The sequence below is a fragment of the Enterobacter cloacae complex sp. 2021EL-01169 genome (assembly GCF_020733125.1).
GTDB classification, from domain to species: Bacteria; Pseudomonadota; Gammaproteobacteria; order Enterobacterales; family Enterobacteriaceae; genus Enterobacter; species Enterobacter roggenkampii.
In genome coordinates, this window is sequence record NZ_JAJFTC010000015.1 from 1 (window position 1) to 57,399 (window position 57,399).

Here is a 57,399-nt window from a genome sequence, read left to right on the forward strand (position 1 = left end):
CCATGCCGAACTCAGAAGTGAAACGCCGTAGCGCCGATGGTAGTGTGGGGTCTCCCCATGTGAGAGTAGGGAACTGCCAGGCATCAAATTTAGTAGTAAGCCGGTGCATTAATCCGGTGGTTACAAGCAGTCTTCGGTGGAGCGGTAGTTCAGTCGGTTAGAATACCTGCCTGTCACGCAGGGGGTCGCGGGTTCGAGTCCCGTCCGTTCCGCCACTTATTAAGACATTAAGCCTGCCTTACTGGCAGGCTTAATGGCAAAAAACTTTAGGGGCGTAGCTCAGTTGGTAGAGCACCGGTCTCCAAAACCGGGTGTCGCGAGTTCGAGTCTCTCCGCCCCTGCCATATAGAATCCTTTGCTTCGGCAAAGGATTTTTTTTTGCCTGAAAGACTGTAAAAACGCCTCTTCTTACTATTCAGCCAGCATTCCTGCTGGCTGATGTATCAATCCATTACATTGATTTTTAACAGATCTTTTATCTGCGACTGCTTATCACTGTTTTGCAGCCAAATCGCATACAGCGGTCTGGTAAGCGTGGTGGAATCCATTACGGTATGCAGCCCAGCTTTAGTGTCTGCCCAGCGAACAGGTAACCAGGTACAACCTCTCAGCAAGGGCAGTTGCTGACAGGCGATCTCTGCAGAGCTGGTCGTTAACTGTGGGACGTCATCAGGTGCAATCAAGCCCGTCTCATGCTGCTGAAAATCAGGCCCCCATTCCAGGCGCAAATAGGTCAGGTCTGCCTTCATCATCGAAGGTTCAGAGGCATAAAGCGCCAGGCCAAACTGGCCCACAATCTGGCTGCTAAATTCGTCCATCTTGGGGGCTTCGGTTGTGATAAGAAGATCAAGCTGGCGCTCATGAAGTTGCTTAACCAGCGACTGCCGTTGCGCAATCCTGGCTTCAAATTGCAGGTGGCTATGAGATTGATAAAGCCGGGAAAGCCACTGACTGAGCATACATTCCCACAGGGAAGCGCTGGCCCCTATCGAGAACTCATTATGCCTCGAAGTATGTGCAACCTCTTTGCGTGCCGCCTGCCAAGTATTCATCAGCGTTTCTGCGTACGGCAGTAGTTTTTCGCCGGCGGGCGTGAGGCGGATATTGTTGCGATGGCGGGTAAAAAGATTCACACCCAGTTGATTTTCCAGCTGTCGAATACGAAAACTGACTGCTGACTGCGTCAGGTAAAGGGCTTCAGCTGCTCGCCCAAAGTGGCGTGTTCTGCTCACTTCAAGGAAAGTTTTAAGCAATTCCGTATCCACATCTTTCTCCGCAAAATTATTTGTCGTTATGATTTAAATGTTTTGTTTTACACTCTGTCAAGCGTAACTAATACTCCGCGCCATAAATAGCTCGGCCAAAGAATTAGGAGCGTGTAGGATGGCGGAAAGCTTTACGACGACTAATCGTTTTTTCGACAATAAACATTATCCGCGCGGGTTCTCTCGTCACGGCGATTTCACCATCAAAGAAGCTCAACTGCTTGAGCGCCATGGTTATGCCTTTAACGAGCTGGATCTGGGCAAGCGTGAGCCTGCTACTGAAGACGAAAAACAGTTTGTTTCTGTTTGCCGTGGTGAGCGTGAGCCGCAGTCTGAAGCGGAACGTGTATGGATCAAGTATATGGCACGCATTAAGCGTCCAAAGCGCTTCCATACGCTGTCTGGCGGTAAGCCGCAGATGGAAGGTGCAGAAGACTACACCGAGTCTGATGACTAAGATGATAAGAAGGGGCTACGGCCCCTTTTTTTATGCCAGCAACTTCTGCAGGTGCAGCAGCAAACGATCGATAGCGCGATAACTCAGCGCCTCCTGCAAGTGTTTCCTCTCAATGTCAGTACATCCCTCCACGTCAGCAATGGTTCTGGCCACTTTTAGCAAACGTTGCCACGCACGTATAGACAGCCCAAAGCGCGTCAATGTCTCTTCAAGCCATCCTGCATCTTCACTATTAAGCGAACAAAACTGCCGGATCCCGGCATTATCAAGCCGAGCATTCAGCCTGTTTTGACGGGCGTATTGTCGTGCCTGGGCAGCGATCACCCGCCCGCGCACTTTTGCTGAGCTCTCACCCGTTATGCCCGTCTGCCTGAGCAGGCCCGGCGGCGGAAGGGGGATTTCGAGAGACAAATCGAAACGGTCGAGGAATGGGCCGGAAAGCTTTCCCAGATAGCGCAGCGTCTGCTCTGGCGTACAGCGGTTATGGTTGCCCTGATAATGCCCCGTGGGGCTGGGGTTCATCGCAGCGACCAGTTGAAACTGCGCGGGATAGCTTATTTTGGCCCGCGTGCGCGAGATATGTATCTCACCAGATTCAATTGGTTCTCTCAGTGCATCCAGCACGCGACGCTCAAACTCAGGCAACTCATCAAGAAACAGAATGCCATTGTGTGCTAGTGAGATCTCACCCGGTCCGGGGATAGACCCACCGCCGACCATTGCCGTCAGTGAAGCGCTATGATGTGGGGAACGAAAAGGGCGACGGCGCCACTGTTTTTGCAACGATGCCGAACTGATGAGGCTATATATGGCAGCGCTTTCCAGCGCTTCATGATTATTGAGCGGCGGGAGCAACCCGCTCAACCTGCTCGCCAGCATCGTTTTACCTGTACCAGGCGGGCCAATCAGCAGGAGATTGTGTCCACCTGCAGCCGTAATCTCCAGCGCCCGTTTACCTTGCTCCTGTCCCATGATCTCACTGAGATCTTCTGGCGCATCTGCTACAGCCTCGTCGCACTCCTCCGGCTCGGACAGTTCATGTCGGCCTTCCAGCCAGGCACACACTTCCTGAAGATGCCCGGCGATAAGGCACCCCTTTTCGGCAATAAGACTCACTTCTGATGCGTTTTCATTGGCGACAATGATTTGCCGCCCTGCACGAATGGCTTCCAGCGCTCCCGATATCGCACCGGGAACGCCTCTCAATGCGCCTGTGAGCGCGAGTTCACCCACGAACTCGTACGAGCCTAGCCTGGTCGTAGTAAGCTGCTCAGAAGCCGCGAGAAGCGCAATTGCGATAGGTAAATCGTATCGCCCGCCCTCTTTGGGCAGATCGGCGGGGGCAAGGTTGATGGTGATCTTCTTCGCGGGGAAGGTATAACCACTATTTATTATTGCGCTGCGAACGCGATCCCTGGCCTCTTTAACCGTCGTTTCAGGTAACCCGACAAGCGTGAGTCCGGGCAGCCCATTACTCAAATGAACCTCTACGGAAACAAGCGGTGCCTTTACCCCGAGAGCCGCACGCGTATAAACAACTGACAGTGACATTTGCACTACCTCCTGGTGTGACTATGCCAGTGTGCGTTATGCCTGTTTAGCGCTATTTAGCGAATTTACGCTGCCTGTTCAGGGGTTTTAAAAGCATAATGAAACTATTGCACAATCGTGGAACCCTCCTCGCAGAGCGAAAAAAACCTGTTTTGACGGTTAGCGGAGGAGTAAAAAAGTGAAAAATATTCATTTTCTAATTTCCGTATATAAAACAACGATTTTAAGAAATATGATTCGCGGGCTAACCAAATCCGTCATAAATAAATCTTGTGTTTGATTTAAAAACTGTGATAACTCTTTAGGTATTCCTTCGAACAAGATGCAAAAAGAACTGAAAATGACAGCCCTTCTACGAGTGATTAGCCTGGTCGTGATTAGCGTGGTGGTGATTATTATCCCACCGTGCGGGGCTGCACTTGGACGAGGAAAGGCTTAGAAATCAAGCCTTAACGAACTAAGACCCCCGCACCGAAAGGTCCGGGGGTTTTTTTATGACTAAAAAACGTAAATGAGGAGCAGAGAATGACGACTAGCACAAAATTCTGTTTCTCCCGATTTATGACGGGGAACTAACTATGAATGGGGCACAGTGGGTAGTACATGCGTTGCGCGCGCAGGGAGTCGAGACAGTATTCGGTTATCCGGGTGGCGCAATTATGCCGATTTACGATGCACTGTATGACGGCGGCGTGGAGCACCTGTTGTGCCGACACGAGCAGGGCGCAGCGATGGCCGCCATCGGTTATGCCCGTGCCACCGGTAAAACCGGTGTCTGTATGGCGACCTCAGGTCCGGGCGCAACGAACCTCATCACCGGTCTGGCAGACGCGCTGCTGGATTCCGTTCCCGTTGTTGCCATCACCGGACAGGTTGCCTCTCCGTTCATCGGCACCGACGCGTTCCAGGAAGTCGATGTACTCGGTTTATCGCTGGCCTGCACCAAACACAGTTTTCTCGTTCAGTCTCTGGAAGAGCTGCCGCGCGTAATGGCAGAAGCATTCGAGGTTGCCAGCTCCGGTCGCCCTGGTCCGGTTCTGGTCGATATCCCGAAAGATATCCAGGTCGCACACGGCGAACTGGAGCCGCACTTCTCCACCGTTGGAAACGACGACGCCTTTCCGCATGCGGAAGTCGAAGAGGCCCGTCAGATGCTGGCGCAGGCGAAACAGCCGATGCTGTACGTTGGTGGTGGCGTAGGTATGGCGCAGGCGGTTCCTGCCCTGCGCGAATTTATCGCGGCAACGCAAATGCCTGCCACCTGCACGCTGAAAGGGTTGGGTGCGGTAGATGCCGATTACCCCTACTATCTGGGCATGCTGGGGATGCACGGCACCAAAGCGGCAAACCTGGCGGTGCAGGCGTGCGATCTGCTCATCGCCGTAGGCGCCCGTTTTGACGACCGCGTCACCGGTAAGCTGAATACCTTTGCGCCGAACGCCAAAGTTATCCATATGGATATCGACCCGGCGGAGATGAACAAGCTGCGTCAGGCGCACGTCGCGCTGCAGGGCGATCTCAACGCGCTGTTACCGGCATTGCAGCAGCCGCTGGATATCAACGCATGGCGTCAGCATACCGCCGACATGCGCGCTGAACACGCCTGGCGTTACGACCACCCCGGCGAGGCCATCTACGCGCCGCTGCTGTTGAAGCAGTTGTCCGACCGTAAGCCCGCCGACAGCGTGGTGACGACCGATGTCGGCCAGCATCAGATGTGGTCCGCCCAGCACATGACCTACACCCGTCCGGAAAACTTCATCACTTCCAGCGGGTTAGGGACGATGGGCTTCGGTCTGCCAGCCGCGGTTGGCGCACAGGTTGCCCGCCCGAACGATACCGTTATCTGTATCTCCGGTGACGGCTCCTTCATGATGAACGTTCAGGAGCTCGGCACCGTGAAGCGCAAGCAGTTACCGCTGAAGATCGTGTTGCTCGATAACCAGCGTTTAGGGATGGTTCGCCAGTGGCAACAGCTGTTCTTCCAGGAACGTTACAGTGAAACCACCCTGACCGATAACCCCGATTTCCTCACCCTGGCCAGCGCCTTCGGCATTCCTGGTCAGCACATCACCCGTAAAGACCAGGTTGAAGCGGCACTCGACACCATGCTGTCAAGCGAAGGGCCATACCTGCTTCATGTCTCAATCGACGAGCTTGAGAACGTCTGGCCGTTGGTACCGCCCGGTGCCAGTAACTCACAAATGCTGGAGAAATTATCATGATGCAACATCAGGTCGCCGTGCAGGCTCGCTTCAACCCGGAAACATTAGAACGCGTTTTGCGCGTGGTGCGTCATCGTGGTTTTCAGATTTGCTCTATGAATATGGAGACGGCCACCGACGCGCAAAACATCAGTATCGAATTAACCGTTGCCAGCCCGCGGCCGGTCGACTTACTGTTTAGTCAGTTATCAAAGCTGGTAGACGTTGCCCATGTTGCCATCTGCCAGAGCACAACCACATCACAACAAATCCGCGCTTAAGCGTGACAGGACGAAAAAATGACGACAAAAAAAGCTGATTACATTTGGTTCAACGGTGAGATGGTTCGCTGGGAGGACGCGAAGGTCCACGTGATGTCCCACGCGCTGCATTACGGTACCTCCGTGTTTGAAGGCATCCGCTGCTACGATTCTCACAAAGGGCCAGTGGTGTTCCGCCATCGCGAACACATGCAGCGTCTGCATGACTCAGCCAAAATTTATCGTTTCCCGGTTTCTCAGAGTGTGGATGAGCTGATGGAAGCCTGCCGCGAGGTGATCCGTAAGAACAACCTCACCAGCGCCTATATTCGTCCGCTGGTCTTCGTGGGCGACGTCGGCATGGGCGTGAACCCGCCAGCCGGTTACAACACCGATGTGATCATTGCCGCGTTCCCATGGGGTGCCTACCTGGGTGCTGAAGCCCTTGAGCAGGGGATCGACGCAATGGTCTCTTCCTGGAATCGCGTTGCACCCAACACCATCCCGACCGCGGCGAAAGCGGGCGGTAACTACCTTTCTTCCCTGCTGGTCGGCAGCGAAGCGCGCCGTCACGGTTACCAGGAAGGTATCGCGCTCGACGTGAATGGCTACATCTCCGAAGGCGCAGGTGAAAACCTGTTTGAAGTGAAAGACGGCATTCTGTTTACCCCGCCATTCACCTCGTCCGCGCTGCCGGGCATCACCCGTGATGCCATCATCAAGCTGGCGAAAGATCTGGGTATCGAAGTGCGCGAGCAGGTGCTGTCTCGCGAATCCCTGTACCTGGCCGATGAAGTGTTCATGTCCGGTACCGCGGCTGAAATTACGCCGGTGCGTAGCGTAGACGGCATTCAGGTGGGCGAAGGCCGCTGTGGCCCGGTGACCAAACGCATTCAGCAAGCGTTCTTTGGCCTCTTCACCGGCGAGACAGAAGATAAATACGGCTGGTTGGATCAGGTTAATCACTAAATATAAATTTGGGACGGCACGCACCGTCCCATTACATAGTCAGACGGGAGTAAATAAAGCATGCCTAAGTATCGTTCAGCCACCACCACCCACGGCCGTAATATGGCGGGTGCCCGCGCACTGTGGCGCGCCACCGGAATGACCGACGCCGATTTCGGCAAGCCAATTATCGCCGTGGTGAACTCCTTCACCCAGTTTGTGCCGGGCCACGTGCACCTGCGCGATCTCGGTAAGCTGGTTGCCGAGCAAATCGAAGCCTCCGGCGGCGTGGCGAAAGAGTTCAACACCATTGCGGTGGATGACGGTATCGCGATGGGCCATGGGGGCATGCTCTATTCACTCCCGTCGCGCGAGCTGATCGCCGACTCGGTAGAGTACATGGTTAACGCCCACTGCGCCGATGCGATGGTCTGTATCTCCAACTGCGACAAAATCACCCCGGGGATGCTGATGGCCTCCCTGCGCCTGAACATTCCGGTGATCTTCGTCTCCGGTGGCCCGATGGAAGCGGGGAAAACCAAGCTCTCCGACAAAATCATCAAGCTCGACCTGGTCGATGCGATGATTCAGGGCGCGGACCCGAAAGTCTCTGACGAGCAGAGTGACCAGGTGGAGCGCTCCGCGTGCCCGACCTGCGGCTCCTGTTCCGGTATGTTCACGGCGAACTCCATGAACTGCCTGACCGAAGCGCTGGGTCTGTCTCAGCCGGGCAACGGCTCGCTGCTGGCGACCCATGCCGACCGTAAGCAGCTGTTCCTCAACGCCGGTAAACGCATCGTTGAACTGACTAAGCGCTACTACGAGCAGGACGACGCCAGCGCGCTGCCGCGCAGCATCGCCAGTAAAGCGGCATTCGAGAACGCCATGACCCTGGATATCGCCATGGGCGGTTCCACCAACACCGTTCTGCACCTGCTGGCCGCCGCGCAGGAAGCCGAAATCGACTTCACCATGAGCGACATCGACAGGCTCTCCCGTAAAGTGCCGCAGCTGTGTAAGGTCGCGCCAAGTACGCAGAAGTACCACATGGAAGACGTGCACCGTGCCGGTGGCGTCATCGGTATCCTCGGCGAGCTGGATCGCGCCGGGCTGCTGAACCGTGACGTGAAAAACGTGCTCGGCCTGACGCTGCCGGAATCGCTGGACCAGTACGACGTGATGCTGACCAAAGACGACGCGGTGAAAAAAATGTTCCGCGCGGGCCCTGCCGGTATTCGTACTACCCAGGCGTTCTCGCAGGACTGCCGCTGGGATACCCTGGACGATGACCGCGCTGAAGGCTGCATCCGCTCGCTGGAGCATGCCTATAGCAAAGACGGCGGCCTGGCCGTGCTGTACGGTAACTTTGCGGAAAATGGCTGCATCGTGAAGACCGCTGGCGTGGACGACAGCATTCTGAAATTCACCGGTCCGGCGAAGGTGTACGAAAGCCAGGATGAAGCGGTAGACGCCATCCTCGGCGGCAAAGTGGTGGAAGGCGACGTGGTGGTCATTCGCTACGAAGGGCCAAAAGGCGGGCCGGGCATGCAGGAGATGCTCTACCCGACCACCTTCCTGAAATCGATGGGCCTCGGTAAAGCCTGTGCGCTGATCACCGACGGTCGTTTCTCCGGCGGCACCTCCGGCCTCTCTATCGGCCACGTCTCGCCGGAAGCGGCAAGCGGCGGCAACATCGCCATCATCGAAGACGGCGACATGATCGAAATCGACATTCCGAATCGCGGCATTCAGCTCAAGCTGAGCGACCAGGAGATCGCGGCCCGTCGTGAAGCGCAGGAAGCGCGCGGCGATAAAGCCTGGACGCCGAAAGACCGCCAGCGTGAAGTTTCCTTCGCCCTGCGCGCCTACGCGAGCCTTGCCACCAGTGCAGATAAAGGCGCGGTGCGCGATAAATCTAAACTTGGGGGCTAATGATGGCCGAGTCACAACCCTTATCCGCCGCCCCCGAGGGGGCGGAATATCTCAGGGCGGTGCTGCGCGCACCGGTCTATGAAGCCGTTCAGGTCACGCCCCTGCAGAAAATGGAAAAACTCTCTTCGCGCCTGGACAACGTTATTCTGGTGAAGCGCGAAGACCGCCAGCCGGTGCACAGCTTCAAGCTGCGCGGTGCCTACGCGATGATGGCCGGGCTGACCGACGAGCAGAAAGCGCGCGGGGTGATTACCGCATCGGCGGGCAACCACGCGCAGGGCGTGGCGTTCTCGTCTGCCCGTCTGGGGCTGAAGGCGCTGATCGTGATGCCGGTTGCTACCGCCGACATCAAGGTCGACGCGGTGCGCGGTTTCGGCGGCGAAGTCTTGCTCCACGGGGCCAACTTTGACGAAGCAAAAGCCAAAGCGATCGAGCTGGCGCAGCAGCAGGGCTTCACCTGGGTGCCGCCGTTCGACCACCCGATGGTGATTGCCGGCCAGGGCACGCTGGCGCTTGAGCTGCTGCAGCAGGATGCCCATCTCGACCGGGTCTTTGTCCCGGTGGGCGGCGGTGGTTTAGCCGCAGGCGTGGCGGTGCTGATCAAACAGCTGATGCCGCAGATCAAAGTCATTGCCGTGGAAGCGGAAGACTCCGCATGCCTGAAAGCGGCGCTGGATGCCGGGCATCCGGTCGACCTGCCGCGCGTCGGGCTGTTTGCCGAGGGCGTGGCGGTGAAGCGCATTGGCGACGAAACCTTCCGCCTGTGCCAGGAGTATCTCGACGATATCGTCACCGTCGACAGCGACGCGATCTGCGCGGCGATGAAGGATCTGTTCGAGGACGTGCGTGCGGTGGCGGAACCGTCCGGCGCGCTGGCGCTGGCGGGGATGAAAAAATACATCGCGCAGCACAACATTCGCGGCGAGCGGCTGGCGCACGTGCTGTCTGGTGCGAACGTGAACTTCCACGGCCTGCGCTACGTTTCCGAGCGCTGCGAGCTGGGCGAACAGCGGGAAGCGCTGCTGGCGGTGACGATTCCGGAAGAGAAGGGCAGCTTCCTCAAGTTCTGCCAGCTGCTGGGCGGTCGTTCGGTGACGGAGTTCAACTACCGCTTTGCCGATGCCAAAGATGCCTGCATTTTTGTCGGCGTGCGTCTGAGCCGTGGCGTGGAGGAGCGCAAAGAGATCCTCAGCCTGCTGCATGAGGGCGGCTATAGCGTGGTCGATCTCTCCGACGACGAGATGGCGAAGCTGCACGTGCGTTACATGGTCGGCGGCCGTCCTTCGAAGCCGCTCAGGGAACGCCTGTTCAGCTTTGAGTTCCCGGAATCGCCGGGCGCGTTGCTCAAGTTTCTGCACACGCTGGGCACGCACTGGAACATCTCTCTGTTCCACTACCGCAGCCACGGCACCGACTACGGCCGCGTGCTGGCGGCGTTCGAACTGGGCGAGCACGAGCCGGATTTCGAAACGCGGCTGAACGAGCTGGGCTACGAGTGCCATGACGAAACCCACAACCCGGCGTTCCGCTTCTTCCTGGCAGGCTAAGGGCTGAGCGGCATGTAGGCAGGGTAAGCGCAGCGCCACCCGGCTTTAGTGGTTCGGCAGTATCGTCCAGAACGCATCAATAAGCGGCTCATGCAGCCGCTTTTTTTGTGCGCACACGCCAAGCTCAAACGGCGTTTTCTCGTCGCTGCGCTCTAAAATCATCACGCGATTGCGCACCGGCTCCGGGCTGTTGTCCAGCACCACTTCCGGCAGCAGCGCCACGCCGCAGCCCAGCGCCACCATCGACACCATCGCCTCATGGCCGCTGACGGTGGCGTAAATCGACGGGTTGCTGATTTTCTGACGGCGGAACCACAGCTCAATGCGGCGGCGAACCGGGCCCTGATCGGCCATGATAAACGGCACCGTGGACCAGTCTGGTTTTTCCACCGATACCTGGTTACGCACCGGGCAGGGCAGCGCCGGGGCAATCAACACCACCGCCAGATTTTCCAGCATCGAGAACGCTACCGCGCCCGGCAGGGTTTCCGGCTTCCCGGCAATGGCGAGATCCGCTTCGCCCGTCACCACTTTTTCCATCGCGTCGGCAGCGTCGCCGGTAGTGAGCTTAATTTCAACCGACGGATGCGCCGCGCGAAAGCGGTCAAGGATGGGCGGCAGATGGCTGTAGGCGGCGGTCACGGAGCAGAAAATATGCAGCTCACCGGAGAGTGACGGCCCCTGCTGATCGATAGAGTGCCGCAGCTGCTGGTACTGCAACAGCGTCTGCTGGGCAAAAATACGCAGCTCTTCGCCCGCTTCCGTGAGGGTGACGGTGCGGTTATCGCGCACGAACAGCGGCTGGCCGAGGTCTTCCTCAAGGCGCTGGATCTGGCGCGAAAGCGTGGAGGGGCTGACGTGCATCGCCCGGGCGCTGCGGCCAAAGTGACGGCTTTCCGCCAGGTGCAGGAACATTTTCAGATCGCGTAAATCCACCGATTCCACTCCCTCTTTTTACATTGCATAAATTGCAATGTGACGTTGTGAATATATCAATTTCCGCAATAAATTTCCTGTTGTAATGTGGGTACATTCTCGCTGAAACGCGAACCGAACAATAAGACACACAACATCACGAGGTATCACCCATGGCTAACTACTTTAATACACTGAACTTGCGCCAGCAGCTGGCGCAGCTGGGCAAATGCCGCTTCATGGCGCGCGATGAATTTGCCGATGGCGCGAGCTACCTTCAGGGTAAAAAAGTGGTCATCGTCGGCTGTGGCGCACAGGGTCTGAACCAGGGCCTGAACATGCGTGACTCCGGTCTGGATATCTCCTACGCCCTGCGCAAAGAAGCGATTGCCGAGAAGCGTGCCTCCTGGCGCAAAGCGACCGAAAACGGCTTCAAAGTGGGTACCTACGAAGAGCTGATCCCGCAGGCGGATCTGGTGGTTAACCTGACGCCGGACAAGCAGCACTCAGACGTTGTGCGTTCCGTACAGCCGCTGATGAAAGACGGCGCTGCGCTGGGTTACTCACACGGCTTCAACATTGTTGAAGTGGGCGAGCAGATCCGTAAAGACATCACCGTGGTGATGGTGGCACCGAAGTGCCCGGGTACCGAAGTGCGTGAAGAGTACAAGCGTGGTTTCGGCGTGCCGACGCTGATCGCGGTTCACCCGGAAAACGATCCGAAAGGCGAAGGCATGGCGATTGCCAAAGCGTGGGCAGCGGCGACCGGCGGCCACCGTGCGGGCGTGCTGGAATCGTCCTTCGTTGCCGAAGTGAAATCCGACCTGATGGGCGAGCAGACCATTCTGTGCGGCATGCTGCAGGCCGGTTCTCTGCTGTGCTTCGATAAGCTGGTTGAAGAGGGCACCGACCCGGCATACGCGGAAAAACTGATTCAGTTCGGCTGGGAAACCATCACCGAAGCGCTGAAGCAGGGCGGTATTACGCTGATGATGGACCGTCTGTCCAACCCGGCAAAACTGCGTGCTTACGCCCTGTCTGAACAGCTGAAAACCATCATGGCGCCGCTGTTCCAGAAACATATGGACGACATCATCTCCGGCGAGTTCTCGTCCGGCATGATGGCGGACTGGGCAAACGACGACAAGAAACTGCTGACCTGGCGTGAAGAGACCGGTAAAACCGCGTTCGAAACCGCGCCACAGTATGAAGGTAAAATCGGCGAGCAGGAGTACTTCGATAAAGGCGTGCTGATGATCGCGATGGTGAAAGCAGGCGTTGAGCTGGCGTTCGAAACCATGGTGGATTCCGGCATCATTGAAGAGTCTGCGTACTACGAATCACTGCACGAGCTGCCGCTGATCGCGAACACCATCGCCCGTAAGCGTCTGTACGAAATGAACGTGGTTATCTCTGATACTGCAGAATACGGTAACTACCTGTTCTCTTACGCCTGCGTACCGCTGCTGAAAGAGTTTATGACCACTCTGCAGCCGGGCGATCTGGGTAAAGCGATTGCAGAAGGTGCCGTGGACAACGCGCAGCTGCGCGATGTGAACGAAGCCATTCGCAGCCACCAGATCGAGAAAGTGGGTCACAAACTGCGTGGCTACATGACCGACATGAAGCGTATCGCGGTAGCGGGTTAACAACCTTGTCGGGTGGCGCTTCGCTAACCCGACCTACAAAACCGTAAGATGTAGGCCGGGTAGGCGCAGTCGCCACCCGGCTTGTTTATTTGCGGTACAGCACTTTAATCACGTGGTAGCCGAACTGCGTGTGCAGCGGGCCGGTTGGCTCCAGCACCGGGCAGGAGAAGACCACTTTATCGAATGCCGGTACCATCTGACCCTGGCGGAATTCACCCAGATCGCCGCCGCGTTTGCCTGACGGACAGATAGAGTGCTTCTTCGCCAGCTTGCCGAAGTCGGCGCCGTTTTTGATCTGCTCCAGAAGATCCAGAGCCAGTTTCTCTTCTTTAACAAGAATATGCAGTGCTGCTGCTGTTTTTGCCATGATCGTGCCTTGAGTGGTATGGATTAGGCTCGCTATACTACCACGCTGTTATTCTCCCCTCCTGACTTTCATTGAGTGATCATTTATGCGTTTAAACCCCGGACAACAACAAGCCGTCGAATTTGTCACCGGACCGTGTCTGGTGCTGGCGGGTGCAGGATCCGGCAAAACGCGCGTTATCACCAATAAGATTGCGCACCTGATCCGCGGCTGCGGCTATCAGGCCCGGCACATTGCGGCGGTAACCTTTACCAATAAAGCGGCGCGTGAGATGAAAGAGCGTGTCGGCCAGACGCTGGGACGAAAAGAGGCGCGCGGCCTGATGATCTCCACCTTCCACACGCTGGGGTTGGATATCATCAAACGCGAGTATGCTGCGCTGGGAATGAAGTCCAACTTCTCGCTCTTCGATGACACCGACCAGGTGGCGTTGCTCAAAGAGCTCACCGAGGGGTTGATCGAAGATGACAAGGTGCTGTTGCAGCAGCTGATCTCAACGATCTCAAACTGGAAAAACGATCTGATGACCCCGGCCCAGGCCGCGGCGATCGCCAAAGGCGAACGGGATCGGATCTTCGCCCACTGCTACGGTCTGTACGATGCACATATGAAAGCGTGCAACGTGCTGGACTTTGACGACCTGATTTTGCTGCCCACGCTGCTGCTGCAGCGGAACGAAGAGGTTCGCGAGCGCTGGCAGAACAAAATTCGCTATCTGCTGGTGGATGAGTATCAGGACACCAACACCAGCCAGTACGAGCTGGTGAAGCTGCTGGTGGGGCAGCGCGCGCGTTTCACCGTGGTCGGCGACGACGACCAGTCAATTTACTCCTGGCGCGGCGCGCGTCCGCAAAACCTGGTGCTGCTGAGCAAAGATTTTCCCGCTCTGCAGGTGATTAAGCTGGAGCAAAACTACCGCTCCTCCGGGCGTATCCTGAAGGCAGCAAACATCCTGATTGCCAATAACCCGCACGTGTTTGAGAAGCGTCTCTTCTCCGAGCTGGGTTACGGTACTGAATTGAAGGTGCTCAGCGCCAATAATGAAGAGCATGAGGCGGAGCGCGTGACGGGCGAACTGATCGCCCACCACTTCGTCAATAAAACCGAATATAAGGATTACGCGATCCTCTATCGCGGCAATCACCAGTCGCGCGTCTTTGAAAAGATGCTGATGCAGAACCGCATCCCGTACAAAATTTCGGGCGGTACGTCGTTCTTCTCACGGCCAGAGATTAAAGATCTGCTGGCCTATCTGCGCGTCCTCACGAACCCGGATGACGACAGCGCGTTTCTGCGCATCGTGAATACGCCGAAGCGCGAGATTGGCCCTGCGACGCTGCAAAAGCTGGGCGAGTGGGCGATGACGCGTAATAAAAGCCTGTTTACCGCCAGCTTCGACATGGGGCTGAGCCAGACGTTAACCGGCCGCGGTTACGATTCGCTAACGCGATTCACCCACTGGCTCGGCGAAGTGCAGCGTCTCGCGGAGCGCGAGCCGGTGGCGGCGGTGCGCGATCTTATTCACGGCATCGACTATGAGTCCTGGCTGTACGAAACCTCGGCCAGCCCGAAAGCCGCTGAGATGCGCATGAAGAACGTTAACCAGCTGTTCAGCTGGATGACCGAAATGCTGGAGGGCTCTGAAATCGACGAGCCGATGACCCTGACGCAGGTCGTCACCCGCTTTACCCTGCGCGACATGATGGAGCGCGGCGAGAGCGAAGAAGAGACCGATCAGGTACAGCTGATGACGCTGCATGCGTCAAAAGGTCTGGAGTTCCCGTATGTCTATCTGGTTGGTATGGAAGAGGGGTTATTGCCGCACCAGAGCAGCATTGACGAAGATAACGTCGACGAGGAGCGCCGCCTGGCCTACGTAGGGATTACTCGCGCGCAGAAAGAGCTGACGTTCACACTGTGTAAAGAGCGCCGTCAGTATGGCGAACTCGTCCGCCCGGAGCCGAGCCGTTTCCTGCTGGAGCTGCCGCAGGACGACCTGATCTGGGAACAGGAACGCAAAGTGATTACCGCAGAAGAGCGGATGCACAAGGGGCAGGCTAACGTGGCGAACATTCGCGCCATGCTGGCAAAAGCCAAAGAGAAAGGATAATGATGAGTAGGCCGGGTAAGGCGAAGCCGCCACCCGGCAATGTTCAGCGTATTACTTCACTTCCAGCACCCAGTGCACATAGCTTTGCCACTGGCACTCCTGCTCGATCATCTCTGCCCCAAGCGGGTGACGCTCAATCCAGTTTTCCGGTAACGTCAGCGACAGTTTTTCGTCATCGGCCACCAGATTGATTGCAGGCAACAAATCATCGCGACGGCGGCTGGCAAAGAGAATCGCCAGACGCAGCAGGCGGCACAGATGCTCGGCTACGCGCGGCGGTACGGCGTTTTGCTGATGCAATGATGAGAGATCAACGGCGTTGGTCTGGTTCAGCAGCAGCGTTGCCAGCAGCTTTTTCTGTGCGGGCGTGTAGCCCGGTAAATCCAGGTTGCGGACCAGATATGCTGCGTGAGCGGGGGCCTGCTTAAAATCAATGCTCAGCCCCACTTCATGCAGCGCACAGGCGCTCAGCAATAAATCGCGGCTCAGATGATCAAGATCCCAGGCGTTAGCGACCTGGTCGGCAAAGCGTGATGCCAGCTGCGATACGCGTCCTGCCTGATCGATATCAACCAGAAAACGACGCTGTACGTTGCGCAGGGTTCGGCTGCGGATATCCTGATCGACCGACAGATGCAGCATCCCGTAGACCAGGCCTTCGCGCAGCGCGCCGCCGGCAAGGGTCATACACTGGATGTTGAGCTCGGTGAAAATGGCGATCAGAATGGCCAGCCCGCTCGGGAAGACCAGCGCGCGTTCCAGCGTCAGGCCTTCAATTTCCAGTTCTTCCAGGCGTCCGCACTGGATGGCGCGCTGTTTTAGCTGCTGAAGTTTGGCAAGCGTAATCCGCTCGTCCATTCCCTGCGCCATCATGATTTCCTGCAGGGCCTGCACGGTCCCCGACGCACCCACGCACACTTTCCAGCCGTGATAGCGCAGTTCGTCCATCACGGGACGTAATACCTCGCGCGCGGCATTTTCTGCCTCGTCGAAGTTCTCTTTACCCAGATTACGATCGGTAAAATAGCGCTCAAGCCAGGTCACGCAGCCCATCGACAGGCTGAACAGCGACGTAGCCTGCGCGCCGGTGCCGGTCACCAGCTCGGTACTGGCTCCGCCGATATCCACCACCAGGCGGCGATCGTCACCCCCCGTGGTGTGTGCAACCCCCTGATAAATCAAGCGAGCTTCTTCTTCACCGCTAATAACCTGAATCGGGCAACCGAGAATCTCCTGCGCTCTGGCAATAAAATCCACGGCGTTAACCGCCAGGCGGAGTGTCGCAGTGGCGACAACGGTGATTTGGGCGTGCGGGATATCCTGCAGACGCTCGGCAAAGAGTCGCAGGCACTGCCAGCCACGTTCCATGGCTTCAGGCGAGAGGTGATTGTCGCTGCTCAGGCCCGCCGCGAGGCGGACCTTGCGCTTAATGCGCGTCAGCGTTTGTATGCTTCCCGCCACCTCGCGCACAACCAGCATATGAAAACTATTCGAACCGAGATCAATTGCCGCATAAAGCGAGGTGGAGCTGAGCATATTTTCTTAACCTGAACGACGACGATTACGCGGTGCGCCGCCTGAACGACGCGGACCATTGCCGGAGCGTGGGCGGGTAAGACGCTTAGGCGGCGGCAGTTCGCTTAACAGCGCTTCCGGATTGTATTTGCTCTGCGGAATAGAGTGACCGATGTAGGTCTCAATGGCCGGAAGGTTCAGCGCATACTCTTCACACGCAAGGCTAATAGAGTGACCGCTTGCGCCCGCGCGACCGGTACGACCGATACGGTGTACGTAGTCTTCGCAGTCGTCTGGCAGATCGTAGTTAAAGACGTGCGTTACGGCTGGAATGTGTAAACCACGTGCAGCCACGTCGGTGGCGACCAGAATATCGAGATCGCCGCGGGTAAACTCTTCGAGAATACGCAGGCGTTTTTTCTGCGCCACGTCGCCGGTCAACAGGCCAACACGGTGACCATCGGCAGCCAGGTGGCCCCAGATGTCTTCACAACGGTGTTTGGTGTTCGCAAAGATGATGGCGCGATCTGGCCATTCTTCTTCAATCAGCGTTTGCAGCAGGCGCATTTTCTCTTCATTAGAAGGATAGAAGAGCTCTTCTTTAATGCGGTGACCCGTTTTCTGCTCCGGTTCCACTTCTACGTATTCAGCGTTGTTCATCTGTTCGAACGCCAGCTCGCGAACGCGGTAGGAGAGGGTTGCAGAGAACAGCATATTCAGACGCTGATTAGCCGGAGGCATACGGCGGAACAGCCAGCGGATGTCTTTAATGAAGCCCAGATCGTACATGCGGTCAGCTTCATCGAGCACCACAACCTGGATGGCACCGAGGTTAATGTGGTTCTGTTTGGCGTAATCAATAAGACGGCCGGTGGTACCGATCAGGATATCCACACCGCTTTCCAGCACTTTCAGCTGCTTATCGTAGCCGTCGCCGCCATAGGCCAGGCCCAGCTTCAGGCCGGTAGCCTGCGCCAGGGGTTCAGCGTCTGCGTGGATCTGTACCGCCAGTTCTCGCGTCGGGGCCATAATTAGCGCGCGCGGCTGGTTAACTTTGCGGTCTGCAATCGCTGGGTGAGAAAGTAAATAATGAAACGTTGACGTTAAAAACGCCATCGTTTTGCCGGTACCGGTTTGCGCCTGCCCGGCAACATCGCGACCGGCCAGCGTCAGCGGCAGCGCGAGGGCCTGAATGGGCGTGCAGTTATGAAACCCTTTATTTTCAAGGGCTTCAATCACCTTCGGGTGCAGCGCGAAGTCGGAAAACTTCTGTTCTGTTAAATGTGTTTTGCTCATAGTGTGGTAGAATATCAGCTTACTATTGCTTTACGAAAGCGTATCCGGTGAAATAAAGTCAACCTTTAGTTGGTTAATGCGACATCAACGCGTCGTTGGTGGAGACAAAACCAACGTACCAGGCTTATTCCTGTGGAGTTATATATGAGCGATAAAATTATTCACCTGACTGACGACAGTTTTGACACGGACGTACTTAAGGCTGACGGGCTGATCCTCGTCGATTTCTGGGCTGAATGGTGTGGTCCTTGCAAAATGATCGCCCCGATTCTGGATGAGATCGCCGACGAATATCAGGGCAAACTGACCGTTGCCAAGCTGAACATCGACCAGAACCCGGGCACCGCACCAAAATACGGTATCCGTGGTATTCCGACCCTGCTGCTGTTCAAAAACGGCGAAGTGGCGGCGACCAAAGTGGGCGCGCTGTCCAAAGGTCAACTGAAAGAGTTCCTCGACGCTAACCTGGCGTAAGGTTTCTCCGCTGTGCGTTCAGAGCCCCCGGCTAAATGATTCGGAACTCTGGACGCCCGGCTGAAGTCGTGCTAAGTTAGCTATGACTTCGTTTTAAACATATCTTGTTGTTTGAATCTTGTTTTACCCGATACTTCCCGTTGTTAACATGAACAGTGCGTGAAGTGGCTAAATTCCGGGCTTGTCACTCAATCCGTCTTGTCGTTTCAGTTCTGCGTTCTTTCCCTGTGACCAGACAGCGAACAGACATGAGTTGATGGCCGCTAAACAGGCATGGATGACCCTGCCATACCATTCACAACATTAAGTTCGAGAATCACCCCGAGTTTAAGAACCCACACCATTATGAATCTTACCGAATTAAAGAATACGCCGGTTTCTGAGCTGATCACTCTCGGCGAAAATATGGGGCTGGAAAACCAGGCTCGTATGCGCAAGCAGGACATCATTTTCGCCATCCTGAAGCAGCACGCTAAGAGTGGCGAAGATATCTTTGGCGACGGTGTGCTGGAGATATTGCAAGACGGATTTGGTTTCCTCCGCTCTGCAGACAGCTCCTACCTCGCCGGCCCTGACGACATCTACGTATCCCCCAGCCAAATCCGCCGTTTCAACCTCCGCACTGGTGACACCATTTCAGGTAAGATTCGTCCTCCTAAAGAGGGTGAACGCTACTTTGCGCTGTTGAAAGTCAATGAAGTTAACTTCGATAAGCCAGAAAACTCGCGCAATAAGATCCTCTTTGAGAACTTAACGCCGCTGCATGCGAACTCTCGCCTGCGTATGGAGCGTGGTAACGGTTCTACCGAAGACTTAACCGCGCGCGTTCTGGATCTGGCCTCACCAATCGGTCGTGGTCAGCGTGGTCTGATTGTGGCGCCGCCAAAAGCGGGTAAAACCATGCTGCTGCAGAACATCGCGCAGAGCATTGCTTACAACCACCCTGACTGTGTGCTGATGGTGCTGCTGATTGACGAACGTCCGGAAGAAGTGACCGAGATGCAGCGTCTGGTTAAAGGTGAAGTGGTTGCTTCTACCTTCGACGAGCCAGCATCTCGCCACGTTCAAGTTGCGGAAATGGTTATCGAGAAGGCAAAACGCCTGGTTGAGCACAAGAAAGACGTGATCATCCTGCTCGACTCTATCACCCGTCTGGCGCGTGCCTACAACACCGTGGTCCCGGCGTCTGGTAAAGTCCTGACCGGTGGTGTGGATGCTAACGCCCTGCATCGTCCAAAACGTTTCTTCGGTGCTGCACGTAACGTCGAAGAGGGCGGCAGCCTGACCATCATCGCGACCGCGCTGATTGATACCGGCTCCAAAATGGACGAAGTGATTTACGAAGAGTTTAAAGGGACAGGCAACATGGAACTGCACCTCTCTCGTAAGATCGCTGAAAAACGCGTCTTCCCGGCAATCGACTACAACCGTTCCGGTACCCGTAAAGAAGAGCTGCTCACCACCCAGGAAGAGCTGCAGAAAATGTGGATCCTGCGCAAAATCATTCATCCAATGGGTGAAATCGACGCGATGGAGTTCCTCATTAACAAACTGGCAATGACCAAAACCAACGACGATTTCTTCGACATGATGAAACGCTCGTAACGCAAATAAAGCCAGCGAACGCCACGTTTTTACGTGGCGTTTTTCTTTTATGGACTATACGCTAGTACCACCTACTCCCAATTTTGACGTGTAGGTGCGACAATAAGACCGTTTGCACAGTCAAAGTAATAATTGTTTGAAAAATATACAAAGGGAGTTGTAAGAAGCCATCTTTATTACTTCTGAGGTAATGGCTTCATGGTTATACTTCCGGGACTAACATTTGTTGAGAGCAATCCATTGTGAATCTATTCACCGCCGTTACTGAATTGATCAGTATTTTTTTATTCACAACCTGTTTTTTGTTCATCGCACGCAAGGTGGCAAAACGAATAGGGTTAGTGGATAAGCCAAATTTTCGTAAACGCCATCAGGGACTTATTCCTTTAGTCGGCGGGATTTCTGTTTACGCAGGGATTTGCTTCACGTTTGGGATCGCCGATTATTATATCCCTCATGCCGCCCTTTATGTCGCCTGCGCCGGTGTCCTGGTGTTAGTCGGGGCTCTTGATGACCGGTTTGATATCGCGGTGAAAATACGCGCTACCGTTCAGGCGGCTATTGGCGTGGTGATGATGGTTGTGGGCGGACTGTATCTGAGAAGCCTCGGGTATGTCTTTGGCCCCTGGGAGTTAGTCCTGGGGCCATTTGGCTTCTTCCTGACACTCTTTGCTGTCTGGGCAGCAATCAATGCTTTCAACATGGTGGATGGCATTGACGGCCTGCTCGGTGGATTGTCATCCGTCTCGTTCGCCGCTATCGGCATTATTTTATGGTTTGATGGTCAGTACAGCCTGGCAATGTGGTGTTTTGCCATGATTGCTGCCATTCTGCCTTATATCCTGTTAAACCTCGGTGTGCTGGGTCGTCGCTATAAAGTCTTTATGGGAGACGCGGGCAGTACACTGATTGGTTTTACGGTTATCTGGATCCTGCTTGAAACTACGCAGGGTCAAACCCATCCGATAAGTCCTGTAACAGCGCTGTGGATTATCGCCATTCCATTAATGGATATGGTGGCGATTATGTATCGCCGCCTGCGCAAAGGAATGAGTCCTTTCTCTCCCGACCGCCAACACATTCATCATCTCATCATGCGTGCGGGTTTTACGTCCCGTCAGGCGTTTGTGCTTATTACACTGGCCGCCGCTATTTTGGCCGCGATTGGTGTGGCTGCAGAATATTCTCATATTATTCCTGAGTGGGTTATGTTGGCATTGTTCTTGCTCGCATTTTTCCTGTACGGCTACTGCATTAAGCGCGCATGGAAAGTGGCGCGGTTCATTAAACGTATTAAACGCAGGATGCGTCGTAACAGTGGCAAAAACACAACATTAACTAAGTAAAACCGGGACTATGATGACTCAACCGTTGGCGGGAGCGAAATCAGTGGTAACTGAGAATGAACTGGATATTCGGGGTTTGTTTCGCGTGTTATGGGCAGGCAAACTTTGGATTGCGGGGATCGCGCTGGGGTTTGCACTGTTAGCGCTGGCCTATACGTTCTTTGCAAAACAAGAGTGGAGCGCCACGGCAATCACTGACAAACCAACGGTTAACATGCTTGGGGGGTTCTATTCCCAACAGCAATTCCTGCGAAACCTGGATATCAAAGCTAACCTCGCCACGCCGGATCAGGTCTCCGTTATGGATGAGGCCTATAAAGAGTTTGTGATGCAACTGGCTTCGTGGGATACGCGCCGCGACTTCTGGTCCCAGACGGATTACTACAAGCAGCGTCGGGTTGATAACACCAAAGCCGATGCCGCTCTGCTGGACGATCTGATTAACAATATTCAATTTATGCCGGGCGACGCGCTGCGTAACGTGAATGACAGCGTCAAGCTGATTGCAGAAACCGCGCCGGACGCCAACAACCTGCTGCGTCAGTATGTCGCGTTTGCCAGCCAGCGTGCCGCAAGCCATCTTAACGAAGAGCTTAAAGGCGCCTGGTCGGCTCGCACCATCCAGATGAAAGCGCAGGTGAAACGTCAGGAAGAGGTGGCTAAAGCGATTTTCGCTCGCCGTGTACACAATATTGAGCAGGCGCTGAAAATTGCGGAACAGCACAATATTTCCCGTACTGAGACGGACGTGCCGGCTGATGAACTGCCTGATTCAGAGATGTTCCTCCTTGGCCGCCCCATGTTGCAGGCACGTCTGGAAAACCTTCAGGCCGTCGGTCCTGATTTTGACCTCGATTACGATCAAAATCGCGCGATGCTCAATACGCTTAATGTCGGTCCATCTCTGGACCCGCGTTTTCAGACCTATCGTTATTTGCGAACGCCTGAAGAACCTGTAAAACGCGATAGTCCGCGTCGTGCATTCCTGATGATCATGTGGGGGATTGTAGGCGCACTGACGGGCGCTGGCGTGGCGTTAACGCGTCGTCGCACAAACTAAGAATGCCGTCTACGATGAAGGCTGCGGCCTTCATCGCCTAATCGAAGAGAATCGATGTGAAAGTACTAACCGTATTTGGCACCAGGCCGGAGGCCATTAAGATGGCACCTCTGGTTCATGCGCTGGCCAGCGATCCTGATATTGAAGCGAAAGTGTGCGTCACGGCCCAGCACCGTGAGATGCTCGATCAGGTGTTAACGCTCTTTTCCATCGTCCCGGATTACGACCTCAATATTATGAAACCGGGGCAAGGATTGACGGAGATAACCTGCCGCATTCTGCAAGAGCTGAAGCCTATCCTGGAGTCATTCAAGCCTGACGTGGTGCTGGTACACGGCGACACCACCACGACTGTGGCGACCAGCCTGGCCGCGTTTTACCAGCGAATTCCCGTGGGGCATGTTGAGGCGGGTCTGCGTACCGGCAATCTTTATTCGCCGTGGCCGGAGGAGGCCAACCGCACGCTAACGGGCCACCTGGCGATGTATCACTTTGCGCCTACGGAAAACTCGCGTCAGAACCTGCTGCGTGAAAATATCGCCGATAACAAAATCTTTGTGACCGGCAATACGGTCATCGATGCGTTAATTTGGGTACGTGACCGGGTCCTGGCAAACCACGAGCTTAAGAACGAACTCGCTGCCCGCTATCCATTCCTGCACAACGGCAAAAAAACTATTCTGGTCACCGGCCACCGTCGCGAAAGCTTTGGCCGGGGTTTTGAGCAAATCTGTCACGCGCTGGCTGAAATCGCGGCGCAGAACGACGACGTGCAGATCGTCTATCCGGTCCATCTCAATCCTAATGTCAGCGAGCCGGTTAACCGCATCCTGGGTCATATCGAGAATGTCCTTCTGATTGAACCTCAGGACTATCTGCCGTTTGTCTGGCTGATGAACCATGCCTGGCTGATCCTTACCGATTCCGGCGGCATTCAGGAAGAAGCGCCTTCTCTTGGCAAACCGGTGCTGGTGATGCGTGAAACCACCGAACGTCCGGAAGCGGTCAAAGCCGGTACGGTGCGTCTGGTCGGTACCAACGCGGAACTCATCGTCGAAGAGGTCACGCGCCTTCTGCATGACGACGAAACGTATCAGGCGATGAGCCGGGCCCATAATCCGTATGGAGACGGGCAGGCTTGTGGCCGTATTTTGCATGCACTTAAAAACAATCGGGTATCGCTATGAGTTTTACTACCATCTCTGTCATTGGTCTTGGCTACATTGGCTTGCCCACCGCGGCGGCGTTTGCCTCTCGTCAGAAACAGGTTGTCGGTGTGGATATCAACGCCCGTGCGGTGGAAACCATTAACCGTGGCGAAATTCATATTGTCGAGCCCGATCTTGACCGCGTGGTGAAAGAGGCGGTGGAGGGCGGCTTCCTGCGCGCCAGTACCACGCCCGTTGAAGCGGATGCTTACCTGATTGCCGTTCCAACGCCCTTTAAAGGTGACCACGAGCCCGACATGGTCTACGTCGAGGCGGCGGCAAAGTCCATTGCCCCTGTGCTGAAGAAAGGGGCGCTGGTGATCCTGGAATCAACCTCTCCGGTCGGTGCTACCGAGCAGATGGCGCAGTGGCTGGCCGACGCGCGCCCTGATTTAAGCTTTCCGCAACAGGCGGGGGAGCAGGCGGATATCAACATCGCCTACTGCCCGGAGCGCGTCCTCCCGGGCCAGGTCATGGTCGAACTGATTAAAAACGACCGCGTCATTGGCGGTATGACGCCCGTCTGTTCCGAGCGTGCCAGCGCGCTGTACAAGATTTTCCTGGAAGGCGAGTGTGTGGTGACAAACTCCCGCACCGCCGAGATGTGCAAGCTGACGGAAAACAGCTTCCGTGACGTTAATATCGCCTTTGCGAACGAACTGTCGCTGATTTGCGCCGATCAGGGGATTAACGTCTGGGAGTTGATTAGCCTGGCGAATCGCCATCCGCGTGTAAACATTCTCCAGCCAGGCCCGGGCGTGGGTGGACACTGCATCGCCGTCGATCCGTGGTTTATTGTGGCTCAGAATCCGGCGCAGGCGCGCCTGATTCGCACCGCGCGTGAAGTGAACGACAGCAAACCTCACTGGGTGCTCAATCAGGTCAAAACCACGGTAGCGGATTGTCTGGCAGAGAGCGGAAAGCGCGCCAGCGAGCTGAAAATTGCCTGCTTTGGTCTGGCATTCAAACCCAACATTGACGACCTGCGCGAAAGCCCGGCAATGGAAATTGCTCAGATGATTGCCGAATGGCACAAGGGTGAAACGCTGGTGGTTGAGCCGAATATCCATGAGTTGCCGGCAAAACTGGCGGGGCACTGCACGCTGGCTGCGCTGGATGAGGCGCTGGCGACGGCGGACGTGCTGGTGCTGCTGGTGGATCATAAAGCGTTTAAAGCGACGTCCGGTGATGCGGTGCGTCAGAAGTATGTGGTTGATACCAAAGGTGTCTGGCGTTGAACAGCCTGAACGGGGTACTTGAGCCCCTGCAGTGGGAGAGTGCCTTTTTCGGCCTGCCGTCGTCCATTGTGCGTCTGCGCGATGATGCGCCGGTACTGGCTGAATCGGATTTCATCGCCTGGCAACGGATTCAGGCGAAGATCCCGGCGGGCCGTACCGACCTGCTTGATGCGCTCCAGCAACGCGGCTTTCAGCTGGTGGAAGGTGAGGCAGACCTTTCCATAACCCTCACCCGGCATGATGCGCCCGGTGCGGAAATGGCAACCGAACAGGATATTCCCGTGCTGCGTCAGATGGCGGCCCGGGCGTTTGCGCAGAGCCGCTTTCGTGCGCCCTGGTACGCACCTGACGATAGTGGACGTTTCTATGCCCAGTGGATAGAGAATGCGGTTAAAGGCACCTTTGACCACGTCTGCCTGGTTTTCCGCGCAGGGGACGGTCAACTCCAGGGGTTCGTCTCGCTTCGCAAGCTCAACGTGCGCGAGGCGCGTATTGGCTTATTAGCCGGGCGCGGCATGGGGGAGAAACTTATGCAGGCGGCGCTGCACTGGGCGCAGCAGCAGCAGGTTGAGACGCTGCGGGTGGCGACCCAGGTGGGCAACACCGCCGCGCTTAAACGTTATATTGCGAGTGGTGCCAACATCGACGCCACCGCCTACTGGTTATACAGGTGACAAGATGATTCCATTTAACGCACCACCCGTCGTGGGAACGGAACTCGACTATATGCAGTCTGCCATGGGCAGCGGCAAACTCTGCGGTGACGGCGGTTTCACCCGTCGCTGTCAGCAGTGGATGGAACAGCGTTTTCGCAGCGCCAAAGTACTGCTGACCCCGTCCTGTACGGCATCGCTGGAAATGGCCGCACTGCTGCTGGATATCCAGCCCGGCGATGAAGTGATCATGCCGAGCTACACCTTCGTTTCCACGGCGAATGCGTTTGTCCTGCGCGGGGCGAAAATCGTCTTTGTGGATATCCGCCCGGATACCATGAACATTGATGAGACGCTGATTGAAGCGGCGATCACCGACAAAACGCGCGCGATCGTGCCGGTTCACTACGCAGGTGTGGCCTGTGAAATGGACACCATCATGGCCATCGCCAAAAAACATAACCTGTTTGTGGTGGAAGATGCCGCGCAGGGCGTGATGTCGACCTACAAGGGACGCGCGCTGGGCACCATCGGCCACATCGGCTGCTTTAGCTTCCACGAAACCAAAAACTACACGGCAGGTGGAGAGGGTGGCGCGACGCTGATTAACGACCGGGCACTCGTGGAGCGTGCGGAAGTGATCCGCGAAAAAGGCACCAACCGCAGCCAGTTCTTCCGTGGCCAGGTAGACAAATATACCTGGCGCGATATTGGCTCCAGCTATCTGATGGCGGATCTGCAGGCCGCGTACCTGTGGGCGCAGCTGGAAGCCGCGGATCGCATCAACCTGCAGCGTCTCTCCCTGTGGCAAACCTATTACGCTGCGCTTGAGCCGCTGGCAAAAGCCGGGCGTATTGCGCTGCCAACGATTCCGGCGGATTGCGTCCACAACGCGCACATGTTCTACATCAAGCTGCGCGATAACGACGACCGCAGCGAGCTCATCGCCTGGCTGAAAGAAGCCGAAATTATGGCGGTGTTCCACTATATCCCGCTGCACTCCAGTCCGGCGGGCGAAGCGTTTGGAACGTTCGCGGGTGAAGACCGTTACACCACCAAAGAAAGTGAGCGTTTGCTTCGTCTGCCACTGTTCTACAACCTCGCGCCAGTTAACCAGCGTACGGTGATTAATACCCTCCTGAGTTATTTCGGCTGATATGTCTCTGGCAAAAGCATCGGTGTGGACCGCCGCGTCCACGCTTGTAAAAATTGGGGCCGGGCTGTTGGTCGTCAAGCTCCTGGCCGTCTCATTTGGCCCGTCAGGAGTGGGGCTGGCGGGTAATTTCCGTCAGCTTGTCACCGTCCTTGGCGTGCTGGCCGGTGCCGGTATCTTCAACGGCGTCACCAAATACGTTGCGCAGTATCATGATGATGCGGCCCAGCTCCGCAGGGTGGTGGGCACCTCCTCGGCGATGGTCACGGGTTTTTCGACCCTGATGGCGATCATCTTTCTGCTGGCGGCGGCGCCAATCAGCCAGGGATTATTCGGCCACACCCACTATCAGGGGCTGGTGCGTCTGGTCGCATTGGTTCAGATGGGGATTGCCTGGGCTAACCTGCTGCTGGCGCTTATGAAAGGGTTTCGTGATGCTGCCGGAAACGCGATTGCCTTAATCCTGGGCAGCGTTATCGGCGTGATTGCCTATTATTTCTGCTATCGCCTGGGTGGCTATGAAGGCGCACTGCTGGGGCTGGCGCTGGTTCCGGCGCTGGTGGTTGTGCCTGCGGCATTTATGCTGATGCGTCGGGGCGTCATTCCGCTGAGCTACCTGAAACCGCAATGGGACTCGATGCTTGCCAGCCAACTGGGTAAATTTACCCTGATGGCGCTCATCACCTCCGTCACGCTGCCGGTGGCCTACGTGATGATGCGAAACCTGCTGGCGGCGCACTATAGCTGGGATGAGGTCGGGATCTGGCAGGGCGTAAGCAGTATTTCCGATGCCTATCTTCAGTTTATTACGGCTTCCTTTAGCGTTTACCTGCTGCCAACCCTGTCGCGTCTGACGTCCAGACAGGACATAACGCGCGAGATTTTCCGATCGCTGCGCTTTGTATTGCCGGCCGTCGCGGCTGCCAGCTTTACCGTCTGGTTATTGCGCGATGTCGCCATCTGGCTGCTGTTCTCGGCGAAGTTCACCGCCATGCGCGATCTCTTTGCCTGGCAGCTGGTGGGTGATGTACTGAAAGTGGGGGCTTACGTTTTCGGCTATCTGGTGATCGCGAAAGCGTCCCTTCGGCTCTATATCCTGGCGGAAATTAGCCAGTTTGTTTTACTGACGGCATTTTCACACTGGCTGATACCCACGCACGGTGCGCTGGGGGCGGCCCAGGCCTACATGGCAACCTATATCGTTTATTTCGCCGCCTGTTGCGGTGTATTTTTATTGTGGCGTAAACGCGCATGACTGCACTGATTCACATCCTGGGATCGGATATCCCACACCATAACCAGACCGTTTTGCGGTTCTTCAACGACGAGCTGGCATCGGGAGATCCTGATGCGCGTGAGTTTATGGTTGCAGGTCAGGATAAGGGCCTGAGCGAGGCGTTTCCGGCACTGACGATTCGCTTCTGGCCGGATAAGGCCTCACTGGCGAAGGCGGTGGTTGCCAAAGCCAAAGCGGATCGTAAGCAACGTTTCTTTTTCCACGGGCAGTTCAATACCGGCCTGTGGCTGGCGCTTCTCAGCGGAGGGATTAAACCCTCCCAGTGCAGCTGGCATATCTGGGGAGCCGATCTTTATGAAGTCTCCCGCGGCTGGAAATTCCGTCTTTTTTATCCCCTGCGCCGCATGGCTCAGGGGCGCGTAGGCTGCGTTTTTGCTACCCGCGGCGATCTCAACTATTTTGCTAAACAGCACCCGAACGTGCGCGGCGAGTTGCTCTATTTCCCCACCCGCATGGATCCGGCGCTGAATGCCATGGCGAATGACGCGGTGCGAGAAGGCAAGCTGACGATTCTGGTGGGGAATTCCGGCGATCGCAGTAACGAACATGTCGCGGCGCTCAGGGCGGTGCATCAGCAGTTTGGCGACACGGTGAACGTGGTGGTGCCGATGGGCTATCCCGCCAACAACAGCGCCTATATCGACGAGGTTCGTCAGCAGGGGCTGGCGCTGTTTAGCGCGGAAAATCTGCACATCCTCAGCGATAAGCTGGAATTTGATGAATATCTTGCGCTGCTGAGAAAATGCGATCTCGGTTATTTCATCTTTGCCCGGCAGCAGGGGATTGGCACGCTGTGCCTGCTGATTCAGGCAGGTGTACCGTGCGTGCTCAACCGCGACAACCCGTTCTGGCAGGACATGGCCGAGCAGCATATTCCGGTGCTGTTTACCTCAGACACGCTGAATGTCGAGGTGGTACGTGAAGCTCAACGTCAGCTCACGCTGGTGGATAAAAACAGCATCGATTTTTTCAGCCCGAATTATCTCACGCCGTGGCACCGCGCGCTGCGTATCGCTGCAGGAGACAAAGCATGAGTCAGTTGCAATTCAGCGGCTTACTGGTTGTCTGGCTTCTGAGCAGCCTGTTTATCGCCACGCTCACGTGGTTTGAATTCCGGCGCGTGCGCTTCAACTTTAACGTCTTCTTCTCGTTACTGTTTCTGCTAACGTTCTTTTTCGGCTTCCCGTTGACCAGCATACTGGTCTTCCGTTTTGACGTGAGCGTCGCGCCGCCGGACATTTTGCTCCAGGCGCTTCTGGCGGCGACCTGCTTCTATGCGGTCTACTACGTCACCTATAAAACGCGTCTGCGTTCAGCGCAGGCTGCAGCCACACGCAGGGCGCTCTTTACCATGAATCGGGTGGAAACCCACCTGACATGGGTGATGCTGATGACTATCGCCCTGGTCAGCGTTGGCATCTTCTTCATGCATAACGGCTTCCTGCTTTTTAAACTCCACTCCTACAGCCAGATTTTTTCGGCAGAAGTCTCGGGCGTGGCGCTTAAGCGTTTCTTCTACTTCTTCATCCCGGCGATGCTGGTGATCTTCTTCCTGCGCCAGGACAGCAAAGCGTGGCTGTTCTTCCTGGTCAGTACCGTCGCGTTTGGCATCCTGACCTACATGATTGTGGGCGGTACGCGCGCGAACATCATCATCGCCTTCGCGATTTTCCTGTTTATCGGCATTATCCGCGGCTGGATCTCGCTCTGGATGCTGGTTGCAGCAGGCGTGTTTGGCATTGTGGGGATGTTCTGGCTGGCGCTAAAGCGCTACGGGATGAACGTGGCGGGTGATGAGGCGTTTTACACGTTCCTTTACCTCACGCGCGATACGTTCTCGCCATGGGAAAACCTGGCACTGCTGCTGCAAAATTACGACAAGATTGATTTCCAGGGGCTGGCGCCGATTGTTCGCGACTTCTACGTCTTTATCCCTTCCTGGCTATGGCCGGACCGTCCTGGCGTGGTGCTGAATACGGCGAATTACTTCACCTGGGAAGTGCTGAACAACCATTCCGGTCTGGCAATTTCACCCACGCTGCTCGGTTCCCTGGTGGTGATGGGCGGGGCATGGTTCATTCTGCCCGGTGCGGTTGCTGTGGGGCTGATTATTAAGTGGTTCGACTGGCTTTACCTGCGTGGCAATGAAGAGACCAACCGCTATAAAGCGGCCATTTTGCACAGTTTCTGCTTTGGTGCCATTTTCAATATGATCGTTCTGGCGCGCGAAGGTCTGGACTCGTTCGTTTCGCGCGTGGTGTTCTTCATGGTCGTTTTCGGCATCTGCCTGTTACTGGCCAAACTGTTGTACTGGCTGTTTGACAGCGCCGGGCTTGTGCACAGGCGCGAGCGGCAGGGCAGCACAACGCTGTCGCAAGTCTGAGTAAGGATAGTAATGACTGATAGAATTTCTGCACCGCGCTATGCGCTACGTGGTCTGCAGCTGATTGGCTGGCGCGACATGCAGCACGCGCTGGATTTTCTGTTCGCCGACGGCCAGATGAAATCCGGTACGCTGGTGGCCATCAACGCGGAAAAGATGCTGGCGGTTGAGGATAACGCGGAAGTCAAAAGCCTGATAGACGCGGCCGAATTTAAATACGCGGATGGGATCAGCGTGGTTCGCTCTATCCGTAAAAAGTATCCTGACGCTAATGTTTCCCGCGTGGCGGGTGCCGATCTCTGGGAGCAGCTTATGGCCCGTGCAGGCGCGCAGGGAACGCCCGTGTTCCTGATTGGCGGGAAGCCGGAGATACTGGCCCAGACGGAAGAGAAACTGCGTCGTCAATGGAATGTTAATATTGTCGGCAGCCAGGATGGTTACTTCAAACCGGAAGATCGGCAGGCGCTGTTTGAGCGCGTTCGTGACAGCGGGGCGAAGATTGTCACCGTGGCGATGGGGTCCCCGCGCCAGGAGATCCTGATGCGTGACTGTCGTCTGGTCTGCCCGGATGCCCTCTACATGGGCGTTGGCGGCACATATGACGTCTTTACCGGCCACGTCAAGCGTGCGCCAGCGGTCTGGCAACATCTGGGGCTGGAGTGGCTGTATCGCCTGCTATCGCAGCCGACACGCATTAAACGACAGATCCGTCTGCTTCGCTACCTCGCCTGGCATTACACCGGGAAAATGTAATCAAAATGTAGCGCGATATGCTATTCGCGCTGCAACTCGCCTGCAAAACTGCTGATAATCTGTGCAATGCATTCATTTTTTTTATGCATCGTTTGCCATTTGGCACATTTTAAGAAACCATTCGCTCCGTATTTTAGTCCCCCTAAAAAACAATACCCGGTCTTAAGTCGGGATACAGCAAACACAATCGAGGATCTATGGCAGAGAAAAAACAGGAGCTACAGCGTGGGCTGGAAGCTCGTCATATTGAACTGATAGCGCTGGGCGGCACTATCGGCGTGGGCCTGTTTATGGGCTCCGCAAGCACGCTCAAGTGGGCAGGCCCTTCCGTATTACTGGCGTACATTATTGCCGGGCTGTTTGTTTTCTTCATCATGCGTTCCATGGGCGAAATGCTCTTCCTGGAGCCAGTAACCGGCTCCTTCGCCGTTTACGCGCACCGGTATATGAGCCCCTTTTTCGGCTACCTGACAGCCTGGTCATACTGGTTCATGTGGATGGCGGTGGGCATCTCCGAGATCACCGCGATAGGGGTCTACGTCCAGTTCTGGTTCCCGGACATGGCCCAGTGGATACCCGCGCTTATTGCCGTGGGGCTGGTGGCGCTGGCAAACCTGGCCGCCGTGCGTCTATATGGTGAGATCGAGTTCTGGTTCGCGATGATTAAAGTCACCACCATCATCGTGATGATTGTTGTCGGCCTGGGCGTGATTTTCTTCGGCTTTGGCAACGGTGGACACGCTATCGGTTTCGGTAACCTGACCGAAAACGGCGGCTTCTTTGCCGGCGGCTGGAAGGGTTTCCTGACGGCGCTGTGTATCGTTGTGGCTTCGTATCAGGGCGTGGAGCTGATCGGTATTACTGCTGGTGAAGCGAAAAATCCGCAGGTCACGCTGCGTAGCGCGGTGGGCAAAGTGCTGTGGCGCATCTTGATTTTCTATGTGGGCGCGATCTTCGTTATCGTAACCATCTTCCCGTGGAACGAAATTGGCACGACGGGTAGCCCGTTTGTTTTAACCTTTGCCAAAATTGGTATCACGGCGGCGGCGGGCATCATTAACTTTGTGGTCCTGACGGCAGCGCTGTCAGGGTGTAACAGCGGGATGTACAGCTGTGGGCGTATGCTCTATGCGCTCTCGAAGAATAACCAGCTGCCTGCGGCGATGAGCAAAGTGTCACGTGCTGGCGTGCCGGTGGCGGGCGTGGCGGTTTCGATTGCGATCCTGCTGATTGGCTCTTGCCTGAATTACATCATTCCCAATCCGCAGCGGGTGTTCGTTTACGTCTACAGCGCCAGCGTCCTGCCGGGCATGGTGCCGTGGTTTGTTATCCTCATCAGCCAGCTGCGTTTCCGTCATGCGCATAAAAAGGCGATTGAAAGCCATCCGTTCCGTTCAATTCTGTTCCCGTATGCGAACTATTTAACGATGGCGTTCCTGATTTGCGTATTAATCGGAATGTACTTTAATGAAGATACCCGCATGTCGCTGTTTGTCGGGATGATCTTCCTGGCCGCTGTAACGGCTGCCTATAAGCTTTTTGGTCTCGGTCGCCGTGCCACCACGCAGAAAGTGGAGGAATAAGCGGCAAAATGTGCAAACGATAACCAAACGCGCATTTTTTTCAAAAAAGCACTAGACAGCGGGGACGGAGGTACGTAATATCCAGCCCCGCAACGGCGCTAAGCGCCCGTAGCTCAGCTGGATAGAGCGCTGCCCTCCGGAGGCAGAGGTCTCAGGTTCGAATCCTGTCGGGCGCGCCATTTTAGTCCCGGCGCTAGAGCTGCGGTGGTCTGAGAAGTAGTCAGTACCGCGTGAAAGAATACAGTGGTGGCTATAGCTCAGTTGGTAGAGCCCTGGATTGTGATTCCAGTTGTCGTGGGTTCGAATCCCATTAGCCACCCCATTATTGAAAGAGTTGTGAATTGCGAAGGTGGCGGAATTGGTAGACGCGCTAGCTTCAGGTGTTAGTGTCCTTAGGATGTGGGGGTTCGAGTCCCCCCCCTCGCACCACGACTTTTTAAATGAATTGAACTAAAAATTCAAAAAGCAGTACATCGGCGAGTAGCGCAGCTTGGTAGCGCAACTGGTTTGGGACCAGTGGGTCGGAGGTTCGAATCCTCTCTCGCCGACCAATTTTGAACCCCGCTTCGGCGGGGTTTTTTGTTTTGTGCCACTTTTCACCCCTGTAGTGATTCCCCGACAGCGTCCTGTCTCATTGTCGCGATTCAGCGACATATAATGCATTGAAAATAAACACATTTATTATCCATGGGGTTTGCTGTCTCCTCCTGGCGACATTTTTCTGCGTTGACAGATATGTTGTAGCGATTAAGACGGCGCTTAACAGCATAATTTCCTTTTATCTTAAAATGTTGCGTCATGTAAAAGTTCTGCGTGTCATGTTGGCACGTTACGTGCAATAATATGCGTGTAGATGCTCATTCCATCTCTTATGTTCGCCTTCGTGCCTCATAAACTCCGGAATGACGCAGAGCCATTTACGGTGCTTATCGTCCACTGACAGATGTCGCTTCGGCCTCATCAGACACCATGGACATAACGTTGAGTGAAGCACCAAATATGTTGTCTTACAGACCTGTTTTAACGCCTGCTTTTATAGCAGGCGTTTTTTTATGCCTTATTCCCGATACCGGCGTACGATCAGGGCAACCATCACAAGGGCCGCTGACGAGACAGCATAGAGTGCGGCTACTGAGCCAAACCCGGCAGCCACTGCCGCTGCGATGCCGGTGAAGAGAGAGGCGCTGAGCGTTTGCCAGCGCCAGGCTTTACCACTGGCCGAAGCGGTTTGCGTAATATGAAAACTACTGAGAACGCCAAACGTCCCGGCCGCGAACAGAACATTCGAAGCCAGATGCGCGATAAAGATCATCCCCAGCGCACATGCCATCCACCCGGACAACAACGGCAGCATTCCATAAGCGGCCAGAAAGATGCCGAGACAAACGATGATGCGTGGCGTGCGAGCGGCAAAGCGCGTCAGGCTCTCTTTTTTTAGCAACATGGGGCCGCAAAGCTGTCCCAGGCTCCTTGCGAAAAGCAGCGGCAGAGCAAGGCCCGCCGCATCCTGAGGATGGATTTGCTGTGCCAGTGCCGGAAGCAGTGCCATGGCCGGCGAGCCGACGGCCGCCAGCGCTGGCAGGATGAGCAGACTGCGTTTCTGCCGAACGGTCAACGTCCGCCAGCGTAATGCCGCAGGGGCTTCCTCTTCCTCGAGGGACGGGAGTGATGGCGCTGAAAACCGGCGTCCAGCCAGCCATAGCATGAGCAGTGACCCGAGAAAGCTGGCGGCATCAATGGCCAGCAGGGTAAATACGGATATCTTCTGAAACAGCATCACGCCCAGGCCGGTCCCCAGCAAAACCTGAGAAGCAAAAATCACATTTTCCAGACAGGTCGCAGCAGGCAGCTCCGCTTCGCTGAGACCGCGCTTGAAGAGCAACGTCAGCGCGGGCCAGCTCATCCCGCTGAGCAGCGCTTCGGTGGATTGCACGGCGAGTAACGCGGTAACGCTGTGATAACCCACACCAAGGAGGGGAAAGAGCAGGGCGAGCAATCCCAGCGCCTCGGTCAGTATCAGCAGGGCGATCGGAGAACATCGGGAGCACAGCTTTTCGCCGATCGTACTCCCGATAAACCCCGGTACCGTAGCGAAAAGAAAAGCGAGGGTGAGCAGTGCGGGCGGGGCTGACCATGCTAACAGCAAGCCGAAGACCACGACCTGGGTTAAGCCATTCCCCAGCGAAGAAAAGATAAAAGCACAAGCAAGGAGGCGCAGCTAGCGGTGGCAGCGCAGCGCTTCAATCAGCCCATAGAGAAGCGAGTTCATGACGATTTCCTTTCAAAAACGATTTAATCCACGCTGCAGAATGTGCGCGTGTGTGAGAAAAAGTTAATGAAAAGAGATCGTTACATTGGCGTTTTCGTTAGCGGATATAGGTGTAAAGAATGTAGCAGCAGAAAGGCGATAAAAAAAGGAGGCCGTCTGGCCTCCTTTTTGATTATTGCTGGGTACCGTTGTTTTGCAGGGTCAGCAACAGCCCGTCACGGCGCATGGCGGCGGCCTCTTCCGGCTTATGCTGCTTGTCCAGCGTATCGGCAAGCCAGGCGTAGTCGAAGGCGTCCGGACGCTGCTTCAGCGCTGCACGGAAGGCGAGGCTCGCCTCCTGCCATTCGCCGTGCTTCATCAACGACTGGCCGAGCGTGCTCCACAGCAGCGGTCGATCGCCGACGGTTTTAATCTGCTGACGCAGCACTTTTTCGATTTGCTCAGGATTGTTGGTTTTCAGGCGCGGGATCACCATCACCAGACGATCGTCGTACTGACGCTTCAGACCGTCGAGGAGGATCTCCTGAGCCGTGTCGTGATCGTCACATTCGATGAGGTGTTCCGCCATCGCCACCTGCAGAGGAACCTGCTGACGCGTTTTACGGCTCTGATTCTTCCACCACGTTTTCAGACCGTCGCTGCCCAGGTCTGCGCGCGCCTGATCCATCAGGCCAATCCACGCCAGACGCTGAAGCTCATCACGATGTTCATCGTCGCCCACCTCGGCCTTCGCCATCGATGGAATGATGTCCAGCAGTGAGCCCCAGGCGCCGGTACGAATATAGGCCTGCTCGGCAAGGCGCAGCACTTCCGGATGACGCGGCGCGACTTCCAGCAGACGGTCGATGCCGTGGCGAGCCGCGTGATTCTCATTGCGTGCCAGCTGCAGACGAACGCGCGTGATTTCCACAGGAATCGGGTCGCCGTGAGCCAGCTCAGCCGCTCGCTCCAGATGCTGATTAGCGCGGGCTTCGTCCCCGCGCTGCTGCGCCGCTTCGGCCGCCAGCAGATAGTTCACCACCGGCTGTTCGGCATGGTCGGCGTTTTTCGACATCAGCTTTTCAACCTGCTGATAGTCACCCTCTGCGAGCTTAAGCAGCGCCTGCTCGGTCTGTTTACGGGCGCGGCGGCGCTTACGGCCAACGAACCAGCCGCGGGTATGGGCACCGGTACGGAAAATACGGCGCAGGATCCACTCGATCGCAAACAGCACCACCACGCCGAGGATCAGAATGATCGTCAGACCCGTTACGCTGGTTTCAATGTTGTAGTTATCGGTCTGGATCAGGACATAACCCTGATGACCCGCAAGCATAGGGCCCAGGACGATCCCGGCGATCAGCAGGATAAAGAGTAAGAGGACTTTTAGCATCGTTACTCTCCCTGCGGTGCGCTTTCAGGCGCAGGAGCCGGAGCAGGTGCCGCTCCGCCCGTTTGCTCAGCCGGAACGCCCGGCTGCGCCAGCAGGTTACGCACGCGCGTCTGCATCAGTTTCTCCAGAATCGGCTGGCTGGTCAGCTTGTCCGGCACGTTCATGGTAATGTTCTGCTGGCTCAGCTTATCAATGTCTTCGAGGAAGGCGGTGGTCGTCGCATCATCGGTGTTGTAGTAAGCGCGTACCCACGTTGAGACGTTATCCAGCGCCTGTTTATAGGTCTCTTCCTGATGACGCGGCACGGCCTGGGCCGCCACCAGCAGGCGGGAACGAATGTTCTCGCGCAGATAGATGTCCTGGTTCGGCGCGAGCAGCGGTACGGCAGTTTCGTCGCGACGGCGGATAGTGATAAAGCTGTCCATAAAGTTCTGCCAGCTTTTCTGCAGGTTTATGCGCCATTCGCTCAGCGAGCTGGAAAGCTCGGTACCGTCGGAATCCATCGGGGAGTCGTCGTCGTTGTTATCCGCCAGCTGCAGGTTATCAATCTGATTCGACAGCTGATTCACTTTAAGGATAATGCCGTCGTAATCCACCTGCGAAACGGCGGAGAGGCTGGCGATGTCTTCGGTAATCGCGCGACGGGCGGTAATGAGGCTTGGGTCGTTCATGTCCGCCAGGCTTGCATCGGCGCTTTTCAGCAGCGCGGCGGCAGTGGTGACGTCCTGATCGCTCCAGAGCTTACGTCCGGCGAGCTTCACCAGGAAGTCAGCCTGCGAGAGCAGCCAGGTTTTGGCATCGGTGCCGGAAATCGTGGCGACTTTCTGCTGAACTTCACCCAGCTGTTTGGTCAGCTCTTCCTGTTTGCTGTTCGCTTCGGCAAGCGCGGCGGCCTGCTGCTTAATCACGGCTTCCAGCTCGGTTTTCTGCGTCTCCTGCTCTTTTTGCAGGGCAGTGAGCTGATTCACCAGCGCATCGCTGGTGGACGTCTGGTTAGCGCTCTGTTGCTTCACCAGCCCGTAGAGGCCAGCCCCCGCTGCCAGCGCAATGGCGATGGCAATCGCGCTCAGCGTGAGGCTTGTTTTGTTGCTGCCGTTTTTCTTCTCAGCGGTTTTCTCAGTCGTCTCTGGCTGTGGCGTCGTCTCCACAGTCTCCCTGGTCTCTTCAACCACGGCGGAGGATTTGTCGTGTTCCGTCATTATGGCTTCCCATTTGAGAGTTATTGTAATGCGCGCAGCAGCGCATCGTTGTCGGCGTTATCAGCGATCCGAATATCCTGCCAGCCCAGTTCCCGGGCCTGGTTCGCCAGACGCTCACTGACGACCAGAAGCCGACAGCGGAGTAACCAGTTTTCGCGATACCAAAGCGGTATCAGCGCCCAAAGCTGTTGTAACATTTCACCGCTGGTGACCACCAGCGTATTGATGCCTCGCGCGTGCCAGCGCATCGCCTCTTCCGCGCCATCGTAGTGTTTTGCACAGCGCTGATAGCACTCAACGAACGTCACGTTCGCACCACGTTCACGCAGCGTTTCGCCCAGCAGCTCGCGCCCCCCATTGCCGCGCAAAATGAGCGCACGCTTTCCGGCAACAGTTTGTAATTCAGGTAATTGTAGCAAGACTTCAGTGATTTCCCGATCTAACGGGTAACGAACGTCCGCGCCGCTTACGGTATGCAGCGCCAGTGCCGTTGTGCGGCCAATCGCGAAATAGCCGGGGGCGGTTGGCCAGGCCATGTCCTGCTGCTGCAGCTGTGCGTGGGCAAATTCCACGGCATGCTGCGACAGCGCAAACAGCAGGTCACCGTCCTGAAGGGTATTCATCTGGTCGGCGAGCGCAGAGAGCTCGCGACCGGGGGAGAATTCAATGAGCGGAAAACTCCAGGCCACCTGCCCCAGTGCGCGCAGACGGCTCACTAACTGCTCTCCTGCGGGAGAAGGGCGGGTGACGAGAATACTCATGCAGGGGGCTCTCCATTATATACGTCAGCCAGGATCTCGCGGGCGCCGTTATTCAGTAACTCTTCCGCCAGCGACACGCCAAGCTGCTCGGCATCTTGCGCGTTACCGCGACGTTCGCCGCGCACCATCTGCGAACCGTCCGGGGCGCCTACCAGCGCGCGCAGCCACAGTTCGCCATTCGTCAATTCAGCATAGCTGCCAATTGGCACCTGGCATCCGCCTTCGAGGCGGGTATTCATCGCCCGCTCGGCTTTTACGCGCGTAGCGGTTTCGTCATGATTCAGTGGGGCAAGCAGCTCGCGGGTACGCGCATCGTCCAGACGGCACTCGATGCCGACGGCACCCTGGCCAACAGCGGGCAGTGAGAGCTCTGGCGGCAGCGCTACGCGAATACGTTCTTCCAGCCCCAGACGCTTCAGGCCGGCAACGGCGAGGATAATGGCATCGTAATCGCCGTTATCCAGCTTGCCCAGACGCGTGCCGACGTTACCGCGCAGCGAGCGGATGATCAGGTCAGGACGACGCTCCGCCAGCTGACACTGACGGCGTAAACTGGACGTGCCAACCACGCTACCCGCTGGCAGCGCGTCGAGCGAGTCGTAGCGGTTAGAGACAAACGCATCGCGCGGGTCTTCGCGCTCGCAGATGGTCACCAGCCCCAGACCTTCCGGGAACTCGACGGGCACATCTTTCATCGAATGTACGGCGATATCGGCGCGGTTCTCAAGCAATGCCAGTTCCAGTTCTTTGACAAACAGGCCCTTGCCGCCCACTTTCGCCAGCGGCGTATCGAGGATCACGTCACCGCGCGTGACCATCGGCACCAGCTCGACGCGCAATCCACTGTGGCAGGCTTCCAGGCGCTGCTTCACATAATGTGCCTGCCAGAGCGCGAGAGGGCTTTGGCGTGTGGCAATTCTCAAAACATTGTCTAACATGCTTGTTACCGTCATTATCAATCGCTAACCATCCTAACATTGTTGACTCTGGGATGGCAGTTTTACGGTTGATGAAGCGTGAGAGGGACAAGGCGGCGTATTCGTCAGCCAGAGCCGTATTCAGGAATTTACACGTACAGAACGGTGCTACACTTGTATGTAGCGCATCTTTCTTTACGGTCAATCGGCAAGGTGTTAAATTGATCACGTTTTAGACCATTTTTTCGTCGGTACCACCAAAAATGATAAGGGCGAAAAAGGGTAACGGTTATCTTTTTGAAATACTGCGGGTCCGCTGTTACTCGTGTTTTGAATAGCTGCGACACCCGGAAACATCAGGCGATACGTCTTGTACCTCTATATTGAGACTCTGAAACAGAGACTGGATGCCATAAATCAACTGCGTGTGGATCGCGCGCTTGCTGCTATGGGCCCTGCTTTCCAGCAGGTATACAGTCTGCTGCCGACATTATTGCACTATCACCACCCGCTGATGCCTGGCTACCTTGATGGTAACGTTCCCCAGGGCATTTGCCTTTTCACGCCTGATGAAACCCAACAGCATTATTTGAACGAGCTGGAACTCTACCGGGGCATGCCGCCACAGGAGTCCCCGAAAGGTGAACTGCCGATTACCGGCGTTTACTCTATGGGGAGCACCTCATCGGTAGGGCAAAGCTGTTCTTCTGACCTGGACATCTGGGTCTGTCATCAGTCCTGGCTCGATAACGAAGAGCGTCAGCTGCTGCAGCGTAAATGCAGCCTGCTGGAGAGCTGGGCGGCCTCGCTCGGCGTGGAAGTGAGCTTCTTCCTGATTGATGAAAACCGTTTCCGCCATAACGAAAGCGGCAGTCTGGGTGGTGAGGACTGCGGCTCGACCCAGCACATCTTATTGCTGGATGAATTCTACCGTACTGCCGTTCGCCTGGCCGGGAAACGTATTCTGTGGAATATGGTCCCGTGCGAAGAAGAAGAGCATTACGACGATTACGTCATGTCGCTTTATGCGCAGGGCGTACTGACGCCAAACGAATGGCTGGACCTCGGCGGTCTCAGCTCACTGTCTGCGGAAGAGTATTTCGGCGCAAGCCTCTGGCAGCTCTATAAGAGTATCGACTCACCGTACAAAGCGGTGCTGAAAACACTGCTGCTTGAAGCCTACTCCTGGGAATACCCGACGCCGCGCCTGCTGGCAAAAGACATCAAGCAGCGCCTGCACGACGGGGAGATCGTCTCCTTCGGGCTGGACGCTTACTGCATGATGCTCGAGCGCGTAACCGAATACCTGAAAGCCATTGATGACACCACGCGTCTTGACCTGGTACGTCGATGTTTCTATCTCAAAGTCTGTGAGAAGTTGAGCCGCGAACGCGCCTGCGTGGGCTGGCGTCGTGAAGTGGTCAGCCAGTTAGTGAAAGAGTGGGGATGGGACGACGCGCGTCTGTCCATGCTCGACAACCGGGCCAACTGGAAAATCGATCAGGTGCGTGAAGCGCACAACGAACTGCTCGATGCGATGATGCAAAGCTACCGTAATCTGATTCGCTTTGCGCGCCGCAACAACCTCAGCGTTTCCGCCAGCCCGCAGGACATCGGGGTATTGACCCGTAAGCTGTACGCCGCGTTTGAAGCGCTGCCGGGTAAAGTCACGCTGGTTAACCCGCAGATTTCGCCTGACCTGTCAGAACCGAACCTGACGTTTATCTACGTGCCGCCGGGCCGCGCGAACCGCACCGGGTGGTATCTGTACAACCGTGCGCCAAGCATGGATTCCATCATCAGCCATCAGCCGCTGGAATATAACCGCTATCTGAACAAGCTGGTGGCCTGGGCCTGGTTTAACGGCCTGCTGACCTCGCGCACGCGCCTGTTTATCAAAGGCAACGAGGTGGTCGATCTCGCTAAGCTGCAGGAGATGGTGGCGGATGTGTCGCACCACTTCCCGCTGCGTCTGCCTGCGCCGACGCCAAAAGCACTCTACAGCCCGTGCGAGATTCGCCATCTGGCGATCATCGTCAACCTGGAATATGACCCGACGGCGGCCTTCCGCAATCAGGTGGTTCATTTTGACTTCCGCAAGCTGGACGTCTTTAGCTTTGGCGAGCAGCAAAACTGCCTGGTGGGCAGCGTGGACCTGCTGTACCGCAACTCGTGGAACGAAGTGCGTACCCTGCACTTCAACGGCGAGCAGGCGATGATCGAAGCGCTGAAAACCATTCTTGGCAAGATGCACCAGGATGCCGCGCCGCCGGACAGCGTGGAAGTGTTCTGCTACAGCCAGCACCTGCGCGGGTTGATTCGTACCCGCGTGCAGCAGCTGGTCTCCGAGTGTATCGAGCTGCGTCTCTCCAGTACCCGTCAGGAAACCGGGCGCTTTAAAGCGTTGCGCGTCTCCGGCCAGACCTGGGGCCTGTTCTTTGAACGTCTCAACGTGTCGGTACAGAAGCTGGAAAACGCCATTGAATTCTACGGCGCGATTTCGCATAACAAGCTGCATGGCCTGTCGGTGCAGGTGGAAACCAACCACGTTAAGCTCCCGCAGGTGGTGGACGGCTTTGCCAGTGAAGGGATTATTCAGTTCTTCTTTGAAGAGTCGGGCGACGATGCCGGGTTCAACATCTACATTCTGGATGAGACCAACCGCGCCGAGGTGTATCACCATTGTGAAGGCAGTAAAGAGGAGCTGGTGCGCGACGTCAGCCGCTTCTACTCCTCTTCGCATGACCGCTTTACCTACGGCTCAAGCTTTATCAACTTTAACCTGCCGCAGTTCTACCAGATTGTGAACGTCGATGGCCGTGCGCAGGTGGTCCCGTTCCGCACTCAGGCCGTCACGCCTGCCGCGCCTGCCAATCAGGACACCGCGCCGCTGTTGCAGCAGTATTTCTCCTGAGCCTTTTCGCCGGGTGGCTAATGCTTACCCGGCCTACGGTTCGAGCCGTTGTAGGCCCGGTAAGGCGCAGCCGCCACCGGGCAACAAAACTATCTGAAACTCACCGCCTCACCCGCCTGCGCGGTCGCGGCCTGTTCCAGCAGATCCCAGAACGGTACGCCGCTACGGTCGCACACCCACTCATCACCCTTCAGATCGAAGTGATAGCCGCCCTGTTTGGCCGCCAGCCATACCTGGTGAAGCGGCTCCTGGCGGTTAATAATAATTTTGCTGCCATTTTCGAAGCTCAGGGTCAGAATACCGCCGTTGATTTCACAATCGATATCGCTGTCGCCGTCCCAGTCGTCAAGACGCTCTTCGATGGTCATCCACAGGTTGTCGGCAAGGCGATGGAATTCACTGTCGTTCATGGTTTTGTTCCTGTTTTTCGTGATGCCGGCAGTATAACCCTAAATAATTCCCGTTGCAGGAAAGCGGCAAACTCTTGCTTTTGTGTCTTCTCCTGCGATGATAGAAACAGATTTGAACTTACGGGCAACTTTATAATGAAAAACGCTTTCCGAACGCTTGCCGTTCTCATCACGCTGTTTAGCCTGACTGGCTGCGGACTGAAGGGACCACTGTACTTTCCGCCTGCGGATAAAACCGCACCGCCGCCGACGAAACCGGTTAACAGCGGCATTGAGTCTTCCACGCCAGATACTAACGACCGTGGCGACAACGGCGGCCCGACTCAGGTTAATCTCTGACGACAACGTTCTGTACCCGCGCAATGGAGCAAATGATGCAGTTCTCTAAAATGCATGGCCTTGGCAACGATTTTATGGTCGTCGACGCGGTAACGCAGAATGTGTTTTTCTCACCGGAACTGATCCGTCGTCTGGCGGATCGGCATCTGGGCGTGGGGTTCGATCAGCTGCTGGTGGTTGAGCCGCCGTACGATCCCGACCTCGATTTCCACTACCGTATTTTTAACGCGGACGGTAGCGAAGTGAACCAGTGCGGCAACGGCGCGCGCTGTTTCGCCCGCTTTGTCCGCCTGAAAGGGCTGACTAACAAGCGTGATATTCGCGTCAGTACAGCCAATGGTCGCATGGTGCTCAGCGTCACCGATGATGAGCTGGTGCGCGTGAACATGGGCGAGCCTAACTTCGAGCCTTCCGTCGTGCCGTTTCGCGCAAACAAAGCGGAAAAGACCTATATTATGCGGGCGGCCGAGCAGACAGTATTGTGCGGCGTCGTCTCTATGGGTAACCCACACTGCGTGATCCAGGTTGATGATGTGGAAACCGCGGCGGTCAAAACGCTCGGCCCGGTGCTGGAAAGCCACGAACGTTTCCCGGAGCGCGCGAACATCGGTTTTATGCAGGTGGTGAAGCGCGAGCACATTCGTCTGCGGGTTTACGAGCGCGGTGCGGGCGAGACGCAGGCCTGCGGAAGCGGAGCCTGTGCGGCAGTGGCCGTGGGCATCTCCCAGGGGTTACTGGCTGAAGAGGTTCGCGTGGAATTACCGGGCGGTCGGCTTGATATCGCCTGGAAAGGACCGGGTCATCCACTGTATATGACGGGCCCGGCGGCACATGTCTATGACGGGTTTATCCATCTATGAAACAACCAGGGGAAGAACTGCAGGAAACAGTGACGGAACTGGACGACAGAGCTGTTGTTGATTATCTGCTGCGCAATCCTGAGTTTTTTATTCGCAATGCACGCGTCGTCGAAGAGATGCGCGTGCCGCATCCGGTTCGCGGAACCGTGTCGCTGGTGGAATGGCACATGGCGCGCGCGCGCAACCACATCAGCCAGCTTGAAGAGAACATGACGCTGCTGATGGAGCAGGCCAGCACCAATGAAAGCCTGTTCTATCGTCTGCTGCATCTGCAGGCGCGTCTGGCGTCGGCGCACAGTCTTGACGAGTTCCTCAGCCGCTTCCACCGCTGGGCCCGCGAGCTGGGGCTGGCGGGTGCAACGATTCGTCTATTCCCTGACCGCTGGCGCATCGGCGCACCGTCGGGATTTACCCATCTGGCACTGAGCCGTCAGGCGTTTGAACCGCTGCGCATTCAGCGTCTGGGCCATGAGCACCACTATCTGGGGCCGCTTAACGGACCTGAGTTGCTGGTGGTGTTACCGGAGGCCAAAGCGATTGGCTCGGTGGCGATGTCGCTGATGGGGCGCGATGGCGATCTGGGCGTCATCTTATTTACCAGCCGCGACGCGCATCACTATGAGCAGGGGCAAGCCACGCACCTGCTGCAGGAGATCGCCCTGATGCTGCCCGAGCTGCTGGAGCGCTGGATTGAGCGCGTATGACGGACGGACTGCTCGCCACTGACGTCTCGCGCTTTCTGCGCTATCTCGGCGTGGAACGTCAGCTTAGCCCCATTACGCTGCTTAACTATCAGCGTCAGCTTGATGCCATCATGCAGATCGCCGACGAGATCGGCCTGAAAAGCTGGCAACAATGTGACGCTGCGACGGTACGCGGGTTTGTTGTGCGTAGCCGTAAAAAAAATCTCAGCCCGGCAAGCCTGGCGCTCAGGCTCTCTGCGCTGCGCAGCTTCTTCGACTGGCTGGTCAGCCAGGGGGGCTTAAAAGCCAACCCGGCAAAAGGGATCGCCACGCCGAAGGCGCCGCGCCATCTGCCTAAAAATATTGACGTTGACGACGTAAACCGCCTGCTGGATATCGATCTGAACGATCCGCTGGCCGTGCGCGACCGCGCGATGCTGGAAGTAATGTACGGTGCCGGGCTGCGTCTGTCTGAACTCGTCAACCTCGACCTGAAGCATCTCGACCTGGAATCTGGCGAAGTGTGGGTAATGGGGAAGGGCAGCAAAGAGCGCCGTCTGCCGATTGGCCGCAATGCGGTCTCCTGGATTGAGCACTGGCTTGACCTGCGCGGGCTGTTTGGCACCGACGAAGATGCGCTGTTCCTGTCGAAACTCGGCAAGCGGATCTCGGCGCGTAACGTGCAGAAGCGCTTTGCGGAGTGGGGCATTAAGCAGGGGCTGAACAGCCACGTGCATCCGCACAAGCTGCGCCACTCCTTTGCAACACACATGCTTGAGTCGAGCGGCGATCTGCGCGGCGTGCAGGAACTGCTTGGCCACGCGAACCTGTCGACCACACAAATTTATACCCACTTAGACTTCCAACACCTTGCCTCGGTGTATGACGCGGCGCATCCACGCGCCAAACGGGGGAAATAATGCGTTTTTACCGCCCACTCGGTCAGATCTCAGCCCTGACGTTTGACCTTGATGACACTCTTTATGACAACCGCGAGGTGATCCTGCGTACCGAGCAGGAGTCGCTGGCGTTTGTGCAGAACTATCATCCCGCGCTGAAGACGATGCAGAACAAGGACTTCCAGAAGCTGCGTCAGTCCCTGCGGGAGACCGAGCCGGACATTTACCACGACGTGACCGAATGGCGTCGTCGCGCGGTTGAGCAGGCGATGCTGAATGTAGGCCTGAGCGCGCAGGATGCCGCGATTGGGGCGGAAGCGGCCATGGAAAACTTCGCCAAATGGCGCAGCCGTATCGACGTGCCGCAGGAAACCCACGAGACGCTGGCGACGCTTGCCGAAAAGTGGCCGCTGGTGGCCATCACCAACGGTAATGCCCAGCCGGAGCTGTTCGGCCTCAGCGATTACTTTGAATTCGTGCTGCGTGCGGGTCCTCACGGGCGCGCGAAGCCGTTCAGCGACATGTATCATCTGGCGGCGGATAAGCTTAACCTGCCGCTGGGTAAGATGCTGCACGTGGGGGATGACCTGACCACAGACGTGGCGGGCGCCATCCGCTGCGGCATGCAGGCCTGCTGGATCAAGCCGGAAAATGCTGACCTGATGATCGCCTCCGATAGCCGTCTTCTGCCGCACGTGGAAATTTCGCGGTTGGCATCCCTCACGACGCTGATATAATCACCAGTAATATTGTATAAATTACCAGGGTTTTGCAGTTGTAGGCCCGGTAAGCGAAGCGCCACCGGGCGTTTTGCTCTGTTCCTGAATACTATGTGACGGTGCCAATGGACGTTTCTTACCTGCTCGACAGCCTTAATGACAAACAGCGTGATGCGGTTGCCGCCTCGCGCACCAACCTGCTGGTGCTGGCTGGAGCGGGCAGTGGTAAGACGCGCGTGCTGGTTCACCGTATCGCCTGGCTGCAGAGCGTGGAAAACTGCTCGCCGTACTCCATCATGGCGGTCACGTTCACCAACAAGGCGGCGGCGGAGATGCGCCACCGCATCGCCCAGCTGATGGGCACCAGCCAGGGCGGGATGTGGGTCGGTACCTTCCACGGTCTGGCGCACCGCCTGCTGCGTGCGCACCACATGGACGCCAACCTGCCGCAGGATTTCCAGATCCTCGACAGCGAAGACCAGCTCCGTCTGCTGAAGCGCCTGATCAAGGCGATGAACCTCGACGAGAAGCAGTGGCCGCCGCGTCAGGCGATGTGGTACATCAACGGTCAGAAAGACGAGGGGCTGCGCCCGCACCACATTCAGAGCTTCGGCAACCCGGTCGAGCAGACCTGGCAGAACGTCTACAAGGCCTATCAGGAAGCGTGCGATCGCGCCGGTCTGGTGGATTTTGCCGAGCTGCTGCTGCGCGCTCACGAGCTGTGGCTCAACAAGCCGCACATCCTGCAGCACTACCGTGAACGCTTCACCAACATTCTGGTGGACGAATTCCAGGATACCAACAACATCCAGTACGCGTGGATCCGCCTGCTGGCCGGCGATACCGGCAAGGTGATGATCGTGGGCGATGACGACCAGTCGATCTACGGCTGGCGCGGGGCGCAGGTGGAGAACATTCAGCGCTTCCTCAACGATTTCCCCGGCGCGCAAACCATCCGTCTGGAGCAGAACTACCGCTCAACCAGCAACATTCTGAGCGCGGCTAACGCCCTGATTGAGAACAACAACGGGCGTCTGGGTAAAAAGCTGTGGACCGACGGCGTCGACGGCGAACCGATTTCGATTTACTGCGCCTTCAACGAGCTCGACGAAGCGCGCTTCGTGGTCAACCGCATCAAAACCTGGCAGGACAACGGCGGCGCGCTGGAGCAGTGTGCCATTCTCTATCGCAGCAACGCCCAGTCGCGCGTGCTGGAAGAGGCGCTGCTGCAGGTGGGGATGCCGTACCGCATTTACGGCGGTATGCGCTTCTTCGAACGTCAGGAAATCAAAGATGCGCTCTCGTATCTGCGTCTGATTGCCAACCGTAACGACGACGCGGCGTTTGAACGCGTGGTCAACACGCCGACCCGCGGGATTGGCGACCGTACGCTGGACGTGGTGCGTCAGGCCTCGCGCGACCGTCAGCTGACGCTGTGGCAGGCGTGCCGCGAGCTGCTGCAGGAAAAGGCCCTTGCCGGACGCGCGGCCAGCGCCCTGCAGCGCTTCCTTGAACTGATTGACGCCCTGGCGCAGGAAACCGCCGACATGCCGCTGCATGTGCAGACCGACCGGGTGATTAAAGACTCCGGCCTGCGCACCATGTACGAGCAGGAAAAAGGCGAGAAGGGCCAGACCCGTATTGAGAACTTAGAGGAACTGGTCACGGCAACGCGCCAGTTCAGCTACAACGAAGAAGACGAGGACCTGATGCCGCTGCAGGCATTCCTCTCCCACGCCGCGCTGGAAGCGGGGGAAGGGCAGGCGGACACCTGGCAGGATGCGGTTCAGCTCATGACCCTGCACTCCGCCAAAGGTCTGGAGTTCCCGCAGGTGTTTATTGTCGGGATGGAAGAGGGGATGTTCCCGAGCCAGATGTCGCTGGATGAGGGCGGCCGTCTGGAAGAGGAGCGCCGTCTGGCCTACGTGGGCGTGACGCGAGCGATGCAGAAGCTGACGCTGACCTACGCTGAAACCCGACGTCTCTATGGTAAAGAGGTCTACCACCGTCCGTCGCGCTTTATCGGTGAACTGCCGGAAGAGTGTGTCGAAGAGGTACGTCTGCGGGCGAGCATCAGCCGTCCGGTCAGCCATCAGCGCATGGGCTCGCCGATTGCGGAAACCGACACCGGCTACAAGCTGGGCCAGCGCGTGCGCCATTCGAAGTTTGGCGAAGGCACCATTGTGAATCTGGAAGGCAGCGGCGAGCACAGCCGCCTGCAGGTGGCGTTCCAGGGGCAGGGGATCAAATGGCTGGTGGCCGCCTACGCGAAGCTGGAAACAGTCTAACTTTCAGAAAAATATCATTATTTTGTAATAATCTGCTAGCCTTATACGTTGAAGGTCAATTAATGCCCTTCAGCGTTTCGTTGCGTGTTGACGCCACAGTTATAGCTGGCGTAACATGCGCGCACGATTACGCTAAGAGGACATTCGCCTTGGACACACCCAGTAGATACTGGCTCAATTCCCTGTCATCCAGGAACAACTCCTAAGGCTATCTCCTCTTGCTGATGGCCTTAGTGGTTGTCAGCGACTGCATTATTCCCGTCGCGCTGAGTCAGGCTGTTTAATGGTCTGAAACCCAATTTGTTTCTGTGTGCCCACCGAACTGTCCGATATTTTTTGCATTGGGAGTCCCGGTCATGTTGAGCGCATTTCAACTCGAAAATAACCGACTGACTCGGCTTGAAGCCGAAGAGTCACAGCCCCTCATTGATGCCGTATGGGTGGATCTGGTCGAGCCGGACGACGATGAGCGCCTTCGCGTACAATCTGAGCTGGGGCAAAGCCTGGCAACGCGCCCGGAACTGGAAGACATCGAAGCATCCGCCCGTTTTTTTGAAGACGAAGACGGCCTGCACATTCACTCCTTCTTCTTCTTCGAAGATGCCGAAGACCACGCGGGCAACTCCACCGTGGCATTTACCATTCGCGACGGCCGCCTGTTTACCCTGCGCGAGCGTGAGCTACCGGCATTCCGCCTCTACCGCATGCGCGCCCGCAGCCAGGCGATGGTGGACGGCAACGCCTATGAGCTGCTGCTCGATCTGTTCGAGACCAAAATTGAACAGCTGGCGGATGAAATTGAAAACATCTACAGCGATCTGGAAAAGCTGAGCCGCGTGATCATGGAAGGCCATCAGGGCGATGAGTATGACGAAGCGCTTTCGACGCTGGCGGAGCTGGAAGATATCGGCTGGAAGGTGCGTTTGTGTCTGATGGATACCCAGCGCGCGCTGAACTTCCTGGTGCGCAAGGCGCGTCTGCCGGGCGGTCAGCTGGAGCAGGCGCGCGAGATCCTGCGCGATATCGAATCCCTGCTGCCGCACAACGAATCCCTGTTCCAGAAGGTCAACTTCCTGATGCAGGCGGCGATGGGCTTTATCAACATCGAGCAGAACCGCATCATTAAGATCTTCTCGGTGGTGTCCGTGGTGTTCCTGCCGCCGACGCTGGTGGCGTCCAGCTACGGGATGAACTTCGAGTTTATGCCGGAGCTGAAGTGGAGCTTTGGCTACCCGGGGGCGATTATCTTCATGATCCTCGCCGGGCTGGCGCCGTATCTCTACTTTAAGCGTCGTAACTGGCTTTGAGAATCCGCCCGGTGGCGCTACGCTTACCGGGCCTACAGATCTTGTAGGCCGGATAAGGCGCAGCCGCCATCCGGCAAAAAGGCCTACAGCCCTTTGCGCCCCCTGCGCTGGGTATAAATCGCATCCGCAACAAAGATCGCCAATGCCACCCAGATAAAGGCGAACGTCAACATCTTATCCGCACCCGGCACTTCACCGTAAAACACCACTGCCAGCAGGAACATCAGCGTCGGGCCAATGTACTGGAAGAAGCCCAGCGTGGAGAGACGCAGGCGCGTCGCTGCACCGGTGAAGCACAGCAGTGGAATGGTAGTTACCACGCCCGCCGCCATCAGCATCAGGTTCAGCGACCACGGATTGCTGCCCATGTGGCTGGTTGGGCTGTCGGCGATGCCGAAGAGATAAATCGCCGCCACCGGCAGCAGCCACAGGGTTTCAAACAGCATCCCCGTCTGCGCTTCCACCGCAATCTTCTTACGCACCAGGCCGTAGAAGGCAAAGCTGAACGCCAGACCGAGGGCGATAATTGGCAGCGAGCCGAACGTCCACAGCTGCACCAGCACGCCGCAGAAGGCCAGAATCACCGCCACCCACTGCATCCGGCGGAAGCGCTCACCGAGGAAAATCATCCCCAGCACGATGTTCACCAGCGGGTTAATAAAGTACCCCAGGCTCGCCTCAAGCATGTGATGGTTATTCACTGCCCAGATAAACAGCAGCCAGTTACCGCCAATCAACACGGCAGAGAGCGCCAGCAGGAAGATCTTCTTCGGGGTCTGCAGTAGCGTTTTGACGCCCGACCACTGACGGCTGAGGCTCATCAGCGCAATCATAAAGAAGAACGACCAGATGACGCGGTGAGTGAGGATCTCGTCAGCCGGAACGTAGGCGATAAGCTTGAAGTACGCCGGGGCGATACCCCAAATAAAATAAGCGGCAAGGGCGAGTAAAACGCCCTGCCGCGTCTGTTTAGCATCCATCGGGAAAATCCGTTACAAAAAAGTGAATCAATTTTACCCGATTTTGCCGCCTCAACCCACCATATAAGTGGCGGTTGCGCTGGCGATATAAACCTGTTCTTCGTTGTGTAATTCCACGCGCGCCACGGCAACTTTATTCCCGGCGCGCAGCAGGCTGCTGGTACAGGTGAAGCGGTTTCCGCGCCCCGGGCGAAGATAGTCGACGCGCAAATCAATGGTGCCCATGCGCGCCAGACGCTGGCGAAGTTCGTCTTCGTTGATGGTGTCATGGCGCGTCAGCGTACTGCCCACGCAGACCAGTCCTGCCGCCACGTCCAGCGCGGAGGCAATCACGCCGCCGTGTAAAATACTTTGCGCCCAGTTCCCGACCATCATCGGCTGGTTATTGAAACTCAGCTGGGCAAAGTCTTTCTCGTAACGCTCCAGCTCCAGTCCCAGCGCGCGGTTAAACGGCATATGGTAAACAAATATCTCGCCCACGAGTTTTAACACTTCTTCGGCGGTAAGCATGGCTGACATGAGGCATCACATCCTTATTGTTAACGAAATGTTGATTTTATGCCTCAGCAACTAGGAATGCTACTTTCAGAAACGAGGATGCAGCAGTTGTCGCAGAAGTCTGTAGAATGTTCGCCACATAACTATTCAGGTAATTTTACTCTTTTGCAGGAGAACACCACCGATGCGGACGTATCTGGCCTGGTTACTGGCGGCGATTTCGCTGCCCCTCACAGCCTATGCGCAGGAAGCGACAATTAAAGAGGTGCATGATAAGCCTGCCGTGCACGGTAGCATTATCGCGAACCTTCTTCAGGAGCATGACAATCCGTTCACGCTCTATCCGTACGACACCAACTACGTGATTTACACCCAGACCAGCGACCTCAACAAAGAGGCGATAAGCTCCTATAACTGGTCTGATAATGCGCGTAAAGATGAGGTGAAGTTCCAGCTCAGCCTCGCGTTCCCGTTCTGGCGCGGCATTCTGGGGCCGAACTCGGTGCTTGGTGCGTCTTACACGCAGAAGTCCTGGTGGCAGCTCTCTAACAGCGGGGAATCCTCCCCGTTCCGCGAAACCAACTACGAGCCGCAGCTGTTCCTCGGCTTCGCAACGGATTATGAATTCGCCGGCTGGACGCTGCGTGACGTCGAAGTGGGCTTTAACCATGATTCTAACGGCCGTTCCGATCCGACTTCCCGTAGCTGGAACCGCGCCTATACGCGCCTGATGGCGCAGAACGGTAACTGGATGGTGGAAGTGAAGCCGTGGTATGTGGTCGGCAGCACTGATGACAACCCGGACATCACCAAATACATGGGCTACTACCAGCTCAAAGTCGGCTATCAGCTGGGCGATGCCGTACTGAGCGCGAAGGGGCAGTATAACTGGAATACCGGTTACGGCGGCGCGGAAGTGGGCTTAAGCTATCCTATGACGAAGCACGTTCGCATCTATACGCAGGTCTACAGCGGTTACGGCGAGTCGCTTATCGATTACAACTTCAACCAGACCCGCGTCGGCGTGGGCGTGATGCTGAACGATATTCTCTAGGTTGCTCGAATGTTTTTGCGTTAAACGTTGAAGTTTCTCTCTCAGGCGCTGAAAATAGCGCCTGTTTTATTTTTCGCATATGGGGTTAATGTGGCGCAGGCGGAAGTATTGAATCAGGAGTCGCTGGCTAAACAGGTTTTGCATGAAACCTTTGGCTACCAGCAGTTCCGCCCTGGCCAGGAAACCATCATTGAAACGGTGCTGCAAGGCCGTGACTGCCTGGTGGTGATGCCGACCGGCGGCGGTAAGTCCCTCTGTTATCAGGTGCCCGCGCTGGTGCTCAACGGCCTGACGGTCGTGGTATCCCCGCTCATTTCGCTAATGAAAGACCAGGTTGACCAGCTGCTCGCCAACGGCGTCGCGGCGGCCTGTCTGAACTCGACGCAAACCCGGGAGCAGCAGCAAGAGGTGATGGCCGGGTGCCGCACCGGGCAGATCCGCCTGCTGTATATCGCGCCGGAACGCCTGATGCTGGATAACTTCCTCGACCATCTCGCGCACTGGAATCCGGTTCTGCTGGCGGTGGATGAAGCACACTGTATCTCCCAGTGGGGACACGATTTCCGCCCGGAATACGCCGCCCTCGGCCAGCTGCGTCAGCGCTTCCCCGAGCTGCCGTTTATGGCGCTTACCGCCACGGCGGATGACACCACGCGCCTGGATATCGTTCGCCTGCTGGGGCTGAACGACCCGTATATTCAGGTCAGCAGCTTCGACCGCCCGAACATCCGCTACATGCTGATGGAAAAATTCAAACCGCTGGATCAGCTCCTGCGCTACGTCCAGGAGCAGCGCGGCAAGTCCGGCATCATCTACTGCAACAGCCGCGCAAAGGTGGAAGACACCGCTGCGCGTCTGCAAAATCGCGGCTTTAGCGCGGCGGCATACCATGCCGGGTTAGAGAATCACATCCGCGCCGACGTGCAGGAAAAATTCCAGCGCGACGACCTGCAAATCGTCGTCGCGACGGTGGCGTTCGGGATGGGGATCAACAAGCCGAACGTGCGCTTTGTGGTGCACTTCGACATTCCGCGCAATATCGAATCCTACTATCAGGAGACCGGCCGCGCCGGACGTGACGGCCTGCCTGCGGAAGCGATGCTGTTTTACGATCCGGCCGATATGGCGTGGCTGCGCCGCTGTCTGGAAGAGAAGCCGCAGGGCCAGCTGCAGGATATCGAGCGCCACAAGCTCAACGCGATGGGCGCGTTTGCCGAAGCGCAAACCTGCCGTCGTCTGGTGCTGCTTAACTACTTTGGTGAAGGGCGGCAGGAGCCGTGCGGTAACTGCGATATCTGCCTGGATCCCCCAAAACAGTACGATGGCCTGATGGACGCGCGTAAGGCGCTCTCGACCATTTACCGCGTAAACCAGCGCTTCGGGATGGGCTACGTGGTGGAAGTGCTGCGCGGTGCCAACAACCAGCGTATCCGCGACATGGGCCACGACAAGCTGCCTGTCTACGGTATTGGCAAGGACCAGAGCCACGAGCACTGGGTCAGCATCATTCGCCAGCTGATTCACCTCGGCTTTGCTACGCAGAACATTGCTCAGCACTCCGCGCTACAGCTGACCGAAGCGGCGCGTCCGGTGCTGCGCGGTGACGTTGAACTGAAGCTCGCCGTGCCGCGCGTGGTCGCCCTCAAGCCGCGCGTGATGCAGAAATCCTACGGCGGCAACTACGACCGCAAGCTGTTCGCCAAACTGCGCAAGCTGCGTAAGGCCATCGCTGATGAAGAGAACATCCCGCCATACGTGGTGTTCAACGACGCGACGCTCATTGAGATGGCCGAGCAGATGCCGCTCAGCGCCAGCGAAATGCTCAGCGTTAACGGCGTCGGTACGCGCAAGCTGGAGCGCTTCGGTAAAGAGTTTATGGCGCTCATCCGTTCCCACGTTGATGGTGATGATGAGGAGTAGTCAGCCGGGCGAAAAAGTGCCAGGATGATGACTCACTGAATTATTTCCCCGCGAGCTAATTATGTTAATGCTATTTCTCACCGTGGCGTTAGTGCACATCGTTGCGCTGATGAGCCCGGGACCTGACTTTTTCTTCGTGTCGCAAACGGCCGTCAGCCGCTCCCGCAAGGAGGCGATGATGGGTGTGCTCGGTATCACCATGGGCGTTATGGTCTGGGCGGCGGTTGCGCTGCTCGGTCTGAACCTGATCCTGGCGAAGATGGCCTGGCTGCATAACATCATTATGGTCGGCGGCGGGCTGTACCTGTGCTGGATGGGCTACCAGATGCTGCGCGGGGCGCTGAAAAAAGAAGAGAAAAAACCGGAAGAGCCAAAGGTCGAGCTGGCAACGGGCGGCCGCAGCTTTGTAAAAGGGCTGCTGACCAACCTGGCGAACCCGAAAGCGATTATCTATTTCGGCTCCGTGTTCTCGCTGTTTGTGGGAGATAGCGTCGGTGCGGGCGCACGCTGGGGCATCTTCCTGCTGATCGTCGTTGAAACCTTTGCCTGGTTTACCATCGTGGCCAGTCTGTTCGCCTTACCGGCGATGCGCCGCGGCTACCAGCGTATTGCGAAGTGGATCGACGGCTTCGCCGGCGCGCTGTTCGCCGGCTTCGGCATTCATCTCATCATTTCTCGCTAAGCATGACGCGCTGACGCAAGCAGCGCGCCAACCAGCATAAACAGCGAACCAAAGACTTTATTCAGGGCCTTCATCTGCTTAGGCCCTTTAATCCACGCCGCAATCCGCTGCGCCAGCGTCGCGTAACCAATCATGACGATAATATCGACGATAATGGTGGTCGCGCCCAGCACTACGTACTGCATCACCTGCGGCTGATGCGGCACGATAAACTGCGGGAACAGCGCGGCGAGGAAAACGATGCTCTTCGGGTTGGTCAGGTTGACGAAAACCGCACGCTTAAACAGATGACCGCGGTTTTGCGTCTGCGCGAGCGTATTCAGGTTAATGGAGCCTGCCGCGCGCCACTGCTGGATGCCGAGCCAAATCAGATAGGCCGCCCCGGCCCATTTCAGCACTTCAAAGGCCAGTACGGAGCGGGAGAATAGGGTGCCCAGACCAATCCCGACCAGCACGATATGAATGCCCAGCCCGGTCTGCAAACCGGCAATGGACGCCGCCGCGCCGCGATAGCCGTGGTTGATGGAGGTGGTCATGGTGTTAATGGCGCCCGAGCCCGGTGAAAGGCTAAGGATGATGGATGTCAGCAGGTAAGCGAACCACCACTCGAAGGTCATTTGAAACTCCCGAATTGTCTGTTTTTATGCCACAATACGCTATTGTTGAGTCATTTTGTGACCGGTTACGAAAAAACGATATTCCTTGGCTTAGGTGAGTAGAAACCCAATGTTTCAGCAGAAAAAGGACTGGGAAACACGAGAAAACGCATTTGCTGCTTTCTCCATGGGGCCGCTGACCGATTTCTGGCGCCAGCGTGAGGAAGACGAGTTTACGGGCGTCGGCGATATTCCAGTACGCTTTGTGCGTTTTCACGATAAGAAAAATGACCGGGTCATTGTGGTCTGCCCCGGACGTATTGAGAGCTACATCAAATACGCCGAACTGGCCTATGACCTGTTCCATCTGGGCTTCGATGTGCTGATTATCGATCACCGCGGGCAGGGGCTTTCAGGGCGCCTGTTATCGGATACCCATCGCGGCCACGTGGATAACTTCAGCGATTACGTCGACGATCTCGCCGCGTTCTGGCAGCAGGAGGTCGAGCCAGGCCCCTGGCGGAAGCGCTATATTCTGGCGCACTCAATGGGCGGTGCGATTTCAACGCTGTTTTTACAGCGCCACGCTCACCAGTGCGACGCCATTGCGCTCACCGCGCCGATGTATGGCATCGTCATGCGTTTTCCTGACTGGATGGTACGCCATATTCTCGACTGGGCTGAGGGCCATCAGCGCATTCGGGAAGGCTATGCCATCGGGACGGGACGCTGGCGGGCGCTGCCGTTTGCGATGAACGTGCTGACGCACAGTCGCCAGCGCTATCGTCGTAACCTGCGTTTTTATGCTGATGAGCCCCGCCTGCGCGTGGGTGGCCCGACATATCACTGGGTACGGGAAGGTATCCTTGCCGGTGAGCAGGTGCTGGCTGGTGTCGACAACGACGACACGCCAACACTCCTGATTCAGGCGGAAGAAGAGCGTGTGGTGGATAACCGCATGCATGACCGCTATTGTGAACTGCGCGCTGCCGCCGGTCACCCTTGTGAAGGGGGAAAACCGCTGGTCATTAACGGCGCGTACCATGAGATCCTTTTTGAAAAGGACGCTATGCGCTCAGTCGCGCTCAACGCCATTGTTGAATTTTTCAACAGGCATAATTGATTTTTGTTTTCCACCAGAGGTTGAAATCCCTATGTACCAGGTTGTTGCATCTGATTTAGATGGCACGCTGCTTTCCCCTGACCACACCCTGTCGCCTTACGCGAAAGAGACCCTGAAGCTTCTGACCGCCCGTGGCGTGAACTTCGTATTTGCCACCGGCCGCCACCACGTCGACGTGGGGCAGATCCGCGATAATCTTGAGATCAAATCGTACATGATCACCTCCAACGGTGCGCGTGTGCACGATACCGACGGCAACCTGATTTTTACCCACAACCTGGATCGCGATATTGCCGCCGATCTGTTCGGCGTGGTGCACAACAACCCGGCTATCGTTACGAACGTTTACCGCGACGACGACTGGTTCATGAACCGCCACCGCCCGGATGAGATGCGTTTCTTCAAGGAAGCCGTATTCAACTACTCCCTGTACGAGCCAGGCCTGCTTGAGCCGGAGGGGATCAGCAAGGTGTTCTTCACCTGCGACAGCCACGAAGAGCTGCTCCCGCTGGAACAGGCGATCAACGCCCGCTGGGGCGATCGCGTCAACGTCAGCTTCTCAACCCTGACCTGTCTGGAAGTGATGGCGGGAGGCGTCTCCAAAGGGCACGCGCTGGAAGCGGTCGCGAAACGTCTGGGCTTCGAGCTGAAAGACTGTATCGCCTTTGGTGACGGCATGAACGATGCTGAAATGCTGTCGATGGCGGGTAAGGGCTGCATCATGCAGAACGCGCATCAGCGTCTGAAAGATCTGCACCCGGAGCTGGAGGTGATTGGTTCTAACGCTGACAACGCGGTACCGAAATACCTGCGCAAGCTGTTCCTTGAATAATCTTCATT

52 protein-coding genes and 6 tRNA genes are annotated in these 57,399 nt (G+C 56.6%); 43 read left to right on the forward strand and 15 right to left on the reverse strand.

The window, feature by feature from the left end:
• The first annotated feature begins 138 nt into the window (after nt 1-138).
• Nucleotides 139-215 (forward strand) — tRNA-Asp (locus LLF79_RS22805).
• Nucleotides 216-268: 53 nt separating this feature from the next.
• Nucleotides 269-344, forward strand: a tRNA-Trp gene (locus LLF79_RS22810).
• 99 nt (nt 345-443) lie between these two features.
• Here the strand turns inward: LLF79_RS22810 and hdfR are convergent.
• The gene (gene hdfR / locus LLF79_RS22815) at nt 444-1,265 is read right to left on the reverse strand and encodes an HTH-type transcriptional regulator HdfR (RefSeq protein WP_023293582.1); all 822 of its coding nucleotides are present in this window, start codon (nt 1,263-1,265) and stop codon (nt 444-446) included.
• A gap of 118 nt (nt 1,266-1,383) precedes the next feature.
• On the opposite strand from hdfR, the gene LLF79_RS22820 reads away from it, so the two are divergent.
• Entirely contained in the window at nt 1,384-1,722 is a 339-nt protein-coding gene (locus tag LLF79_RS22820; protein ID WP_008501577.1) for a DUF413 domain-containing protein, read from the forward strand.
• A 30-nt stretch (nt 1,723-1,752) separates the two neighbouring features.
• On the opposite strand, the gene LLF79_RS22825 is transcribed toward LLF79_RS22820, so the two are convergent.
• Nucleotides 1,753-3,273 carry a YifB family Mg chelatase-like AAA ATPase gene (locus tag LLF79_RS22825; protein ID WP_023293581.1) on the reverse strand — a complete coding sequence of 507 codons (1,521 nt, stop codon included), beginning with the start codon at nt 3,271-3,273 and terminating at the stop codon, nt 1,753-1,755.
• Between the two features lie 340 nt (nt 3,274-3,613).
• On the opposite strand from LLF79_RS22825, the gene ilvL reads away from it, so the two are divergent.
• The 7 genes from ilvL to ilvA all read left to right on the forward strand — a co-directional run bounded on the left by ilvL (nt 3,614) and on the right by ilvA (nt 10,164).
• Nucleotides 3,614-3,712 (forward strand): ilv operon leader peptide, encoded by a 99-nt coding sequence (ilvL, locus tag LLF79_RS22830; protein WP_001311244.1) that lies wholly within the window; start codon nt 3,614-3,616, stop codon nt 3,710-3,712.
• A gap of 86 nt (nt 3,713-3,798) precedes the next feature.
• Nucleotides 3,799-3,849 (forward strand): peptide IlvX, encoded by a 51-nt coding sequence (ilvX, locus tag LLF79_RS22835; RefSeq protein WP_166792073.1) that lies wholly within the window; start codon nt 3,799-3,801, stop codon nt 3,847-3,849.
• A gap of 2 nt (nt 3,850-3,851) precedes the next feature.
• Nucleotides 3,852-5,498 (forward strand): acetolactate synthase 2 catalytic subunit, encoded by a 1,647-nt coding sequence (gene ilvG / locus LLF79_RS22840; protein WP_021242826.1) that lies wholly within the window; start codon nt 3,852-3,854, stop codon nt 5,496-5,498.
• Nucleotides 5,495-5,758, forward strand: coding sequence for an acetolactate synthase 2 small subunit (ilvM, locus tag LLF79_RS22845; protein WP_003860184.1), 264 nt, complete (start codon nt 5,495-5,497; stop codon nt 5,756-5,758). Before ilvG ends, ilvM begins: the two co-directional genes overlap by 4 nt.
• Nucleotides 5,759-5,776: 18 nt before the next feature.
• Nucleotides 5,777-6,706, forward strand: coding sequence for a branched-chain-amino-acid transaminase (ilvE, locus tag LLF79_RS22850; protein ID WP_014885677.1), 930 nt, complete (start codon nt 5,777-5,779; stop codon nt 6,704-6,706).
• A gap of 60 nt (nt 6,707-6,766) precedes the next feature.
• Nucleotides 6,767-8,617 carry a dihydroxy-acid dehydratase gene (ilvD, locus tag LLF79_RS22855; RefSeq protein WP_227880476.1) on the forward strand — a complete coding sequence of 617 codons (1,851 nt, stop codon included), beginning with the start codon at nt 6,767-6,769 and terminating at the stop codon, nt 8,615-8,617.
• 2 nt (nt 8,618-8,619) lie between these two features.
• Nucleotides 8,620-10,164, forward strand: coding sequence for a threonine ammonia-lyase, biosynthetic (ilvA, locus tag LLF79_RS22860; RefSeq protein WP_023315026.1), 1,545 nt, complete (start codon nt 8,620-8,622; stop codon nt 10,162-10,164).
• Between the two features lie 45 nt (nt 10,165-10,209).
• Here ilvA and ilvY read toward each other — a convergent pair whose 3' ends face one another.
• Nucleotides 10,210-11,100 (reverse strand): HTH-type transcriptional activator IlvY, encoded by an 891-nt coding sequence (gene ilvY / locus LLF79_RS22865; protein ID WP_023293577.1) that lies wholly within the window; start codon nt 11,098-11,100, stop codon nt 10,210-10,212.
• 152 nt (nt 11,101-11,252) lie between these two features.
• Between ilvY and ilvC the strand changes: the two genes are divergently transcribed.
• Nucleotides 11,253-12,728, forward strand: a complete 1,476-nt coding sequence (ilvC, locus tag LLF79_RS22870; RefSeq protein ID WP_008501571.1) for a ketol-acid reductoisomerase — start codon at nt 11,253-11,255, stop codon at nt 12,726-12,728.
• Between the two features lie 85 nt (nt 12,729-12,813).
• Here ilvC and ppiC read toward each other — a convergent pair whose 3' ends face one another.
• Nucleotides 12,814-13,095, reverse strand: coding sequence for a peptidylprolyl isomerase PpiC (gene ppiC / locus LLF79_RS22875; protein ID WP_008501570.1), 282 nt, complete (start codon nt 13,093-13,095; stop codon nt 12,814-12,816).
• An 85-nt stretch (nt 13,096-13,180) separates the two neighbouring features.
• Between ppiC and rep the strand changes: the two genes are divergently transcribed.
• Nucleotides 13,181-15,205 carry a DNA helicase Rep gene (gene rep / locus LLF79_RS22880; RefSeq protein ID WP_227880479.1) on the forward strand — a complete coding sequence of 675 codons (2,025 nt, stop codon included), beginning with the start codon at nt 13,181-13,183 and terminating at the stop codon, nt 15,203-15,205.
• Nucleotides 15,206-15,256: 51 nt separating this feature from the next.
• Here rep and gppA read toward each other — a convergent pair whose 3' ends face one another.
• Together gppA and rhlB are read right to left on the reverse strand one after the other, a co-directional pair.
• Nucleotides 15,257-16,741 carry a guanosine-5'-triphosphate,3'-diphosphate diphosphatase gene (gppA, locus tag LLF79_RS22885; RefSeq protein ID WP_227880481.1) on the reverse strand — a complete coding sequence of 495 codons (1,485 nt, stop codon included), beginning with the start codon at nt 16,739-16,741 and terminating at the stop codon, nt 15,257-15,259.
• 6 nt (nt 16,742-16,747) lie between these two features.
• Nucleotides 16,748-18,016 carry an ATP-dependent RNA helicase RhlB gene (rhlB, locus tag LLF79_RS22890; protein ID WP_021242834.1) on the reverse strand — a complete coding sequence of 423 codons (1,269 nt, stop codon included), beginning with the start codon at nt 18,014-18,016 and terminating at the stop codon, nt 16,748-16,750.
• A gap of 144 nt (nt 18,017-18,160) precedes the next feature.
• On the opposite strand from rhlB, the gene trxA reads away from it, so the two are divergent.
• The 17 genes from trxA to LLF79_RS22975 all read left to right on the forward strand — a co-directional run bounded on the left by trxA (nt 18,161) and on the right by LLF79_RS22975 (nt 33,320).
• Nucleotides 18,161-18,490 carry a thioredoxin TrxA gene (gene trxA / locus LLF79_RS22895; protein WP_006179218.1) on the forward strand — a complete coding sequence of 110 codons (330 nt, stop codon included), beginning with the start codon at nt 18,161-18,163 and terminating at the stop codon, nt 18,488-18,490.
• A 345-nt stretch (nt 18,491-18,835) separates the two neighbouring features.
• Nucleotides 18,836-20,095 (forward strand): transcription termination factor Rho, encoded by a 1,260-nt coding sequence (gene rho, locus LLF79_RS22900; RefSeq protein WP_008501566.1) that lies wholly within the window; start codon nt 18,836-18,838, stop codon nt 20,093-20,095.
• A gap of 242 nt (nt 20,096-20,337) precedes the next feature.
• Nucleotides 20,338-21,441 carry a UDP-N-acetylglucosamine--undecaprenyl-phosphate N-acetylglucosaminephosphotransferase gene (gene wecA, locus LLF79_RS22905; RefSeq protein WP_032654049.1) on the forward strand — a complete coding sequence of 368 codons (1,104 nt, stop codon included), beginning with the start codon at nt 20,338-20,340 and terminating at the stop codon, nt 21,439-21,441.
• Between the two features lie 13 nt (nt 21,442-21,454).
• On the forward strand, nt 21,455-22,501 hold the full coding sequence (wzzE, locus tag LLF79_RS22910; protein WP_008501563.1) for an ECA polysaccharide chain length modulation protein: 1,047 nt from the start codon (nt 21,455-21,457) through the stop codon (nt 22,499-22,501).
• A gap of 56 nt (nt 22,502-22,557) precedes the next feature.
• Nucleotides 22,558-23,688 carry a non-hydrolyzing UDP-N-acetylglucosamine 2-epimerase gene (wecB, locus tag LLF79_RS22915; RefSeq protein WP_063418315.1) on the forward strand — a complete coding sequence of 377 codons (1,131 nt, stop codon included), beginning with the start codon at nt 22,558-22,560 and terminating at the stop codon, nt 23,686-23,688.
• The gene (gene wecC / locus LLF79_RS22920; protein WP_044597482.1) at nt 23,685-24,947 is read left to right on the forward strand and encodes a UDP-N-acetyl-D-mannosamine dehydrogenase; all 1,263 of its coding nucleotides are present in this window, start codon (nt 23,685-23,687) and stop codon (nt 24,945-24,947) included. Before wecB ends, wecC begins: the two co-directional genes overlap by 4 nt.
• Nucleotides 24,944-25,621, forward strand: coding sequence for a dTDP-4-amino-4,6-dideoxy-D-galactose acyltransferase (gene rffC / locus LLF79_RS22925; RefSeq protein WP_206805329.1), 678 nt, complete (start codon nt 24,944-24,946; stop codon nt 25,619-25,621). The genes wecC and rffC overlap by 4 nt, the downstream gene beginning before the upstream one ends.
• Before the next feature lie 4 nt (nt 25,622-25,625).
• Nucleotides 25,626-26,756 carry a dTDP-4-amino-4,6-dideoxygalactose transaminase gene (rffA, locus tag LLF79_RS22930; protein WP_227880482.1) on the forward strand — a complete coding sequence of 377 codons (1,131 nt, stop codon included), beginning with the start codon at nt 25,626-25,628 and terminating at the stop codon, nt 26,754-26,756.
• Nucleotide 26,757: 1 nt separating this feature from the next.
• On the forward strand, nt 26,758-28,008 hold the full coding sequence (wzxE, locus tag LLF79_RS22935) for a lipid III flippase WzxE (RefSeq protein ID WP_023293572.1): 1,251 nt from the start codon (nt 26,758-26,760) through the stop codon (nt 28,006-28,008).
• Nucleotides 28,005-29,084 (forward strand): TDP-N-acetylfucosamine:lipid II N-acetylfucosaminyltransferase, encoded by a 1,080-nt coding sequence (locus LLF79_RS22940; protein ID WP_023326288.1) that lies wholly within the window; start codon nt 28,005-28,007, stop codon nt 29,082-29,084. The genes wzxE and LLF79_RS22940 overlap by 4 nt, the downstream gene beginning before the upstream one ends.
• Nucleotides 29,081-30,433, forward strand: coding sequence for an ECA oligosaccharide polymerase (gene wzyE, locus LLF79_RS22945; RefSeq protein ID WP_227880484.1), 1,353 nt, complete (start codon nt 29,081-29,083; stop codon nt 30,431-30,433). Before LLF79_RS22940 ends, wzyE begins: the two co-directional genes overlap by 4 nt.
• A gap of 12 nt (nt 30,434-30,445) precedes the next feature.
• The gene (wecG, locus tag LLF79_RS22950) at nt 30,446-31,186 is read left to right on the forward strand and encodes a lipopolysaccharide N-acetylmannosaminouronosyltransferase (protein ID WP_008501554.1); all 741 of its coding nucleotides are present in this window, start codon (nt 30,446-30,448) and stop codon (nt 31,184-31,186) included.
• A 197-nt stretch (nt 31,187-31,383) separates the two neighbouring features.
• A complete protein-coding gene (locus LLF79_RS22955; protein ID WP_021242842.1) occupies nt 31,384-32,769 on the forward strand; it encodes an amino acid permease in 1,386 nt (461 codons plus the stop codon).
• Nucleotides 32,770-32,871: 102 nt separating this feature from the next.
• A tRNA-Arg gene (locus LLF79_RS22960) sits at nt 32,872-32,948 on the forward strand.
• A gap of 67 nt (nt 32,949-33,015) precedes the next feature.
• Nucleotides 33,016-33,091, forward strand: a tRNA-His gene (locus LLF79_RS22965).
• A gap of 21 nt (nt 33,092-33,112) precedes the next feature.
• A tRNA-Leu gene (locus LLF79_RS22970) sits at nt 33,113-33,198 on the forward strand.
• A gap of 45 nt (nt 33,199-33,243) precedes the next feature.
• Nucleotides 33,244-33,320, forward strand: a tRNA-Pro gene (locus LLF79_RS22975).
• 506 nt (nt 33,321-33,826) lie between these two features.
• Here LLF79_RS22975 and LLF79_RS22980 read toward each other — a convergent pair.
• The 5 genes from LLF79_RS22980 to hemC all read right to left on the reverse strand — a co-directional run bounded on the left by LLF79_RS22980 (nt 33,827) and on the right by hemC (nt 39,308).
• Nucleotides 33,827-34,987, reverse strand: coding sequence for an MFS transporter (locus LLF79_RS22980; protein ID WP_227880495.1), 1,161 nt, complete (start codon nt 34,985-34,987; stop codon nt 33,827-33,829).
• 223 nt (nt 34,988-35,210) lie between these two features.
• Nucleotides 35,211-36,410, reverse strand: coding sequence for a protoheme IX biogenesis protein HemY (gene hemY, locus LLF79_RS22985; RefSeq protein WP_008501551.1), 1,200 nt, complete (start codon nt 36,408-36,410; stop codon nt 35,211-35,213).
• A gap of 2 nt (nt 36,411-36,412) precedes the next feature.
• Nucleotides 36,413-37,609: a uroporphyrinogen-III C-methyltransferase gene (gene hemX, locus LLF79_RS22990; RefSeq protein ID WP_023345089.1), complete on the reverse strand. Its 1,197-nt coding sequence runs from the start codon at nt 37,607-37,609 to the stop codon at nt 36,413-36,415.
• 20 nt (nt 37,610-37,629) lie between these two features.
• Nucleotides 37,630-38,370, reverse strand: coding sequence for a uroporphyrinogen-III synthase (gene hemD / locus LLF79_RS22995; protein ID WP_023326284.1), 741 nt, complete (start codon nt 38,368-38,370; stop codon nt 37,630-37,632).
• Complete coding sequence (hemC, locus tag LLF79_RS23000; RefSeq protein WP_055321509.1) at nt 38,367-39,308, reverse strand: hydroxymethylbilane synthase; 942 nt, start codon at nt 39,306-39,308, stop codon at nt 38,367-38,369. The genes hemD and hemC overlap by 4 nt, the downstream gene beginning before the upstream one ends.
• 349 nt (nt 39,309-39,657) lie before the next feature.
• On the opposite strand from hemC, the gene cyaA reads away from it, so the two are divergent.
• On the forward strand, nt 39,658-42,201 hold the full coding sequence (gene cyaA / locus LLF79_RS23005; RefSeq protein WP_227880486.1) for a class I adenylate cyclase: 2,544 nt from the start codon (nt 39,658-39,660) through the stop codon (nt 42,199-42,201).
• 89 nt (nt 42,202-42,290) lie between these two features.
• Here cyaA and cyaY read toward each other — a convergent pair whose 3' ends face one another.
• Nucleotides 42,291-42,611: an iron donor protein CyaY gene (gene cyaY / locus LLF79_RS23010; RefSeq protein WP_039025154.1), complete on the reverse strand. Its 321-nt coding sequence runs from the start codon at nt 42,609-42,611 to the stop codon at nt 42,291-42,293.
• 135 nt (nt 42,612-42,746) lie between these two features.
• Here cyaY and LLF79_RS23015 point away from each other — a divergent pair, with 135 nt between their 5' ends.
• The 8 genes from LLF79_RS23015 (at nt 42,747) to corA (ending at nt 49,706) form a co-directional block, all read left to right on the forward strand.
• Nucleotides 42,747-42,950, forward strand: coding sequence for a lipoprotein (locus tag LLF79_RS23015; RefSeq protein ID WP_021242847.1), 204 nt, complete (start codon nt 42,747-42,749; stop codon nt 42,948-42,950).
• A 35-nt stretch (nt 42,951-42,985) separates the two neighbouring features.
• On the forward strand, nt 42,986-43,810 hold the full coding sequence (gene dapF, locus LLF79_RS23020; protein ID WP_227880496.1) for a diaminopimelate epimerase: 825 nt from the start codon (nt 42,986-42,988) through the stop codon (nt 43,808-43,810).
• Entirely contained in the window at nt 43,807-44,514 is a 708-nt protein-coding gene (locus LLF79_RS23025; protein WP_008501544.1) for a DUF484 domain-containing protein, read from the forward strand. Before dapF ends, LLF79_RS23025 begins: the two co-directional genes overlap by 4 nt.
• Complete coding sequence (gene xerC, locus LLF79_RS23030; protein ID WP_023345086.1) at nt 44,511-45,413, forward strand: tyrosine recombinase XerC; 903 nt, start codon at nt 44,511-44,513, stop codon at nt 45,411-45,413. Before LLF79_RS23025 ends, xerC begins: the two co-directional genes overlap by 4 nt.
• Complete coding sequence (yigB, locus tag LLF79_RS23035; protein WP_227880487.1) at nt 45,413-46,129, forward strand: 5-amino-6-(5-phospho-D-ribitylamino)uracil phosphatase YigB; 717 nt, start codon at nt 45,413-45,415, stop codon at nt 46,127-46,129. Before xerC ends, yigB begins: the two co-directional genes overlap by 1 nt.
• A gap of 107 nt (nt 46,130-46,236) precedes the next feature.
• Nucleotides 46,237-48,399, forward strand: a complete 2,163-nt coding sequence (gene uvrD, locus LLF79_RS23040) for a DNA helicase II (protein WP_008501541.1) — start codon at nt 46,237-46,239, stop codon at nt 48,397-48,399.
• 149 nt (nt 48,400-48,548) lie between these two features.
• Nucleotides 48,549-48,605, forward strand: coding sequence for a YsgD/CorL family protein (gene ysgD, locus LLF79_RS23045; protein WP_212743980.1), 57 nt, complete (start codon nt 48,549-48,551; stop codon nt 48,603-48,605).
• Between the two features lie 150 nt (nt 48,606-48,755).
• Nucleotides 48,756-49,706, forward strand: coding sequence for a magnesium/cobalt transporter CorA (gene corA / locus LLF79_RS23050; protein WP_008501540.1), 951 nt, complete (start codon nt 48,756-48,758; stop codon nt 49,704-49,706).
• A gap of 83 nt (nt 49,707-49,789) precedes the next feature.
• On the opposite strand, the gene rarD is transcribed toward corA, so the two are convergent.
• Both rarD and yigI read right to left on the reverse strand, forming a co-directional pair.
• The gene (gene rarD / locus LLF79_RS23055; RefSeq protein ID WP_227880489.1) at nt 49,790-50,686 is read right to left on the reverse strand and encodes an EamA family transporter RarD; all 897 of its coding nucleotides are present in this window, start codon (nt 50,684-50,686) and stop codon (nt 49,790-49,792) included.
• A gap of 51 nt (nt 50,687-50,737) precedes the next feature.
• Entirely contained in the window at nt 50,738-51,205 is a 468-nt protein-coding gene (gene yigI, locus LLF79_RS23060; RefSeq protein ID WP_008501538.1) for an acyl-CoA thioesterase YigI, read from the reverse strand.
• Between the two features lie 163 nt (nt 51,206-51,368).
• Here yigI and pldA point away from each other — a divergent pair, with 163 nt between their 5' ends.
• The 3 genes from pldA (at nt 51,369) to rhtC (ending at nt 54,840) form a co-directional block, all read left to right on the forward strand.
• On the forward strand, nt 51,369-52,238 hold the full coding sequence (gene pldA / locus LLF79_RS23065; RefSeq protein WP_008501537.1) for a phospholipase A: 870 nt from the start codon (nt 51,369-51,371) through the stop codon (nt 52,236-52,238).
• A 90-nt stretch (nt 52,239-52,328) separates the two neighbouring features.
• Nucleotides 52,329-54,158 (forward strand): ATP-dependent DNA helicase RecQ, encoded by a 1,830-nt coding sequence (gene recQ / locus LLF79_RS23070; RefSeq protein WP_021242852.1) that lies wholly within the window; start codon nt 52,329-52,331, stop codon nt 54,156-54,158.
• Between the two features lie 61 nt (nt 54,159-54,219).
• Entirely contained in the window at nt 54,220-54,840 is a 621-nt protein-coding gene (rhtC, locus tag LLF79_RS23075; RefSeq protein WP_010426287.1) for a threonine export protein RhtC, read from the forward strand.
• Here rhtC and rhtB read toward each other — a convergent pair.
• On the reverse strand, nt 54,837-55,457 hold the full coding sequence (gene rhtB / locus LLF79_RS23080; RefSeq protein WP_008501533.1) for a homoserine/homoserine lactone efflux protein: 621 nt from the start codon (nt 55,455-55,457) through the stop codon (nt 54,837-54,839). The genes rhtC and rhtB overlap by 4 nt on opposite strands.
• A gap of 109 nt (nt 55,458-55,566) precedes the next feature.
• On the opposite strand from rhtB, the gene pldB reads away from it, so the two are divergent.
• Nucleotides 55,567-56,559, forward strand: coding sequence for a lysophospholipase L2 (gene pldB, locus LLF79_RS23085; RefSeq protein ID WP_008501532.1), 993 nt, complete (start codon nt 55,567-55,569; stop codon nt 56,557-56,559).
• A gap of 31 nt (nt 56,560-56,590) precedes the next feature.
• Entirely contained in the window at nt 56,591-57,391 is an 801-nt protein-coding gene (yigL, locus tag LLF79_RS23090; protein WP_021242854.1) for a sugar/pyridoxal phosphate phosphatase YigL, read from the forward strand.
• The last annotated feature ends 8 nt before the right edge of the window (nt 57,392-57,399 follow it).

Coding starts and splice junctions, on each gene's coding strand:
- LLF79_RS22820 (WP_008501577.1), top strand. CDS start 1,384: ATGGCGGAAAGCTTTACGACGACTAATCGTTTTTTCGACAATAAACAT.
- LLF79_RS22825 (WP_023293581.1), bottom strand. CDS start 3,273: ATGTCACTGTCAGTTGTTTATACGCGTGCGGCTCTCGGGGTAAAGGCA.
- ilvL (WP_001311244.1), top strand. CDS start 3,614: ATGACAGCCCTTCTACGAGTGATTAGCCTGGTCGTGATTAGCGTGGTG.
- ilvG (WP_021242826.1), top strand. CDS start 3,852: ATGAATGGGGCACAGTGGGTAGTACATGCGTTGCGCGCGCAGGGAGTC.
- ilvM (WP_003860184.1), top strand. CDS start 5,495: ATGATGCAACATCAGGTCGCCGTGCAGGCTCGCTTCAACCCGGAAACA.
- ilvE (WP_014885677.1), top strand. CDS start 5,777: ATGACGACAAAAAAAGCTGATTACATTTGGTTCAACGGTGAGATGGTT.
- ilvD (WP_227880476.1), top strand. CDS start 6,767: ATGCCTAAGTATCGTTCAGCCACCACCACCCACGGCCGTAATATGGCG.
- ilvA (WP_023315026.1), top strand. CDS start 8,620: ATGGCCGAGTCACAACCCTTATCCGCCGCCCCCGAGGGGGCGGAATAT.
- ilvC (WP_008501571.1), top strand. CDS start 11,253: ATGGCTAACTACTTTAATACACTGAACTTGCGCCAGCAGCTGGCGCAG.
- ppiC (WP_008501570.1), bottom strand. CDS start 13,095: ATGGCAAAAACAGCAGCAGCACTGCATATTCTTGTTAAAGAAGAGAAA.
- rep (WP_227880479.1), top strand. CDS start 13,181: ATGCGTTTAAACCCCGGACAACAACAAGCCGTCGAATTTGTCACCGGA.
- gppA (WP_227880481.1), bottom strand. CDS start 16,741: ATGCTCAGCTCCACCTCGCTTTATGCGGCAATTGATCTCGGTTCGAAT.
- rhlB (WP_021242834.1), bottom strand. CDS start 18,016: ATGAGCAAAACACATTTAACAGAACAGAAGTTTTCCGACTTCGCGCTG.
- trxA (WP_006179218.1), top strand. CDS start 18,161: ATGAGCGATAAAATTATTCACCTGACTGACGACAGTTTTGACACGGAC.
- rho (WP_008501566.1), top strand. CDS start 18,836: ATGAATCTTACCGAATTAAAGAATACGCCGGTTTCTGAGCTGATCACT.
- wzzE (WP_008501563.1), top strand. CDS start 21,455: ATGACTCAACCGTTGGCGGGAGCGAAATCAGTGGTAACTGAGAATGAA.
- wecC (WP_044597482.1), top strand. CDS start 23,685: ATGAGTTTTACTACCATCTCTGTCATTGGTCTTGGCTACATTGGCTTG.
- rffA (WP_227880482.1), top strand. CDS start 25,626: ATGATTCCATTTAACGCACCACCCGTCGTGGGAACGGAACTCGACTAT.
- wzxE (WP_023293572.1), top strand. CDS start 26,758: ATGTCTCTGGCAAAAGCATCGGTGTGGACCGCCGCGTCCACGCTTGTA.
- LLF79_RS22940 (WP_023326288.1), top strand. CDS start 28,005: ATGACTGCACTGATTCACATCCTGGGATCGGATATCCCACACCATAAC.
- wzyE (WP_227880484.1), top strand. CDS start 29,081: ATGAGTCAGTTGCAATTCAGCGGCTTACTGGTTGTCTGGCTTCTGAGC.
- wecG (WP_008501554.1), top strand. CDS start 30,446: ATGACTGATAGAATTTCTGCACCGCGCTATGCGCTACGTGGTCTGCAG.
- LLF79_RS22955 (WP_021242842.1), top strand. CDS start 31,384: ATGGCAGAGAAAAAACAGGAGCTACAGCGTGGGCTGGAAGCTCGTCAT.
- hemY (WP_008501551.1), bottom strand. CDS start 36,410: ATGCTAAAAGTCCTCTTACTCTTTATCCTGCTGATCGCCGGGATCGTC.
- hemX (WP_023345089.1), bottom strand. CDS start 37,609: ATGACGGAACACGACAAATCCTCCGCCGTGGTTGAAGAGACCAGGGAG.
- hemD (WP_023326284.1), bottom strand. CDS start 38,370: ATGAGTATTCTCGTCACCCGCCCTTCTCCCGCAGGAGAGCAGTTAGTG.
- hemC (WP_055321509.1), bottom strand. CDS start 39,308: ATGTTAGACAATGTTTTGAGAATTGCCACACGCCAAAGCCCTCTCGCG.
- cyaY (WP_039025154.1), bottom strand. CDS start 42,611: ATGAACGACAGTGAATTCCATCGCCTTGCCGACAACCTGTGGATGACC.
- LLF79_RS23015 (WP_021242847.1), top strand. CDS start 42,747: ATGAAAAACGCTTTCCGAACGCTTGCCGTTCTCATCACGCTGTTTAGC.
- dapF (WP_227880496.1), top strand. CDS start 42,986: ATGCAGTTCTCTAAAATGCATGGCCTTGGCAACGATTTTATGGTCGTC.
- LLF79_RS23025 (WP_008501544.1), top strand. CDS start 43,807: ATGAAACAACCAGGGGAAGAACTGCAGGAAACAGTGACGGAACTGGAC.
- xerC (WP_023345086.1), top strand. CDS start 44,511: ATGACGGACGGACTGCTCGCCACTGACGTCTCGCGCTTTCTGCGCTAT.
- yigB (WP_227880487.1), top strand. CDS start 45,413: ATGCGTTTTTACCGCCCACTCGGTCAGATCTCAGCCCTGACGTTTGAC.
- uvrD (WP_008501541.1), top strand. CDS start 46,237: ATGGACGTTTCTTACCTGCTCGACAGCCTTAATGACAAACAGCGTGAT.
- corA (WP_008501540.1), top strand. CDS start 48,756: ATGTTGAGCGCATTTCAACTCGAAAATAACCGACTGACTCGGCTTGAA.
- rarD (WP_227880489.1), bottom strand. CDS start 50,686: ATGGATGCTAAACAGACGCGGCAGGGCGTTTTACTCGCCCTTGCCGCT.
- yigI (WP_008501538.1), bottom strand. CDS start 51,205: ATGTCAGCCATGCTTACCGCCGAAGAAGTGTTAAAACTCGTGGGCGAG.
- pldA (WP_008501537.1), top strand. CDS start 51,369: ATGCGGACGTATCTGGCCTGGTTACTGGCGGCGATTTCGCTGCCCCTC.
- rhtC (WP_010426287.1), top strand. CDS start 54,220: ATGTTAATGCTATTTCTCACCGTGGCGTTAGTGCACATCGTTGCGCTG.
- rhtB (WP_008501533.1), bottom strand. CDS start 55,457: ATGACCTTCGAGTGGTGGTTCGCTTACCTGCTGACATCCATCATCCTT.
- pldB (WP_008501532.1), top strand. CDS start 55,567: ATGTTTCAGCAGAAAAAGGACTGGGAAACACGAGAAAACGCATTTGCT.
- yigL (WP_021242854.1), top strand. CDS start 56,591: ATGTACCAGGTTGTTGCATCTGATTTAGATGGCACGCTGCTTTCCCCT.